Below are 56,405 nucleotides of genomic sequence, written 5' to 3'. Positions count from 1 at the left end.
TCGTCCGCGCTCGCGGCGGTCGCCGAGACGCCCAGCCGCTGCGCGGTCTCCAGGCGTGCCGGGTTCAGGTCGACCACGTCCACGCTCGCCGCGCCCGTCCGCTTGGCCAGCTCCAGCATCATCAGGCCCATGGTCCCGGAGCCGTAGACGAGGACGTGCGCGCCGAGACGGGACTGCAGGACGTCGTAGCCGCGCACCGCGCAGGACAGCGGTTCGATCAGCGCCGCGTCCTCGGTGCGGATGTGCTCGGGGAGCTTCACGCAGTTGGCGACCGGGGCCACCGCGTACTGCGCCGCCCCGCCGGCCGTCGTCACGCCGATGGCCGCCCACCGCTCGCAGAGGTTGTTGTGGCCGGTACGGCAGTACCGGCACTCGTAGCAGTACAGCGACGGGTCCACGGCCACCTGGTCGCCGACGGACACCTCGGTGACCTGGGTCCCCACCGCGACCACTTCGCCCGCGAACTCGTGTCCCGGCACGATCGGCAGCTTGGGCGCGAACTCGCCCTGGAGGATGTGCAGATCCGTGCCGCACAGACCGCAGGCCGCGACCTCGACGACGACCTCGCGGGGCCCGGGTGCCGGGTCGGGGACCTCGGAGACGACGGCGTGGCCCACGGACTCGATGACGGCGGCCTTCATTTCACGGCTCCCAACGACAGGCCCTGGACCAGCTTGTCCTGGGCGGCGAATCCCGCGGCGAGCACCGGCAGGGAGATGACGAGCGACGCGGCGCACACCTTCGCCAGGAACAGGCCCTGACTGGTGATGAAGCCGGTCAGGAAGACGGGGGCGGTCTCGGCGACCACGCCCGTGAGCACCCGGGCGAAGAGCAGTTCGTTCCAGCTGAAGATGAAGCAGATCAGGGCGGTTGCGGCGATGCCGGGCAGCGCAATCGGAGCCACCACACGGGCCAGGACGGTCGGCAGCCGGGCACCGTCGATCTGTGCCGCCTCGATCACCGCCACCGGGACCTCGGCGAGGAACGACTGCATCATCCACACCGCGATGGGGAGGTTCATCGAGGTGTAGAGGATGACCAGGAGCCAGATGTTGTCCAGCATCCCGGCGTTCTTCGCGAACAGGTAGATCGGCAGCAGCCCCGCCACCACCGGGAGCATCTTGGTGGAGAGGAAGAAGAACAGGACGTCCGTCCACTTCTTCACCCGGCGGACGGAGAGCGCGTAGGCCGCGGGGAGGGCCAGCAGCAGGACGCACAGCGTCGACACCAGCGACGCCACGGTCGAGTTGATCAGTGCGGGCCAGGGGCTCGCCCCGCCGCCCACGCCGAAGAAGTCCCGGTAGCCGTCCAGGGTCAGGGCGGCGCCGAAGGACGGCGGGTTCGTCGCGGCGTCGGCCTCCGAGTGGAACGACGTCAGGGCCATCCAGGCGATGGGCAGGAAGAACAGCAGACCGATCAGCCAGGCCAGCAGGCCGAGGCCCGCTCCGCGGCGGCGGCGAATGCGTACGGCGACGGCGCTCATGCGCGGGACACCTCCTCGCGGAACAGGGACGACACCACGCGCAGGGCGAAGGTCGCGATGACGATGGAGCCGATGACGACCAAGACGCCGGCGGCCGAGGCGAGGCCGTTCTCGTGGGCCTGGTAGAAGCTCTGGTAGACGGTGTAGGGCAGGTTCGCGGTGCCCAGGCCTCCGGAGGTGAGCGTGAACACCGCGTCGAAGTTCTGCACGATGTAGATCGAGCCGAGCAGGGCGCCGAGTTCGAGGTAGCGGCGCAGGTGGGGCAGTGTCAGATGGCGGAAGATCTGCCAGTCGCTCGCGCCGTCCACCCGTGCCGCCTCGATCTGCTGATGGTCGCGGCTCTGCAGGCCGGCCAGCAGGATCAGCATCATGAACGGCGTCCACTGCCAGACCAGCGAGGCCTCGACCGCGAGGAGTGGGGTGTTCGAGATCCAGTCCGGCTGGGGGCCGCCCACGTAGTGCAGCAGACCGTTCAGCAGGCCGTATTCGGGGTTGTAGAGCACGTGCTTCCACAGCAGGGCGGCGGCGACCGGGACCACCAGGAAAGGGGCGATCAGCAGGGTGCGGACGATGCCCCGGCCGCGGAACCTGCGGTCCAGCAGGAGCGCGAGACCGAGGCCGAGGATCAGGCTGACCAGGACCACCGCGACGGTCAGCAGGACCGTCGTCCACACCGAGTGGCGCAGGTCGGGGTCGGTCAGGACCTGGTGGTAGTTGTCGAGCCCCGTGAAGTGGCGCGCCTTGGGGTACAGGGCGTTCCAGTCGAAGAACGAGATCACCAGCGTGGCCACGAAGGGCAGCTGGGTCACGACGATCATGAAGATCAGGGCCGGCAGAAGCGGCGCCCTGGTGGCCCAGGAGCGCAGCCGGGCGGAGGGCGGACGGGCGGTGCGTGCGGGTGTCGCGGCCATGGAGGCCGTGGTGGTGGCGGTCATCGTCCCTCGTACTCCTTGGCGATCTGCTCGGCGAGCTTCTGGGACTTGTCCAGGGCCGACTCGACGGACTGACGCCCGGCGATGGCCGCGCTGATCTCCTGGGAGACCTTGGTACCGAGGTCGGTGAACTCGGGGATGCCGACGAACTGGATGCCGGGCGCGGGGCGCGGCTGGACCCCGGGGTCGGTGGGCCGGGCGCCCTCGATGGCCTCGCGGGTCATGTCCTGGAAGGAGGCCGCCTCCTTGCGGTAGGCCGCGTTCTCGTACGTGGAGGCGCGCTTGCCTGCGGGCACGTTGGCCCAGCCGCTGGTGTCACCGACGAGCTGCTCGTACTCCTTGCCGGACGCCCAGGAGACGAACTTCCAGGCCTTGTCCGGGTTCCGTGACGCCTTCTGCAGACCCCAGGCCCAGGTGTAGAGCCAGCCGGAGTTCTGCGTCTTCTCTACCGGCGCGGGGGCGTAGCCGAGCGTGCCCTTGACGGGTGAGTCGGGCGCTTCCAGGAGGCCGGCCGCGGAGGTGGCGTCGTACCACATGGCGACCTTGCCCTGGGTCATGTTGTTCAGGCACTCGGCGAAGCCGGACTGGGCGGCGCCCGATTCGCCGTGCTCACGGACCAGGTCGACATAGAACTTCGTCGCCTTCTCGAACTCGGGCGAGTTCAGGTGCGCTTTCCAGCCCTTGTCGAACCAGGTGCCGCCGAAGGTGTTCACCACCGTGGTGAGCGGAGCCATGAGTTCGCCCCAGCCGGGCAGTCCGCGCAGGCAGATGCCCCGCATCCCGGGCTTCGCGCCGTCCGCCTTCGCGGCGAGATCGGCCACCTGCTGCCAGGTGGGGTGGGCCGGCATCGTCAGCCCCTTCTCGGCGAAGACGTCCTTGCGGTACATCAGGAACGACGACTCGCCGTAGAAGGGCTGCCCGTAGAGCTTGCCGTCGTCCCCCGTCAGGGACTGTCGCATCGGCTTGAGGACGTCCTGCTCGTCGTAGGCGCGGTCCGCGGAGACGTACGAGTCCATCTCGTGCAGCCAGCCGTTGCGGGCGTAGATCGGTATCTCGTAGTTGCTCAGGGTGGCGACGTCGTACTGGCCCGCCTGGTTGGCGAAGTCCTGGCTGATCTTGTCGCGGACGTCGTTCTCCGGCAGGACGGTGAAGTTCACCTTGATGCCGGTCTCCTTCGTGAAGTGCGCGGCGGTGAGTTTCTGCAGTTCCACCATCTGCGGGTTGTTGACCATCAGCACATTGATGGAGTTGCCGCCGGAACCGGACCCGCCCGCCCCGACCCAGCAGCCGGAGAGAAGCGGGGCGAGCAGCGTCCCTGCGGCGGCCGTGGCGAGCATCGCTCGCGGCCTCCGTCGGCTCTGGGTGCGCATGGATCGCTCCTGGACGTATGGGGAGATAAGGGGCGCGATCGGCGTGAATGCGTCCCTTGGGGAGTGGGTGGTGCTTTTCAGATGTCCTCGGGCCCTCTCAGACCCGGATGACCTGAGGGCCGAGCAACGAGTAGCGGTGCGCCTCGGAGGCCGGCAGCAGTGTGCTCGTGACGATCGCCTCCAAGGCGCCGACCTCCGCGAAGCGGCAGAAGCTCACCGCCCCGAATTTGGTGTGCACACCCGCGAAGACCGTGCGCCGGGAGGCGCGGATGGCCTGGGCCTTGACCTCGCTGACCGCGGGGTCCGGTGTGGTCAGCCCGTGCTCGCGGGAGATGCCGTTGGCGCCGATGAACGCCAGGTCGACGACGAACCCGGCCAGCATCTTCGTCGTCCAGTGGTCCACGGTGGCGAGGGTGCCGGAGCGCACCCGGCCGCCCAGCAGCAGGACGGTCGTGTTCTCGGCCTCCGCGAGCGCACCCGCGGTGGCCAGGGATGCGGTCACCACCGTCAACGGCCGGTCCCGTGGCAGCGCCTCGGCGATGAGCTGGGGGGTGAAGCCCTCGTCCACGAAGACGGTCTCGGCATCCCCCAGCAGCTCGGCCGCGGCGGCCGCGATACGGCGTTTCTCGGGCACATGGCTGGTGGCGCGGAAGGCGAGGGTCGTCTCGAAGCCGGCGCTCTCCACGGGATAGGCGCCGCCGTGGGTGCGGCGGACCAGCCCGTGGTCCTCCAGGGCGCGCAGATCGCGACGCACGGTCTCCTTGGCGACGCCCAGTTCCGTGGCGAGCGAGGTGACGTCGACCGAACCCGTGCGGCGGGCGGCCTTGACGATCTCGCGTTGACGTTCCTCCGCCGTCTTCGCCGTCATCGCCCACACCTGCCTTTCACCGTGCTGCGTGCTGTGCCCGTTCGGGCCCCGTGGGGTCCTTGGGGGATGTTCTACAGCCGGTGCGCGACGGTGACCAGGCCTGTTGCGTGCCCGACTGTGCCCGATCCCGCCCGAACGGCTCACCGTGCGCCCGTCTCGGACCTGCGCGGGAGCGGGGCGGCGGGTGGGATCGGGCAGCACCGGTGCCCGAAAAGCGGAGCGGGCGGGCCCGTTCGGTGCCCGCCCGCTCCTGCCGTGCCCGGTCAGTACGGCCAGATCGGCGGGTCCGTGACGAAGTGGCCGCCCAGACGTTCGTGGGCCGGGTTGCCCTCCTCCAGCTCACCCTGCTCGGCGACGAGCTTCTCGGCGAAGGGCTCGGAGTCGTCCCTCGGCTCGTAGCCGAGCGCCCGGGCGGTGGTCAGGTCCCACCACAGGCGGGTGTTCGCGGACGATCCGTAGACGACCGTGTGCCCCACGCGCTCGGCGGTCAGGGCCGCGTGGAAGAGCCGGGCGCCGTCCTCGGGGCTCATCCAGACCGAGAGCATGCGGACGCTGGTCGGCTCGGGGAAGCAGGAGCCGATGCGTACGGAGACCGTTTCCAGCCCGTGCTTGTCCCAGTAGAGCTGGGCGAGGTCCTCGCCGAAGGACTTGGACAGTCCGTAGAAGGTGTCGGGCCGGCGCGGGGTGTCGATCGGGATCAGCGGGTCGTCGCCCCGGGGGCGCGGGACGAAGCCGACGGCGTGGTTGGAGGAGGCGAACACGATCCGGCGCACGCCTTCCTCGCGGGCTGCCTCGTACAGGTGGTAAGTGCCCTCGATGTTGGCCTTGAGGATCTTCTCGAACGTGGACTCCAGGGAGATGCCCGCGAGGTGGACGATCGCGTCGACGCCGCGCACCGCCTCGCGCAGGGCCTCCCGGTCGGCGAGGTCGGCGATGATCGCGTCCGGCTCGCCCTCGATCGGCCGGAGGTCGAGGAGCCGCAGCTCGTAGCCGTACCGGGGCAGCAGACCCCGCATCAGAGTGCCGAGTCCGCCGGCGGCGCCGGTGAGCAGAACGGTGCGGGGAGCGGGCATCCTCGGGTCTCCTTGTCCTCGGCTCGTGCGCCTCCGGGGCACCCCGGGGGTTCACTTCTGGAGGCAGCGGCCGCATTCATGTACAGCATTCACACTCATAGACACGCTACGAAGCGTTCGCGTGACCCGTCAAGTGTCGCGCGAGGAGGCGGAATCCGCTGCTGAGTTGCCCGTTTGTGCGCTTGACCTGCCGCGAGAGGCCCCGTAGCGTAAGCGCGTTCAGAGACATGGACATGGATCAGAAACGTGCACCGAGTACGAGGTCCGGTCCACATATGAGCCCCTGTTCAAGGGAGAGCCCGTGTCGCCAGCCCCTCTTGCCGCTCGCCTCAGCATCCCCAGTGGGCCGCTGTTCTTCCCCGTGACGGCGTACGGACCGGACGGCTCCGTCGCCCTCGACGTCTACCGCGCGCATGTCCGCGCGGGCGTCGAGGCGGGCGCCGCGGCCGTCTTCGCGTGCTGCGGCACGGGCGAGTTCCACGCGCTCACGCCCGAGGAGTTCCAGGCGTGCGTCCGTGCGGCCGTCGAGGCGGCGGAGGGGCGGGTGCCGGTCGTGGCCGGCGCGGGCTACGGGACCGCGCTCGCCCGGCGCTACGCCGGGCTGGCCGAGGAGGCCGGAGCGGACGGGCTGCTCGCCATGCCTCCCTATCTTGTGCTCGCCGGGCAGGAGGGACTGCTGCGGCACTACCGTGAGCTGGCCGCGTCGACCTCGTTGCCGACCATCGTCTACCAGCGCGACAACGCCGTGTTCACACCCCGGACGGTGGTCGAGCTGGCCCGCACCGACGGCGTCATCGGCTTCAAGGACGGGCTCGGCGACCTGGACCTGATGCAGCGCATCGTGAGCACCGTACGGACCGAGGGCCCGGACGACTTCCTCTACTTCAACGGACTGCCGACCGCCGAGCAGACCCAGCTCGCCTACCGCGGCATCGGCATCTCGCTCTACTCCTCCGCCGTGTTCTGCTTCGTCCCGGAGATCGCCCTCGCCTTCCACAGGGCGCTGGGCACCGGCGACGACACCACCGCCCACCGGCTCCTCGACGGGTTCTACCGCCCGTTCGTCGAACTGCGCGCCCAGGGCCGCGGATACGCCGTCTCGCTCGTCAAGGCGGGGGTGCGTCTGCGCGGCCTCGACGTCGGCGAGGTGCGGCCGCCGCTGCACGAACCCTCCGAGGACCACGTCAAACAACTCGCCGGGCTGATCGATCACGGCTACGAACTGCTGCGGGAGGGCGCGTGAAGGCCTCGGCGTTCCTCTACCCCTGGGACGTCGTCGGGGACCCGCGGGCCGCGGACCGCGTGGCAGCCCTGGGGGTACGGCAGGCGACGCTGGCCTCGGCGTACCACTCCACCCGTGCGCTCACCCCCCGGCATCCGCGCCACCGCATCGTGACGGCCCGCCACGCTGCCGTGCTCTACCCGCCGGACGCGCGCTGGGAGGGTCGCGTCCCGCGTCCGTACCCGGCCGGGGAGTGGGCCCCGGGTGATGCGTTCGGGGCGGCATCCGAGGCGCTCGCCGGCGCGGGTCTCGAGGTGCACACCTGGGTCGTGCTGGCGCACAACTCACGGCTCGGGGAGGAACATCCGGGCACCTCCGTGGTCAGCGCCTACGGCGACCGCTATCCGTGGGCGCCGTGCATCGCCCAGCCGGACACGCGCGCGTACCTCGTCGACCTCGCCGCCGAGGCGGCCGTGCGGCCCGGGGCGCGCGGCACCGAGCTGGAGTCGCTCGGCTGGTACGGCCTGGCCCATCTGCACGCGCACGACAAGATCGGCGGAGTGGCGCTCGGGGACGCCGGGCACTACCTCATGTCGCTGTGCTTCTGCGAGAGCTGCCGTGAGGGATACGAGGCGCAGGGTGCGGACCCCGGAGCCCTGGCCGCGGCGGTACGCGCCGCGCTGGAACCGGTGTGGCGCGGCGCGCCGTCGGACGGTGGCTGGGCGGGCGTCGAGAAGCTCCTCGGCGAGTCCGGGGCGGCCGCCACGCGCGCGTGGCGTGAGGACGTGGCGCGCTCCCTCCAGGAGGCGGCGGTGGCGGCGGTCCGCGCGGCCGCGCCCGAAGGCTTCCAGGTGCTGCTGCACGCGGACCCGGCGTGGCACCACTGCGGGGCGAACGCGGGGGGCGACCCCGCGCACATCCTGTCCGTCGCGGACGGGGTGGTGGTGCCCTGCACCGGCGGCGCGGGCCTGCTCGTGCCGTTCGCGGAGCAGGGCGGGGAGGGATCCGTTCTCGCGGCCAACTTCACCGTCGTCTCCGGCATGGGCGGCGCACCGCGGACGCTGGAGCGCGACGCGCGGGAGGCGGCGGAGCTGGGCGCCACGGAACTGCGGCTCTATCACGCCGGGTTGGCGTCCGACGGCGACCTGGAGGCCGTGCGGGACGCCCTCGCGCGGCTCTGAAGCAGCAGCCCGGCCGTGACCAGCAGCGCCAGGCCCAGCGCGACCAGCAGCGGCCGGTAGTCCACCAGCTCGACCAGCGCCGCTCCGGCGGCCAGCCCGATCACGTTCGGCGCGAAGACCAGGGTGTTGGCCGTGGCCGTCGCTCGGCCCAGCAGCGCACCCGGCGTCTCGCGCTGCACCGCGGTGAGCGCGGCGATCAGCACACAGGGCAGCCCCGCACCGTTCGCCAGGCTGCACGCCACGGCCACCGCGTCGGAGGGGACCGCCCGTGCGGCAACGGCGACGGCCGTGAGGGCGATCCCGCAGGCCCCGAAGAGATGGGCGCCCAGCAGCCGCAACGCGGGTCCGGACACCAGCCCGATCGTCACCGAGCCGACGCCCTGGACGGCGTAGAGCACACCCGCGTAGGCCGGGGAGTGCCCGAGGCCCGCGACAATGGCGTAGACGAGCGCTCCGCAGACACCCGTGAACAGCATGGTGCCGCCGCCGGCCAGCACCATGGGCCGCAGTCGCGGATGTGCCCACAGATGGCGGGCGCCCTCGGCGGTCTGCGCGCGCCAGTCGCCCGAAGCCTGCCGCGGCCGGTCCTCGTGGACGCGGAGCAGCGCGCACAGACCCGCGGCGAGCACGAAGGTGACCGCGTCCAGGAGCGCGACGCCCGGGCCGCCGTACACCGCGTAGAGGCCCGCTCCGGCCAGCGGGGCCACGAGCTTCATGCCCTCGTTGGCCGTCATCCGCAGCCCGTTGAAGTCGCCCAGCAGCGAGGGGTCGACGGCGGCGGTGACGAGCGCCGACTCCGCCGCGTCCTGGACGACGCCCGCGGCGCCGTAGACGAGCAGGACCGCGAACAGCAGCCACAGGCGATCCGGGGAGTCGACGGTGACGAGGGCGAGCACCAGGGCGGCCAGGAGCAGGTTCACACCGATCAGCAGCGGCTTGCGCCGGATGCGGTCGGCCACCGTGCCCAGCAGCGGTCCGACCAGGGTCGGAGCCCACAGGGCGAAGATGCAGAGCGCCGCCAGACCGTTCGAGCCCGTGAGGTCCTTGACCCACACCCCGGACACCAGCCACAGCGCCGACGTGCCGAAGCCGGAGACCACCACCTGGGTCAGATACAGCCTTGCGTTGCGGTCGCGCAGCAGGCGCGCCCCGGACCATGTCGTCGTCATGCCTGGTCATCGTGGTTCTAAGGAGGTGCCCACGGGATGGGGCAGGTGCCCTAAAAGACAGGTCGGCGGGCGGCCCGCGGACGGAAATCCGTCGGTGGCCGTCACTAATCCCCGTGGGGAGCCCGGATGCGCGGACCTAGCGTGGTGAGCCGTCCCCGCGCCGGCCGGCCGCGTCACCCGTACGACCCCGGAAAGGCAGTCCCGTGCAGTATCTCGCGCCCGTAGCCATCGGCGTCCTCTATGCGGTCCTCATGTCCCTCCTGCGCGAACCGCACCGGCGGCGCGTCAACGCGGTCATGCTCGCCGGAGCGGGCGCCGCCTATCTCAGCGGCGGCGGTCTCGGCGGCTGGGAGTTCGCGTTCACCGCCCTCGTCACCTGTGTCGCCTACCGGGGCCTGGAGTCATGGACGTTCATCGGCGTCGGCTGGCTGCTGCACACCGGGTGGGACGTCGTGCACCACCTCAAGGGAAACCCCATCGTCCCCTTCGACCACGGCTCCTCGTTGGGCTGCGCGATCTGCGACCCGGTGATCGCGCTGTGGTGCCTGCGCGGCGGGCCCTCGGTACGTGATCTGCTGCGCGGCAGGCGGCGCGCGGCCGTCAGGGAACACACGGCTCCCTGAAACGGAGGGCGCGGGAGCGATGAGTTCGGTGGTCCGCGTCGGTCAACCTCTCGAGTGAAGAGGACTCGGAGGACAGAATGACCGACACGATCGTCGATCTCGGACCGCAGACGCGCATCGTCGCCCGGCTCGCCGCCGGGGTGCGCGACGAACAACTCCTGGACGCCACGCCCTGCCCCGGCTTCACGGTGCGCACCCTGTTGGGCCATCTGCTGGGGCTGGCCGTCGCGTTCCGGGACGCCGGGCGCAAGGATCTCGGCGCCACCACGGACACCGGTCCGGACGCCATCGAACCGGACATCGGGCCGGGCTGGCGCGAGGCACTGCCGTCGGCGCTCGACCAGATGGCCGAGGCCTGGCGTGACCCCGCGGCCTGGGAGGGTGAGACCCGCGCCGGTGGAGTGGCTCTGCCGGGCCGGGTCGCGGGCGCCGTGGCGGCCGACGAACTGGTGATCCACGGCTGGGACCTGGCCAGGGCCACCGGCCAGGAGTACGAACCGGACCGGGGGGCGCTCATTGCCTCGTACGGCTTCCTGGCCGCCGCGGCCGACGACCCGGACCGCGGTGGCGGCCTGTTCGGTCCGGTCGTGCCCGTTCCGGCCGACGCCCCACTGCTCGACCGGGCGATCGGCCTCAGCGGACGGGACCCCGACTGGAAGTCGTGAGCGGTGCCGATTCCCTGCCGGACGGTGGGCAACCGCGGTGCGGAGCACGAGGGTTCCCGGGTCCCGACTTCCCTGGTCCTGAGCGTTGACGGACGTCCCGCACGCGCCTAGGTTCATCGCGTCGTACTTCATACGTCATATATGAGACGCGATATACGAGACCCGAGAGGCGTGCATGACCTCTGTGCCCACACCGATCCCCTCCCGCACGCAGTTCGTGCTGGAGGGGATCAAGCACCGCATCCTCACCGGACAGCTCTCGCCCGGTCGGCCCCTGGTCGAGACCGAACTCGCCGCGCACTACGGGGTGTCGAAGACGCCCGTACGAGAGGCGCTCAAGACGCTCGCGGGGACCGGGCTCGTCGTGATGAGCCAGTACAAGGGCGTCACGGTGCGCACGGTGGATGCGGACATGGCACGGGAGGTCTACGACGTCCGGCTGCTCCTCGAGCCGGAGGCACTGCGCCGCTCGGTGCGGCGACGAGCCGTGCTCGACGCCGCGCGCGACGCGCTGGACCGGGCCGACGCGGCGGCGGACACCGCCGAACGCTCGCTGGCCAACCGGGAGTTCCACCGCGCCCTGTATCTGCCCTGCGGCAATCCGCTGCTCGGCCGGATGCTCGACGAGGTCCGCGACCAGGCCGCCCTGGTCTCCGCCGTCGCCTGGGCCGCCGATCCCTCCTGGGCGGTGGAGGCCGCCGAGCACCGGGAGATCCTGCGGCTCGCCCGGCTGGGCGACGCGGACGGCGCCGCGAGCGCTCTGCACGACCACATCGCGTCGTTCCTCCACCGGGCGTTCCCCGGTACCCGGGAAGAGGAGGGCCGGCGATGAGCGGCGTCGCGTTCGACACCCAGCGGGCGGCCCTGGCCGATGTGGTGGCGATCCCGGTGACCCCGTTCGCCGAGGACGGCACCGTCGACCGGGACGTCCACCGGGCGCTGCTGCGGCGGCTGCTGGACGGCGGTGTCAGGACCCTGACCCCCGGCGGCAACACCGGTGAGTTCTACGCCCTCACGCCCGAGGAACGGCGATCGGTGACCGAACTGACCCTCGAGGAGGCGGGGGAGTCGGCCACCGTGCTCGTCGGTGTCGGGCACGATGTGCCCACCGCCGTCGCCACCGCCCGCCATGCCGCCGAGCGGGGCGCCGCAATGGTGATGGTCCATCAGCCCGCGCATCCCTATGTCTCTCCCGCCGGGTGGGTCGACTACCACCGCGCCATCGCCGAGGCGGTGCCCGGCCTCGGGGTGGTCCCCTATGTCCGCGACGCCCGGCTGCACGGTTCCCGGCTCTCCGAGCTGGCCGACCACTGCCCGAACGTCATCGGTGTGAAGTACGCCGTCCCGGACGCCGCCCGGTTCGCCGCCTTCGCGAGGGACGCCGGCCTGGACCGCTTCGTGTGGGTGGCCGGCCTCGCCGAGCCGTACGCCCCCTCCTACTTCTCGGCGGGCGCGACCGGCTTCACCTCCGGGCTGGTGAACGTCGCCCCGGCGATGTCGCTGAACATGATCACGGCGCTGCGGTCCGGCGACTACCGGGCCGCCATGAAGGTGTGGGAGCGGATCCGCAGCTTCGAGGAACTGCGCTCTGCCGACGGGTCCGCCGACAACGTCGCCGTCGTCAAGGACGCCCTCGCCTCGCTCGGCCTGTGCCGCCGCAGCGTGCGCCCGCCGAGCAGGACGCTTCCCGAGCAGACACGCGCCGAGGTCGCCCGCATCGTCGCCGGGTGGTGCCTGTGAGGAAGCCCGAGGAACTCCGCAGCCACCAGTGGTACGGCACCGAGGGGCTGCGCTCCTTCAGCCACCGGGCCCGCACCCGCCAGCTCGGCTACCTCCCCGAGGAGCACCTGGGCAAGCCCGTCATCGCGATCCTGAACACCTGGTCGGACATCAACCCCTGCCACGTCCATCTACGGGACCGGGCCCAGGCGGTCAAGCGGGGCGTGTGGCAGGCCGGCGGCTTCCCGCTGGAGTTCCCGGTCTCCACGCTCAGTGAGACCTTCCAGAAGCCGACCCCCATGCTCTACCGCAACCTCCTCTCGCTGGAGACCGAGGAACTGCTGCGCTCCTATCCGGTCGACGGGGCCGTGCTCATGGGCGGCTGCGACAAGTCCACGCCCGCGCTCCTCATGGGTGCCGCCTCCGTCGACCTGCCGGCCGTGTTCGTGCCCGCCGGGCCCATGCTGCCGGGCCACTGGCGCAGTGAGGTCCTCGGCTCGGGCACCGACATGTGGAAGTACTGGGACGACAAGCGTGCCGGACTCATCGGCGACTGCGAGATGTCGGAGCTGGAGAGCGGGCTCGCCCGCTCGCCCGGGCACTGCATGACCATGGGCACGGCGTCCACGCTCACCGCTGCCGCCGAGGCCCTCGGGGTGACCGTGCCCGGTGCGTCGAGCATCCCGGCCGTCGACTCCGGGCACGAGCGCATGGCAGCCGCGTCCGGACGCCGGATCGTGGAACTCGTGCTCCAGGACCGCAGGCCGAGCCACATCCTCACGCGCGAGGCCTTCGAGGACGCGGTGACCACGGTCCTCGGGCTCGGCGGTTCCACCAACGCCGTCATCCATCTGATCGCCATGGCCGGCCGGGCCGGAGTCCCGCTCACCCTCGACGACTTCGACCGCATCGCGCGGACGACGCCCGTGCTCGCCAACATCCGGCCCGGCGGCGAGCGGTATCTCATGGAGGACTTCCACTTCGCGGGCGGCCTGCCCGGCTTCCTGTCCCGGATCCCGGACCTGCTGCACCTGGACCGGCCGACGGTCTGCCACGACACCCTGCGCGAGCAGATCGCGGGAGCCCGGGTGCACGACGACGACGTCATCCGGCCCCGCGAAAACCCGGTCGCGCAGGAGGGCGGGGTCGCCGTGCTGCGCGGCAACCTGTGCCCGGACGGTGCCGTCATCAAGCACATCGCCGCGAAGCCGCACCTGCTCGCGCACACCGGGCCCGCGGTCGTCTTCGACGACTACAGGACGATGCAGCGGACCATCGACGACCCGGCGCTCGGCATCACCGCGGACAGCGTGCTGGTGCTGCGCAACGCTGGTCCGAAGGGCGGACCCGGGATGCCCGAGTACGGGATGCTGCCCATCCCCGGCCATCTGCTGAAGCAGGGCGTGCGGGACATGGTCCGGATCTCCGACTCCCGGATGAGCGGCACGAGTTACGGCGCGTGCGTGCTGCATGTGGCGCCGGAGTCGTATGTCGGCGGCCCACTGGCGCTCGTACGCACCGGCGACAGCATCACGCTCGACGTCGAGGCGCGCACCCTCCGGCTCCATGTCGACGACGAGGAGCTGGAGCGCCGCCGTGCACGATGGACCCCGCCCCCGGCGCGCTACGAGCGCGGCTACGGCGTGCTCTACAACGGCCAGATCACCCAGGCCGACACCGGCTGCGACTTCGAGTTCCTGGCCCGGCGCGGCGAGGTGCCCGACCCGTACGCGGGCTGAGGCGCACGGTGCTCCCGCGCACCGGACCTCCTGTGCGGGGCGGAATCCGATTCCGTAACACGGAGAAAACCTGAAACAGGTTCACCGGGGGAACAATCCAGCCAGCATCCGGCACCGGTCCACCAGGCAGCAAGGAGCACCGCCATGTCCGAAACGCAGAAGGCGGCCGACCGGTCGAGTGCCGCACCCCCCGCGGCGAACGGCGTCGACCGGTTCTTCAGGATCTCCGAACGCGGCTCCACCTTCGGCCGTGAGATACGCGGCGGCTTCGCCACGTTCTTCACCATGGCCTACATCCTCGTCCTGAATCCGATCATCCTGGGCAGCGCCAAGGACAAGTTCGGCCATCAGCTGGACACCGGCCAACTGGTCACCGCCACCGCCCTGGTGGCGTGCGTCATGACGGTCATCATGGGCGTCGGCGGCAATCTGCCGCTCGCCATCGCCGCCGGGCTCGGCCTCAACGCGGTCGTCGCCTTCCAGCTCGCCCCGCTGATGAGCTGGGCGGACGCCATGGGCCTCGTCGTCCTGGAAGGCATCGTCATCTGTGTTCTGGTCCTCACCGGGCTACGGGAAGCGATCATGAACGCCATCCCGCAGCAGCTGAAGCAGGCCATCGGCGTAGGTATCGGGCTGTTCATCGCCTTCATCGGCTTCGTCGACGCCGGCTTCGTCAGCCGCATCCCCGACGCCGCGAACAGCACCGTGCCGGTGCAACTGGGCGCCGTGGGCCGGCTGACGGGCTGGCCCGTGCTGGTGTTCTGTCTCGGAGTGCTGCTGACCATCGCGTTGCTGGCGCGCAAGGTGAAGGGCGCGATCCTGATCAGCATCGTGGCCATGACGGTCGTCGCGATCGTCATCGACGCCCTGGCCGACATCAAGAGCTGGGGCCTGACCACCCCCAAGGTCCCCGACACGATCGTGGCGAGCCCGGACTTCGGCCTCGTCGGTCACTTCAGCCTGTTCGGCGGCTTCGGGAAGGCCGGCGTGCTCACCGCCGTCCTGCTGGTCTTCACCCTGATCCTGTCCGACTTCTTCGACGCCATGGGCACCATCGTCGGCATCAGCGCGGAAGCCGGGCTGCTCGACGAGAACGGCAAGGTACCGGGCATCGGCCGCGTCCTGTTCATCGACGGTGCCGCCGCGGTGGCCGGCGGTGTCGCCTCCGGCTCGTCCAACACCGCCTACATCGAGTCCGCGGCCGGTGTCGGCGAGGGCGCGCGCACCGGATTCGCCAACCTCGTCACCGGCGGCCTCTTCGGGCTCGCGCTCTTCCTCACCCCGCTGCTGACCATCGTTCCGCTCCAGGCCGCGGCACCCGCGCTGATCGCGGTCGGCTTCCTGATGATGACCCATGTCAAGCACATCGACTGGGACAGGTACGAGATCGCCATCCCGGCGTTCCTGACCATCGCCGCGATGCCGTTCACCTACTCCATCACCGACGGCATCGGAGCCGGCTTCCTGTCGTACGTCCTCATCAAGGCCGTCCTCGGCAAGGCCAAGGAGGTCCACTGGCTGCTGTGGGGTGTGTCGGCTCTGTTCCTGGTGTACTTCGCGATCGACCCGGTGGAGCAGATCCTGGGCGTGAAGTGAGGTCCGGGGACGACCCCTGCCGGGGTCGTCCCCGCCGGCGCTAGCTCCCCAGCGCGGCCCGCATCATGGCCTTGGCGACGGGTGCCGCCAGCCCGTTGCCGCTGACCTCCGAGCGCGCCGCGTCCGACTGCTCGACCATCACCGCGACGGCGACCTGCTTGCCGTTCGTGTCCGACTTCGCGTACGACGTGAACCAGGCGTACGGCGTCTGGCTGTTGTTCTCGCCGTGCTGGGCCGTTCCGGTCTTTCCGCCGACCGTCGCCCCGGCGATCCGGGCGTTCGTGCCGGTGCCCTGCTCCACGACCGTCTGCATGGCGGACTGCAACTGCCGTGCGGTCGACGCGCTGACGATCCGCTCGGTCGGCGCGGCGTCGTCGTCGTTCTGCAGCACGTCCCCGCCGCTGTCGGTGATCTGCGAGACCATGTGCGCGGAGACCAGCTCACCGTCATGGGCGATCGCCGCCGAGACCATGGCCATCTGCAGCGGGGTCGCCGTGACGTCGAACTGGCCGATGCCCGACAGCGCCGTCTGCGCCTTGTCCATGTCCGACGGGTACACGCTCGGGTACGCGCGCACCGGAACGTCCTGCCGGTCGTCGTTGAAGCCGAACTTCTCGGCCATCGCCCTGACCTTGTCCTGGCCGAGGTCGACGGCCATCTTGCCGAAGACGTTGTTGCAGGAGTAGCGCAGCGCCTGGCGGATCGAGGCGTTCTCGCACGGGGCGTTCGGGTTCTCGTTCGACAGCGCTTTGGTCGAGCCGGGCAGCATGTACGGATCGGGGCTGACCGTCCTCTGGTCCACCGACGCGTACAGTCCGTCCTCCAGCGCGGCCGCGGCCACCACCAGCTTGAACGTCGAGCCGGGCGGCAGCGGCTGGCGCAGCGCGCGGTTGGTCAGCGGCTTCTCCGGGTCGTCGTTGAGCCGCTTCCAGGCCGCCCCGGCGGTATCGGCGTCGGTAAGCGCCGACGGGTCGTACGACGGGGTGGACACGATCGCGAGGATCCTGCCGGTCTTCGGGTCGATCGCGACGGCCGCGCCCTTCTTGCTGCCCAGTGCGCGGTAGGCGGCCTTCTGCACGGCCGGATCGATCGTCGTGACCACGTTGCCCGGATGAGCCCGCTCGCCGGTGACGGTGTCCATGATGTTCTTCAGACGGCTGTCCGTGCCGTTGAGCAGGTCCTGGTAGATGCCCTCCAGCTGGGTCGGCGCGTAGCTCTGCGAGGCATAGCCCGTCACCGCCGCGTACAGCCTGCCGTCCGTGTAGGTGCGTCGGTAGGCGAGGTCGCTTCCCTTCGTCCGCGCCGAGCCCGTGATCGAGTCGCCGGCCACGATGATGTTCCCGAGCGGTGCCGCGTACGTGGTGATCGCGTTCCGCCGGTTGTCCTTGTCGTCCGCGAGCGCCTTGCCGTCGTAGAACTGCACCCAGGTCGCCCTGACCAGCAGGGTGAGCACCAGGAGCAGCGCGAAGACGGAGGCGCGCCTGATCGTCTTGTTCATCCCGTCCTGGACGACGCTCGGGATCGACCGGATGGTTCCCTTTCGTCCGACTTCTCATCGGGACTTCATGAACGGTCGGGCGGCACCCGCGCCCGGCACCGCACCACGGGACCGGTCGGGCTTTGGGGCTGTGCGGCCTTCAGGGCTTCAGGACCAGGACGACCTCGTCGATCTCCTCACCCCGGGCGTGCGCGAAGCCCCTCGCCCGGGCCGTCTGGGCGAAGCCGCACTTCTCGAGCACACGGCGCGAGCCCGCGTTGTCCGCGGCGGCCCGGGCGTACAGCGGGCGCTCCGGGATCTGCTCCAGCAGGATCCGCAGGGCGGCCGTCGCGATGCCCCGGCCCCAGTGGGCGCGGTCGATCCAGTACGTGACCTCGCGCTCACCCGCCTCGCCGTACACCGCGGCGCTGCCCACCACGTCACCGTCCGCCAGCACCGTGCGGACGTCGACGCCGGGCGAGGTGCGCGTCCGTGCCCAGTGGGCGTCGAAGCCGGCCCGGTCGGCCGGGTCCTCGGGGGTGAACGCGGCCATCCGCAGCGCCACCGGATCGTTCATGAGGCGGAAGAAGACAGGCAGGTCGCTGTCGTGCACCTCGCGCAGGGCGATCTCCACGTCACAGCCTCCGGGTCGCGAGGGTCAGCCGGTCCCGCGCATCGAACAGCGCGTCCTTGATCATCTGCTCGTGTGCCGGGGTGAGTCGGGCGACCGGGACCGAGCAGCTGATCGCGTCACGGGCCGGCGTGCGGTAGGGGATGGCGACCCCGAAGCAGCGCAGTCCGAGCGTGTTCTCCTCGCGGTCGACGGCGAAGCCCTGCTCGCGGACCTGGTGCAGCTCCTGTATGAGCTTCTCCCGGTCGGTGATGGTGTGCTCCGTCAGCGCCGGCAGCGTCTCGGGCAGCATCTTGCGGACCTGTTCGTCGGTGTACGTGCTCAGCAGCACCTTGCCGAGCGACGTCGAGTGCGCGGGCAGCCGGCGTCCGACACGGGTGAACGGCCGCAGGTAGTGCTGCGACTGGCGGGTCGCGAGGTAGACGACGTTCGTGCCGTCCAGGCGCGCCAGGTGGATCGTCTCCGTGGTGTCGTCGGACAGCCGGTCGAGGGTGGGACGAGCCGCCGCCACCACCTCGTCGCCGTCGATGTACGACGTCCCCACGAGCAGGGCCCGCACCCCGATGCCGTAGCGTGTGCCCGTCGCGTCGGTCTCGACCCAGCCCAGCTCCACGAGCGTGCGCAGCAGCATGTACAGGCTGGACTTGGGATATCCCACTTCCTCCTGCACGGTGGCCAGGGAGTGCATGCCGGGGCGGCCGGCGAAGTACTCGAGCAATTCGACCGTCCGCACCGCCGACTTGACCTGCGCCCCACCGCCCGTCTCGCCTGCCGACATCGCCCTTGACCCCTTCGTTCGACGGGAAATAGTCTCCGAGCAGCATATTCATCATCAGAGACAGTGTTCAGCATATCGAACATACCTGGTCGATGAGGTACGAACTGCGGCAAGACATCTGGAGGGATCCGCGGTGGCAGCAGCACCAGTCTGGAGTGTCGACCCCCGAACCGGGAAGCAGCGCGAACAGGTTGCGGTGGAGGCCACGGCCCAGGAGGTGGACGCCGCCGTCCGCGCGGCCCACTCCGTGCGCGGAGCCCTCGCCGACCGCACCGTCCGCTCGGCCTTCCTGCGTGCCGCCGCCGACCAGCTGGAGACCGCGAAGGAGCAGCTCGTCGAGGCGGCCGACGCCGAGACCGCCCTCGGCCCGGTCCGGCTCACGGGTGAACTCGCCCGGACCTGCTACCAGTTGCGTGCCTTCGCGGACATCGTCGACGAGGGAGCCTTCCTCGACGTCGTGATCAACCACCCGGACGACACCGCGACCCCGCCGATCCCGGACCTGCGCCGCTACAAGATCCCGCTCGGTGTCGTCGCGGTCTACTCCGCCTCCAACTTCCCCTTCGCCTTCTCGGTGGCCGGCGGCGACACCGCGAGCGCGCTCGCCGCGGGCTGCCCCGTCGTCGTCAAGGCCCACCCCGACCACCCCGCGCTCTCCGAACTGGTCGCGGCGACGCTGCGCCGGGCCGCCGCGTCGCACGGCATTCCCAAGGGCGTCGTCGGTCTGGTGCACGGCTTCGAGGCGGGCATCGAGCTGATCAAGCACCCGCTGGTCGCCGCCGCCGGGTTCACCGGCTCCGTGCGCGGTGGCCGTGCGCTCTTCGACGCGGCGGCGGCCCGCCCCGTGCCGATCCCCTTCCACGGCGAACTCGGCTCGCTCAACCCGGTGGTCGTCACCGAGGCGGCCGCGGCCGAGCGCGCCGAGGCCATCGGGGCGGGGCTCGCGGGCTCCATGACGCTCGGCGTGGGCCAGTTCTGCGTCAAGCCGGGATTCGTCCTGGCCCCCGCGGGCGCGTCCGGCGACCGCCTGGTGAAGTCCCTGACCGACGCCGTCAGCGACACCGAGGCGGGGGTCCTGCTCGACCACCGCATGCGGGACAACTTCCTCGCCGGAGTGGCCGAGCGCGCCGAGCTCCCCGATGTGGAGTCCCCGGTCACGGCCGGCGCGTGCGGCGAGCACACCGTCAGCGCCGGCTTCCTCACCGTGCCGGCCGAGAAGCTCACCGACGCGGGGGAGCACGACCTCCTGCTCGAGGAGTGCTTCGGCCCGCTCACGGTCGTGGCGCGCTACGAGGACGAGGACGAGGTCAAGCGGGTACTGGACCGGCTCCCCGGCAACCTCACCGCAACGGTCCACCTGTCGACGCAGGAGGCGGCGGGAGAGGGCCGTGGCGCGGAGATCCTCGCGGAACTGACCCCGCTCGCCGGACGCGTCCTCGTCAACGGCTGGCCGACGGGTGTCGCGGTGGCGCCCGCGCAGCACCACGGCGGCCCCTACCCGGCGACGACATCCACCTCCACGTCGGTCGGCGGGACGGCCATCGAGCGGTGGCTGCGGCCCGTCGTCTACCAGAGCGCCCCCGAGGCGCTGCTGCCTCCGGAGCTGCGGGACGACAATCCGCTCGGGCTGCCGAGGCGCTTCGACGGACGCCTGGAGAGGTGAGCGTCCCGCGGGCCACGGCGCGTCGCGTCCGGCGCGTTGCGGCCCGCGGGTGCTTTCGTGGTGGATGGCGGGGTTCCTCGCGCCGCTCCGGAGCGTGCCTGAGAGACTTCGCCAATGGACGTTGAACTTCCCGAACTCCCGTTCTCCCTGCGTACGTACGGGCCCGACGGTCACTGGTCGTACGAGGACGGGGTGCTCACCGGCTGGGCAGGTGCCCGGCAGGATCGATTCGTTCCGCCCACCGGCGAGGCGCTGGAGCCGGCCTCGGACGCTCCCCGGCTCCTGGGTGCGCCCGAGGGCGACTTCCAGCTGATCGCCCGGGTGACCGTCGGCTTCAACGCGTCCTTCGACGCCGGAGTGCTCTACGTCCATGTCGGCGAACGGGCCTGGGCCAAGCTCTGCCTGGAGTACTCGCCGGACGTGCCCACCGTCTGCACGGTGGTCACCCGCGGCCACTCCGACGACGCGAACTCCTTCACAGTGGAGGGGAGTTCGGTGTGGCTCCGGGTCAGCCGCACCGGCCGGGCCTTCGCCTTCCACGCTTCTCGTGACGGCGAGCGCTGGACGTTCGTGCGCCTGTTCACCTTGGGCGACGAGAAGGAGACGGGGGCGGCGCTCGTGGGCTTCATGACCCAGTCGCCCATGGGGGAGGGGTGCGTGGTGACGTACGAGGGCATCGAATTCCGTCCGAACTGGCCCCAGGACCTGAGAGACGGCAGCTGAAGCGCGCCGCCGCTCCCGGCGGACCTGGAACCGGCCCGGACGCGTCCACGTCCCTGGTTGCATGATCAGAGACCGTGGGGCCGGGGACCGGGTGATCCGAACCGCTCTGCCCGCCGAGGTACGAGCCGTCGCCGATCTGCACGCCCGCGCCCGGGCGACCTACTACCCCGACGGGCCGCCGCAGGACGGCACCGACTGGCTCGCCGCCTGGCGCGGTGCCCTCGAGCGGCCCGACGGGCAGGTGATGTGTGTCGTCGAACACGGTGGCATCGTCGCCGTCGCGTCCTTCCGTACGCCGCCCGGTGCGCGGCAGGACACGGTGAAGCTCTTCCAGTTCCACGTCGACCCCGGGCACTGGCGCCGGGGCGTCGGCTCCGTGCTGCACGCGGCCTGTGTCGAGCAGTGGCAGGCCGACGGCAAACGGAGTGCCGTCCTCGACGTGCACGTGGACAACCGGCGCGCCCAGGCCTTCTACGCCCGCCTCGGATGGGTCCCGGACCCGGAGAACCCGCCCGTCGAAGGGGATCACCACCTCTTCCTTCGGTACGCGGTTCCACGGGAATGAAGGGAATCGCTTGAACGTTCACACAGGTCACGGAGGGAGTCTCCGTACCGTGCGAACTGGAGAGAAGCCGAAGACATGCGCGTGGAGATCTGGAGCGACATCGCCTGCCCGTGGTGCTACGTGGGCAAGGCCCGCTTCGAGAAGGCGCTCGGGGCCTTCCCGCACCGCGATCAGGTCGAGGTGGTGCACCGCTCCTTCGAGCTGGATCCGCACCGTGCCAAGGACGACGTCCAGCCGGTTCTCACGATGCTCGCCAAGAAGTACGGGATGAGCGAGGCGCAGGCACAGGCCGGCGAGAAGAACCTCGGCGTGCAGGCCGCCGCCGAGGGTCTGGGCTACCGCACCTCGGGCCGCGACCACGGCAACACCTTCGACATGCACCGCCTGCTCCACTTCGCCAAGGAGCAGGGCAGGCAGGACCGGCTGATCCAGATCCTGTACCGGGCGAACTTCGCCGAGGAGCGCTCCCTCTTCACCGAGGGCGACGAGCGGCTGGTGGAGCTTGCCGTGGAAGCCGGGCTCGACGCCGAGGCGGTCCGCACGGTCCTCGCCGACCCGGCCGCGTACGCCGACGCCGTGCGCGCGGACGAGCGGGAGGCGGCCGAGCTGGGCGCGAACGGTGTGCCGTTCTTCGTGCTCGACCGGAAGTACGGCGTCTCCGGCGCGCAGCCCGCAGAGGTCTTCACCCAGGCGCTGACCCAGGCCTGGGGCGAGCGCCCGCCCCTGAAGCTGATCGAGGACGGCGGCGCGGAGGCCTGCGGCCCGGACGGGTGCGCGGTCCCGCAGAACTGAGAAGCGGCAGCTCGGCGCGGATGTATAAGCGTTGCTTGAGGACACCGCGTACACATCGGCAATGGACTGTGACTTCATGGGGCCGCACAGTGGTCCCATGGAGACCTTCGAGAGCCTCGTCCGTGCCGAGTTCGCCCCGAAGAACACATATCTGAACACCGCCGCGGTCGGGCTGCTGCCCGCCCGCGCCGTGCACGCCCTGCGCACGGCCGTGGAATCGGTCGCCGCGGGGCAGCCCACCGACATGTTCGCCGACGTGGAGGCGGCGCGGGCCTCGTTCGCCCGGCTGACCCGTGTTCCGGCGAGCCGGGTGGCGGCCGGGTCCTCGGTGGCCACCTACACCGGGCTGATCGCCGCCTCGCTGCCCGAGGGTGCCGAAGTCCTGACCGCCGAGGCCGACTTCAGCTCCGTGGTGAACCCCTTCCACATGCGCGGGGACCTGAAGGTGCGCGCCGTGCCGCTGGAGCGTCTCGCCGATTCGGTGCGTCCGGGCACCGCGCTCGTGGCGGTGAGCGCCGCCCAGTCCGCCGACGGACGCGTGGCCGACCTGCCCGCGATCCGTGCTGCCGCGCAGGAGCACGGGGCGCGCACGTACATCGACGCGTCGCAGGCCCTCGGCTGGCTGGACCTCGACGCGGACGCGCACGACTATGTCGCGGCCGTCGCCTTCAAGTGGCTGTTCTGCCCGCGGGGCGTGGCGTTCCTGGTCGTCCCGGAGGATCTCGGCGGCATCCCTCCGCTGTTCGCCGGCTGGGTCGCGGGCGAGCGGCCCTGGGACAGCTGCTACGGCCCCGTCGAGGAACTGGCCCGTTCGGCACGCCGCTTCGACGAGAGTCCCGCGCTGCTCTCCTACGCGGGCGCCCGCCGCTCTCTCGAACTGCTCGAGGAACTCGGCGTGGAGGCCGTCCGCGCGCACGACCTCGCCCTCGCCGACCGCTTCCGCGCGGGCCTCGGTGACCTCGGCCACGAGCCGGTCCCCGCGCCGGGTTCGCCGATCGTGTCCGTTCCCGGACTCGGCCACCGGCAGGGCGGGTTGAGCGACGCGGGGCTCGAGGTCTCCGACCGGGCGGGCCATCTGCGGGCCGCCTTCCATCTGTACAACACGCCCGCGGACGTCGACCGCCTGCTGGATGCGCTGTCCCGCTGAACAGAACCGGGCCGGGGCCTCATGTCCCACACGAGGAGGCCCCGGCCCGGCGGTCACGGTGCGGTCACCGCACGGGGGTGAAGTCCCGCGCCCCGATGAACTCCGGACGCCGGACCGGCGCCGCGAACGGTTCCACCGCCTTGTTCTCCACACTGTTGAACACGATGAAGACGTTGCTGCGCGGGAACGGTGTGATGTTGTCGCCCGACCCGTGCATGCAGTTGCAGTCGAACCAGGTCGCCGAGCCGGCCTTCCCGGTGAACAGGCGGATGCCGTACTCGCCCGCCATCGTGGTCAGCGCCTCGTCGGACGGCGTGCCTGCGTCCTGCATCTGCAGCGACTTCTTGTAGTTGTCCTCGGGCGTGGCCCCGGCGCAGCCGAGGAACGTCCGGTGCGACCGCGGCATGATCATGAGGCCGCCGTTGGTGTCGTGGTTCTCGGTCAGGGCGATCGAGACGGACACCGTCCGCATGTTCGGCAGTCCGTCCTCGGCGTGCCAGGTCTCGAAGTCGGAGTGCCAGTAGAAGCCACTGGCCCCGAACCCCGGCTTGACGTTGATCCGCGACTGATGGACGTACACGTCCGAGCCGAGGATCTGTCGCGCCCGCCCGACGACGCGCTCGTCGCGGACGAGCTTCGCGAAGACCTCGCTGATCCTGTGGACCTCGAAGACGGACCGGATCTCCTTGGACTTCGGCTCCACGATCGAACGTTCGTCGGCGCGGATCCGCGGGTCGCTGACGAGCCGCTCCAACTCCTGCTGGTACACGGCGACTTCGTCCTGACCGATGAGCTGGTCGATGGAGAGGAAGCCGTCGCGCTCGTACGCCTGGAGGTCATCCACGGAGATCGGCCCCGGCGTTCCGGGAGCGCCCCAGACGACCGGGTCCTGCCGGGGGACGGACACCTCGGTGGCGCCCCGGCTCGGGTAGAGATCGGTGACGGTGGTGGTCATGTGCTTCACACCTCCTCGGTGAGCAGCGGGTAGACGCCGTTCTCGTCGTGGTCCTCCCGGCCGGTCACGGGGGGGTTGAAGACGCAGATGCAGCGGAAGTCCTTCTTCACCCGCAGCGTGTGCCGCTCGTGCCCGTCCAGGAGGTACATGGTCCCGGGAGTGATGGTGTACGCCTTCCCGGTCTCCTGGTCGGTCAGTTCGGCCTCGCCCTCGACACAGACGACGGCCTCGATGTGGTTCGCGTACCACATGGACGTCTCCATGCCCGCGTACAGGATCGTCTCGTGGAGGGAGAAGCCGACCTTCTCCCTGGCCAGGACGATGCGCTTGCTCTCCCAGGTGCCGGACGCCGACTTGATGTGCCGGTCGGTGCCTTCGATCTCCTTGAACGAACGGACGATCACGGTGGTGCGTGCCTCCTTCTGGGGGTTGTTCAGACGGTCTCGCGGACGGCCCGGGCGAGGGTGCTGAGGCCCTCGTCCAGCTCGTCCGGGGTGATGGTGAGGGCGGGGAGCAGTTTGACGACCTCGCTCTCGGGACCGGAGGTCTCCACCAGCAGCCCGAGCTCGAAGGCGCGGCGGGCGACACGTCCGGCACGTTCCTTGTCGTGGAACTCCAGCCCCCAGACAAGCCCGCGTCCGCGGTACTCCTTGATGTCGGCGAGGTTCTCCTCGGTGATCGAGATCAGCTCCTGCTCGATCTGCTCGCCGCGGGTGCGGGTCTGCTTCTCCATGGCGGACCCGTCGGTCCAGTAGGTCTCCAGAGCGGCGGTGGCCGTGACGAACGCGGGATTGTTGCCGCGGAAGGTGCCGTTGTGCTCGCCCGGCTCCCAGATGTCGAGCTCGGGCTTGAACAGGCACAGCGACATGGGCAGTCCGTAGCCGCTGATGGACTTGGACACGGTGACGATGTCGGGCACGATCCCGGCCTCCTCGAACGAGAAGAAGGCGCCGGTACGGCCGCAGCCCATCTGGATGTCGTCGACGATCAGCAGCATGTCGCGGCGTGCGCACAGATCGGCGAGGCTCCGCAGCCACTCGGTGCGGGCGACATTGATGCCGCCCTCGCCCTGCACGGTCTCCACGATGACGGCGGCGGGCCGGTTGAGTCCCGACCCCTGGTCCTCCAGGAGCCGCTCGAACCAGAGGAAGTCCGGGACCTGCCCGTCGAGGTAGTGGTCGAAGGGCATGGGCGTACCGTGGACGAGCGGAATCCCGGCACCGGCGCGCTTGAAGGCGTTGCCGGTGACGGCGAGAGAGCCCAGGGACATGCCGTGGAAGGCGTTGGTGAAGGACACGATGGCCTCGCGGCCCTTCACCTTGCGGGCCAGCTTGAGAGCGGACTCGACGGCGTTGGTACCGGTGGGGCCCGGGAACATCACCTTGTACGGCAGATCCCGCGGCCGCAGCACGAGGTCCTGGAACGTCCGCAGGAAGGAACGCTTGGCGGTGGTCGACATGTCGAGGCCGTGGGTGATGCCGTCCCGCTCCAGGTAGTCGATCAACGCCCGTTTCAGGACGGGGTTGTTGTGCCCGTAGTTGAGGGAACCGGCGCCGGCGAAGAAGTCGAGGTACTCGTGGCCGTCCTCGTCGTAGAGGCGGCTGCCCTGCGCGCGGTCGAAGACGGTGGGCCAGCCGCGGCAGTAGCTGCGCACCTCCGACTCCAGGGTCTCGAAGACGCTGAGGTCGGGCTGGGTGATGGTCACGGCGAAAACGCTCCTCGATGCGTGGGGGAGGGGAGAAGTGCGTGAAGGTCAGAAGGCGAGGGGGCCGATGCGGTAGAGGACCTCGGGGTCGTGCGATCCGTCGGGGAACTGACGGGCGTCGAAGAGGACCTCGCGTTCCACGGCCGCGCCATGGCGTCGCGCGTACGCCGTGAACAGGCGCTCGGAGGCGGTGTTGCCGGGGGTGATCGTCGTCTCGACCGTGGTCACGGCGTGCTCCTTGGCGGCCCGTGCCGTGACCGAGTCGAGCAGTCGCGCCGCGAGGCCCTGCCCGCGGTGGGCGGAGTCCACGGCCACCTGCCACACCAAGAGGGTGTGCGGGCGGTCGGGCCTGAGGTACGCGGTGAGGAACCCGACGGGACGACCGTCGGAGCCGGCGCGCACCACCGCCGAGGTGCCGGCGAAGTCACGGCACCACAGCAGGTAGCTGTAGGAGGAGTTCAGGTCGAGGGTTCTGGAGTCCTTGGCGATGCGCCAGAGCGCGGCACCGTCCGCCACCTCCGGACGGTCGATCCGCAGCCCCTCCGGCATTTCCAGGAATTCCGCTTGCAGGTCTGCTTGTGCGGCGGTCATGTCGATGGAATTTACCCACGGAAATTCAAAATTGCATCGCCGAAAGGGGTTACGGAAGCATGTCGCATGTGTTATCACGCGGGCGTGAGCGACCATCAAAAGGTGGAGAAATTGTCAGACTGTGCCCGATAAATACCGCACAAAAGGGGCGCGATGTGGAGTCGGTCACATCACTGCAACCCTCGCGAGATCTGCCCGGAATAAGCCGGTTGGTGTTCGCGGAATCTTGTTGTTTAGGCCAGAAGAAAGCGGGCAGACGAATATGGGCAGCTGCCCTGAAGGGAATTCGATAATCACGCGGAAGGGGCCTGGAAAGAAATGCCGATTTCAGGTGCCGGTCATACCGCCGAGGCTCCCGCGGCGCGCCTTCGTTCAGCCCCACGCCCGGGCGGCCGACCCGCGGGCGGCCGCGGTGTCCACGACGGCTCCGAAGTCGCCGAGCGCGGTGCCCAGGGCGGTCAGGCTCTCCCGGACGGCCTCGAGGGTCGCGTCGGCCCCGTAGTGGTTGACCCTGATCATCTCCTTCGCCAGCGCACCCCCACCCGCGGAGAGCGGCAGCGCGGGGTCCGACTCCAGGGCCTTGGCGACCAGTTCGGCCGCGACCACATCGGAGGGGGTTCGCAGGGTCGTGGCGACGGGCGCCGCCTCCGCGGCGTCGAGCACATAGGGCTCCAGGCCCCCGCCGAGGGCGAGCACGCCCGCCCGCGTCGCCGCGGCGGCGGACCGGTGCCGGGCGATCACGGCGTCCAGGCCCGCGCTCTCGATCCGCTCCAGACATGCCTCCAGCGCCAGCATCTCCAACTGCGCCGGGGCGTGGAGCAGCGCCTTGCGTCCGGCGTCGATCCAGCGCTCCTTCCAGTCCAGGAGCGAGAGGTACGACCGGCGCGGAGCCCGCGAGTTGGCCGCCATCCGGGTCCAGGCGCGCCGGCTCACGGACACCGCCGAGACGCCGGCCGGTCCGCCCATCGCCTTCTGGGCCCCGATCACGCACAGGTCCACGCCCCATGCGTCCGGCAGCACCGGCTCGGCGCCGATCGAGGCGACCGCGTCCAGATAGAACAGTGCGCCGTGCTCCCGTACCACCGCGCCGATCTCCGCCACCGGGTTCGTATTGCCGGTTGCGGCCTCGGCGTGCACCAGGGAGACGAAGTCGATCTCCGGGTGCTCGGCGAGCGCCTCACGGACCTGCGCCGCCGTGGCCGCGGTGTGGAACGGGACGGCGAGGTCGTACACCGTGGCGCCGCAGTCCCGCAGCCAGTCCCCGAACGTCTGCCCGTACGGTCCGGTGATCACGTTCAGTGCCGTGGTGCCGGGCCCGGCACTGCCGCGGATCGCACCCTCCAGAGGCAGCAGCGCCTCACCCTGCATGATCACGACGTCCTGCCCGGTGGACAGCAGTCGTGCCACCCGGTCCTCGATCGAGGCGAAGCGGTCGGTGCTCAGTGGGGCGAGGTCCAGGAAGGGGTGGGTCACGGCGGCGCTCTCTTCACTCATGGGTTCGACGATTCGAGGGTAACCGGGCGTGTGATGCGCCACTTATCGGCACATTCTCAGGTGAATCGACCTTTCGACCATCGGATTGGTTTGAGAGGCTCCAACCTTTCCTTATAATCGGAACTCATAGCTCCCCCACAGAGAGGTCCCCCGTGAACTCGCTCCTCGGGCGCCGGGCCCGCATCCTGGCCGCCACCACCGCGACGGCCGGTTTGGTGTTCGTGGCCGGCTGCACCTCGAGCGGTGACGGCGGCAGCAAGACGGCCGCCGGCGGGGTGGAACTCGCCAAGGCCGGCCGGCTGACCACCTGCACGCATCTGCCGTACCCGCCCTTCCAGTCGGAGATCGACGGCAAGGTGCAGGGCTTCGACGTCTCGCTGATCGACCTGGTCGCCAAGGACCTCGGTGTGAAGCAGGACATCCTCGACACGCCCTTCGAGAACTTCAAGACCGGCGCGTTCCTCAACTCCGAGCAGTGCGACGTCGCGGCCGCCGGTATGACGATCACCGACGAGCGCAAGAAGCACGTCGACTTCTCCGACCCGTACTTCGACGCCACCCAGGCCGTCCTGGTGGACAAGAAGAGCGGCATCACCTCGCTCGCCGATGTGAAGGCCAAGGGCAGGAAGCTCGGTGCCCAGGCGCAGACCACCGGCGAGGACTATGCCAAGAAGCAGGGCTTCGACCCGGTCTCCTTCGAGTCCTCCGACGCCGTGATCAACGGCCTGCGCACCGGCCAGGTCCAGGCGGTCGTCATCGACTACCCGGTCGTCCAGGGCTGGCTCAAGGACAAGGCCAACGCCGACGCCTTCCAGGTGGTCGACAACCTCAACACCGGTGAGCAGTACGGCTTCACGGTGAAGAAGGGCAACCGCAAGCTCCTCGACGCCATAGACAAGGCGCTCAAGGACGCGAAGGCCGACGGCACGTACAAGAAGCTGTACGAGAAGTGGATAGGCCCCTACAACGCGTCGGTCGCCTCGCCCTCCGCCTCATGAGCGGGGTCACCGAGCCGGCCGGCGCAGGGGCGCGGCCCCGCAGGAAGGGCCTGACACGTCGTCAGAGGCGCAGGGTGTCGCGCGGCGTCCAGTACGTCGTCTTCGTGGCCGCCGTGATCGCCTTCGCGTTCGCGGCGGACTGGGGGCGGCTGCAGGACCAGTTCGCGCAGGTGGACATCGCCCGGCAGATGTTCCCCGACGTCATCACACTGGCGCTCAGGAACACCGTGCTCTACACCCTGTCCGGCTTTGTGGTCGGACTGGTCCTCGGCATGGTCCTCGCACTCATGCGGCTGTCCTCGGTGGGTCCCTACCGCTGGGTCGCCGGCATCTACATCGAGATCTTCCGCGGCCTGCCCGCCCTGCTGATCTTCGTTTTCATCGGTGTGGCCGTGCCCCTGGCCTTCCCCGGTACGGAGATCATCGGCGGAACCTACGGCAAGGTGGCCATCGCGCTCGGTCTGGTGGGCGCCGCGTACATGGCGGAGACGTTCCGCGCCGGTATCCAGGCTGTGCCCAAGGGGCAGATGGAGGCGGCCCGTTCGCTGGGCTTCTCGCCCGCCCGGGCCATGATCTCGATCGTCGTCCCGCAGGCGTTCCGGATCATCCTCCCGCCGCTCACCAACGAGCTGGTACTGCTGTTCAAGGACTCCTCGCTGGTGCTGCTGCTGGGCGTCACCCTGGAGGAGCGCGAGCTGTCGAAGTTCGGGCGGGACCTGGCCAGCCAGACCGCGAACTCCACGCCCATCCTCGTCGCCGGCCTGTGCTACCTGCTGGTCACGATCCCGCTCGGCTTCGTCGTGCGACGCCTGGAGTCGAAGGCCGGGGAGGCCGTCAAGTGAGCAGTTCCGCACAGATCCGGATCCGGGACCTCCACAAGTCCTTCGGCGACAACGAGGTGCTGCGCGGGATCGACCTGGAGATCGGCGAGGGCGAGGTGGTCTGTGTCATCGGTCCGTCCGGCTCCGGCAAGTCGACCCTGCTGCGCTGTGTGAACCTGCTGGAGGAACCCGGCAGGGGCCAGGTGTTCGTCGGCGGCACCGAGGTGACCGACCCGGACGTGGACATCGACGCCGTCCGCCGCCGAATCGGCATGGTGTTCCAGCAGTTCAACCTGTTCCCGCACCTCACGGTGACCGAGAACCTCACCCTGCCGCAGCGCCGGGTCCTCGGGCGGGACAAGGCGGCGGCCGCCAGGACCGCGGCTGAGAACCTGGCGCGCGTCGGCCTTTCCGAGAAGGCGGACGCGTACCCCTCCGCCCTGTCCGGCGGCCAGCAGCAGCGCGTCGCCATCGCCCGGGCGCTCGCGATGGGCCCACAGGTGATGCTCTTCGACGAGCCGACCTCCGCGCTCGACCCCGAGCTGGTGGGCGACGTCCTCGCCGTGATGCGCATGCTCGCCGACGAGGGCATGACCATGATGGTGGTCACCCACGAGATGACGTTCGCGCGCGAGGTCGCCGACCGGGTCGTCTTCATGGACGGCGGAGTCGTCGTCGAGCAGGGCACGCCGGACCAGGTCATCGGCGCCCCGCGGCACGAGCGGACCCGCCACTTCCTCTCCCGGCTCCTCGACCCGGCGATGGCCGAGGTGGAGGAGGGGACCTCCGACCAGGTGGGCAAGGCCGGGTAGCGGGCGAACTAAGGTGCAGTACATGAGCGATCACGCGGTGCTGCACGTGAAGGGACGGGTGCTCGTCGGGGCCGAGGAGATCCGCGACGAGGTGTGGGTGGTCGGCGGCCGGGTCTCCTACGACCGGCCCGAGGGCGCCCGTGACGTCCGTACCGTCGAGGGCTGGGCGCTGCCCGGTCTCGTCGACGCCCACTGCCATGTGGGCCTCGACGCCCACGGCCCGGTGCCCGAGGACGTCTCCGAGAAGCAGGCGCTGACCGACCGGGACACCGGCACCCTGCTGATCCGTGACGCGGGCTCGCCGTCGGACACCCGCTGGATCGACGACCGCGACGACCTCCCGAAGATCGTCCGGGCCGGCCGGCACATCGCGCGCACACGCCGCTACGTCCGCAACTACGCCTGGGAGATCGAACCGGGGGACCTGGTCGCGTACGTGGCCCAGGAGGCGCGGCGCGGGGACGGCTGGGTCAAGCTGGTCGGCGACTGGATCGACCGGGAGGCCGGGGACCTGACCGCCTGCTGGCCGCGAGAGGCGGTGCAGGCGGCGATCGCGGAGGCGCACCGCCTGGGTGCACGCGTCACCGCGCACTGCTTCGCCGAGGACTCGCTGCGCGACCTGGTCGAGTCGGGCATCGACTGCATCGAGCACGCGACGGGCCTGACCGAGGAGACGATCCCGCTGTTCGCCGAGCGGGGTGTCGCGATCGTGCCCACCCTTGTGAACATCGCGACCTTCCCGAAGCTCGCGGACGGCGGAGAGTCCCGCTTCCCGCGCTGGTCGGCGCATATGCGACGGCTGCACGAGCGGCGCTACGACACCGTGCGGTCCGCCTACGACGCCGGCATCCCGGTGTACGTCCGCACCGACGCGGGCGGCGGCCTGCCGCACGGGCTGGTCGCGGGCGAGGTGGCGGAACTGGTGACCGCCGGGATCCCGCCGGTCCAGGCCCTGTCGGCGGCGGCGTGGGGTGCCCGGCGGTGGCTCGGCCGGCCCGGTCTCGAGGAGGGGGCCGCTGCGGACCTCGTGGTGTACGAGGCCGATCCGCGGGCGGACGTACGGGTGCTCGCGGCGCCGCGGCGGGTGGTGCTGAACGGACGCGTGGTCGGTTAGGGCCTGTCGTTGGGATCATGCCGACCGGCGCGGTCTCTGCAGGCCGACCTGATCCGGACGCCAGACCCCAGGGATCTCCTCGCGCTCCGGTCGCGCCCCCGGTGCGGGGGATGCGGGGGTGGCTCGGGGGAACAGGCGTGCCGCCGTTTTCGAAGATCCTTGCGAGCGATCCACGATGGAGTGAAGTCACGCGGTGTTGCTGACGGCTCACTCCCGGTACGAAATTCTTTCCGGGTCCCGAGCTTGTCTCCTCTGGGGGGTCCCACCACCATGAACGGCACCACCTTCCGTATGCCCGCACGCCGACTGGCCACCGTCGCGGTGGCCACCGCACTGGCCGCCGGTCCCGCCGCGCTGGCGGGCGCCGGGTCCGCCGGCGCGACCGAGGACCAAGGGCGCGCGAGCGCTGTCGTGCTGCGGACCGGACTGGACGTGTCCCTGCTCAAGAAGACCGTGAACGTCCCGCTCGCGGTCTCCCTCAACGAGGTGCAGGCGCCGCGGAGCGCCGAGCAGACCGCGCTGTCGGCCCGTCTGAAGGGAGTCGCCGGCGGGCGCCCCTTCGACGTGGTGCGGGCGGACGCCGCCACGGCGCGGGCGACGGTGTCCGAGTCGGGCGCGGAGGCGTCCACGAACCTCACCCGTGCGCGGGTCCATGTGCCCGGGCTGCCGATGCTCTCCCTGATCGAGGTCGACGGCGTCACGTCCAAGGCGGTGTGCGAGGTGGGGAAGAGGCCTGTCGCCACGGCCAATGTGCTGGGCGCGGTGACCGTGCTCGGGCGGAAGGTCACGGTGTCGGCGGCCGGACCGACGAAGGTGAAGGCGCCGGGAGTCGGCGAGGTGCGGCTGGAGGTGTCGCCGACCCGGACGACGTCCCGGACGGCGGCGGCGTCGGCGCTGGTGCTCACGGTGTCCGTGAACCCGCTCAACCTGAACGTGGCGGAGGTGAAGGGCACCGTGATCCTGGGAGGAGCGACGTGCGAGACCCCCGCCGCCCCGGCGTCGCAGGCCCCCGCGTCCGACGCACCGGAGGAGACGGCCGCGCCCGCGACGGAACCGGCCGGGGACGTGAAACCGCAGGCGGCGCCCGCGAAGGCCGACCTGGCGGAGACCGGCGGCAGTTCTGCCACGCCCTATGTCGTGGGCGGAGCGGTCGTACTGCTGGTGGCGGGCGCGGGTGTGCTGGGGGTGGCACGCCGCCGCCGCGGCTGAAGCCTGCCGCCTGAGCAGGGCCGGGCGGTGATGCCGGCGGGACGGTGATCGCTCACCCCGCCGCCAGCGTCACCGCCCGGTCCAGAGCCTGCAGAAAGCGGTTCACGGTCACTCTGTCCCGGACCGCGAGCCGGAGCCATTCCCTGCCCAGTCCCGGGAAGGTGTCCCCACGTCGCACCGCGAAGCCGAGGTCGCGCAGATGGCGGCGCACGGCCGGGGCCTGCTCCAGGCGGACCAGGACGAACGGCCCGTCCGCGGGCTCGGCGACGTACAGCCCGTCGGGTCCGAACTCCCGCAGTCCCGCCACCAGATGGGCCCGGTCGGAGGCGACCCGATGGGCCGCGTGCGCGGCCTCCGCGAGTGCCCGGGGCGCCACACAGGCCTCGGCGGCCACCAGCGCGGGTGTGGACACCGGCCACAGGGGCTGCGCCCGCTCCAGCTCGGCGATCGTCCCCGGGTCTGCCAGGACGTAGCCTATGCGCAGGCCCGCCAGGCCCCAGGTCTTGGTCAGGCTGCGCAGGACCACCAGCCCGGGCACGTCCGTCCGGCCCGCCAGCGCCTCCCGTTCCCCCGGAACCGCGTCCATGAACGCCTCGTCGACCACCAAGGTCCGTCCGGGGCGGGCGAGTTCGGTGATCCGGGCAGCCGGGTGCAGCACCGAGGTCGGGTTCGTGGGGTTCCCGATCACCACCAGGTCCGCGTCCTCGGGAACCAGCGCGGGGTCGAGGCGGAAGCCGTCCCGCTGCCGCAGCAGCACCCGGTCCACCACGTGCCCGGCGTCCCTGAGCGCCGCCTCGGGCTCGGTGAACTGCGGGTGCACGACCACCGGGTGACGTGCCCTCAGGGCCCGTGCGAGCAGGACGAAGGCCTCGGCGGCGCCCGCCGTGAGCAGCACGCGTCCGGTCGGCAGACCGTGCCGTTCCGCCACGGCCGCACGGGCGGCCCGCCCGTCGGGATAGGCCGCGAGCCCCTCCAGGGACCCGGCGATGACATCGCGCAGCCATGCCGGGGGCGTGTCCGCGCGGACGTTCACCGCCAGGTCCGTCAGTGCGGCGCCGCCGTCACGGACCTCGGCGTCCCCGTGGTGCCGCAGGTCGTGCTGCCCACCGTCGTGTTCAGTGCGCATGGGAGTGTGCGTGTCCGCCGTGGTGGTGGCCGTGCCCGTGGTGGCCGTCGTCGTCCGGGTGGAAGTGCGGCTGCTGCGGCAGGCCCACCTTGTCCTCGAAGCCGGGCAGCGCGATCCGGTACACGCAGGAGTCGCAGTTCATCCGCAGATCACCCTTGACGGCCTCCTCGTACCGCTCCAGCACCAGGTCGAGCAGCTCGGGCTCGGGCCCGATGACGTCCGCCGTGCGCACCTCGGTCTCCGGATGCGCCTCCGCCCAGCCCTCGGCCTGACGGCGCACCCGGTCGGGCAGCACGCCCGTGAAGAGGAAGTAGGGCAGGACGACGATCCGCCTCGCGCCCAGCTTCGCGCACCGGTCAAGGCCGCTCGGCACGTCCGGCGCCGCCAGCGACACGAACGCCGTCTCGACCCCGGCGTAACCGCGCCCTTCCCACAGCAGACGCGCGGCCTTGTGCACCTCGGCGTTGGCGTCCGGGTCCGTCGAGCCGCGCCCGACCAGCAGCACGGTCACATCGGACCGGTCGGCGGGCCTGCGGGCCGTGCCCCCGAGCGCTTCGTCGAGGCGCCGCTCCAGGACGTCCAGCAGTGCCGGATGGGGGCCCAGCGGGCGGCCGTAGGCGTAGGAGATCCCCGGGTGCCGCTCCTTCTCCCGGGCCAGGGCCGCCGGGATGTCCCCCTTCGCGTGCCCGGCGGACACCAGCATCAGCGGTACCGCGGCGAAACGGCGGACGCCGCGTTCCACCAACCCGCTCACCGCCTCGCCCAGCGGCGGCGCCGACAGTTCGATGAAGCCGCCCGCGACGGGGAGATCGGGGCGACGGCGCTCCAGCTCCCGTACGAAGGCGCGGAACGCCTCGGCTCCGGCCTCGTCCCGGGTGCCATGGCCGGCGATGAGCAGGGCGGGCGGCGGGGTGGTCACAGGGTCTCCTTCGAAGTGGGGTGGTACAGCAGGGCGTTGAGCGCCGCGGCGGCGACCGCGGAACCGCCCTTCTCGGACACGTTGCTCACGGCCGGCAGTCCGCTCTCGCGCAGCGCGGCCTTGGATTCGGCGGCGCCCACGAAGCCGACGGGCAGACCGATCACGAGCGCGGGCGAGGCGTCCAGCTTCAGCAGCTCCTCCAGGGCGGTCGGAGCGCAGCCGATCACCCAGAGCGCTCCGGGGCCGACGTCCTCGTACGCGAGCCGGATCGCATGCGCCGAACGCGTCAGCCCGGGGCCGGACCTCGCGTCCTTGAGCCGGCAGACCGTCGTCCTGCGGGTGATCCCGGCCGCGACCATCTCGACGTCCACGACCACCGGCGCGCCGCCGTGCAGCGCGGTGTGCGCCGCCACCAGGTCGCCCTCGTCCGTCACGAGGTCGTCCGCGTAGCCGAGGTCGGCCGCGGAGTGGATGACGCGCTCCACCACGGCCCGGGTCAGCGGCGGGTAGTGCGAGGTGTCGAGCCGGGCGCGCAGCCGCCGGAAGGACTCCTGCTCGATCGGGTGGACCACTCGGTTCACTGGGCGTCCTCCTGCCTGTCGTCCTGCCAGCGGTAGCCACGCGGCGTCACCATGCGCCCCGCGATCTCACGGGTCGCCGTGTTGCCCACGGTCACGACCGTCATCATGTCGACCGTCGCCGGGTCGAGGCAGGCCAGTGTCGTCAGACGGCTGGACTCGTCCGGTCGTGACGCGTTCCGTACGACACCGACCGGCGTCGACGGTGCCCGGTGGGCGCCGAGGATCGCCAGCGCCTTCGGCAGCTGCCAGTCGCGGCCCCGGCTGCGCGGGTTGTAGAAGGTGACGACGAGGTCGGACTCGGCGGCCGCCCGTACCCGGCGCTCGATGACCTCCCAGGGGGTGTGCAGGTCGGAGAGGCTGATCGACACATGGTCGTGGCCCAGCGGGGCGCCGAGGATCGCGCCCGCCGCCAGGGCGGCCGTCACGCCCGGGACCCCGGCCACGTCGATGTCGTCGGACGCCTCGGCCAGCGCGGGCGACGCCATCGCGTACACACCGGCGTCGCCGCTGCCGATCAGCGCGACGGCATGCCCCTTTCGGGCCTCGGCGACCGCCGTGCGCGCACGTTCCTCCTCGGCGCCGAGGCCCGACTCCAGGATCCGGGTGCCGGGGCGCAGCAGATCGCGGATCTGGTCGACGTACTGGTCGAGGCCGACGACGACCGACGCGCGCCGCAACTCCTGCTTCGCGCGCGGAGTCAGCAGGTCCCGGGCGCCCGGTCCGAGGCCTACGACGGCCAGTCGGCCGCGCCCGGGACGGCGGACGACGGCACAGGTCGCCGTCGCGGGACGGGCGGCCGACTTCCGCTTGGGCACGAGCAGTTCGCCGCCCCGCACGAGGGCCGCCGCCTCCGCCACCGAGGGCGTGCCGATGGCGGCCAGCGGTGCGTCCGAGGGGTTGGGCACGTCCACCTCGGCGAGCACTGCGGCAGAGTAGGTCACCAAGGGCACCCCGAGCCGCCGTGCCGCCTCGACGATGCCCGGTTCGTCCGCCTTGGCGTCGACGGTGGCCAGTTCGGCGAGCGATCTTGCGCTGAGCCCGGCCTCCCGCAGCGCACCCTCGATCAGCTCGAGGATCTCCCCGACGGGGGAGCCCTTGGAGGCGCCGACGCCGACCACGAGGGTCGGCGGCCGCAGCACGGCCTCCCGCTCGGCCGGCTCGAGGGCCGCATCGGTGACGCGGATCGTGTACGCGCCCTCGGCGGCGACCCGCAGCGGGGGCAGCGGCCAGCTCACCTCCGTCTCCAGGGCGACCGGTTCGCCGTCCAGCAGCGCCCGCGAGACCCCGGCGACATCGCCCTCCACCGGGAACCCCAGCGTGTCGAGGCCCGGCAGCCCCACGGAGTCCGTCGCCGTCGTCACCACCGGGACCGCCCCCAGCGACTCGCCCACCTCACGGGCGAGTTCATTGGCGCCGCCCGCGTGCCCGCCGACGAGGGACACCGCGAACCGCCCGCCCTCGTCGACGCACACCACCCCCGGGTCGAAGGCCTTGTCCCCGAGCAGGGGGGCGAGCAGCCGCACGACGGCCCCTGTCGCCAGGAAGCAGACGAGCTGCTCGCACTCCGCGAAGGCGGCCCGTACGGCCTCCCCGACGGGCCCCTCGTACACCCTCGTGCGATCCGGCCACGCCGCGGCGAGCCGGTCCCGTGCCACCGCCCCCGCCGCGGTGGCGGAAATGAGGCCGATCACTGAGCAACTCCTTCGCTGTGCGCCGCGGGACGTGTGCCCCACAGCAGGAAAACAGGGTTGGTGGCCGCGAGCCGGCTCACGTCCCCCGGCAGCGGGGCGAGCCGCGACGACTGCAGCAGCACTCCGTCGCAGGAGAACCCGGCCGCGACGAGCGCCTCGCGCGCCGCCGGTACGCGGTCCAGGACGGCCATGGCGATCACCACGGTCCGCCGGGCCCGCGCGGCGCACGCGGTCACGATCGCGGGCAGCTCGCGTCCGCCGCCGCCGACGAACACCGCGTCGGGGTCCGCGAGACCGTCGAGCGCGGCCGGTGCCGTCCCGTGCACCACATGGACGTCCACACGGTGCGCCGCCGCGTTGGCCCGGATCCGCTCCACCCCGTCGGCGGCCCGCTCCACGGCGGTGACGGCGGCGCCCAGCCGGGCGCACTCGACGGCGACCGACCCGGACCCGGCACCGACGTCCCAGACCAGGTCGCCCAGGCGCGGCGCCAGCCGGGCCAGCGCCAGGGCACGCACCTCGAACTTGGTGATCATCGAGTCCCGGTGCTCGAACGCGTCCTCGTCCAGGGCCCACTCGAGCGGGCCGGACCGCGGCCCGGCGACCGTGCGCGCAGGACCCGGCACCCGCGAGGGGTCGACAGACAGCACCACGCTCACCGCCGTGCCCCAGTCGCGTGCCGCCGCCTCGTGCGGCGTCACCCGTTCCACACGCTCGCGCGCCGGGTCGCCGAGCGCGCTCGCCACCACCAGCACACGCTCCGCGCAGCCCTCGGCGAGCGCCGCGCCGAGCTCGGCGGGACCGGCACCGGGGCCGGTGAGGACGGCGACCTTGGGGTGCGCCCGGCACACGTTCACCGCCGTGCGCGGCTCACGCCCGTGCGCGCTGACCACCACCGCGTCGTCCCACGGCAGTCCGAGCCGGGCGAAGGCGGTCGCCACGGAGGACACACCCGGCCGTACGTCGAGCAGCCCGGGACCGAACCGTTCGGCCAGCGCCCGGACGATCCCGAAGAAGCCGGGGTCCCCGGAGGCGAGGACCACGACCCGGCGCCCCTTGTCGACGTACCGTTCGACCGTGTCGAGCGCGGGGGACAGCGCCCCCAGCACGACGCGCTCCGCCTCTTGCGGCAGCCGTGCGGCCTGAAGATGCCGCCGTGCGCCCACCACGAGGTCGGCACCGGCCGTCACGTCGTCGTCGAGGGGTGCTCCCGTGCCCGTACCGACCACCGTGATCATGTGCTCGCGCCCCGTGCACGCAGGGCCTTGCGGGCCTCGGGGTCGGCCTTGCGGTAGCCGTGGAAGTGTCCGGGGTGGTAGAGGTGCGAGCGCGTGCCGTGTGCGGCGAGCGCCGGCCCGACCAGGAACAGCGTGTGCTTCCACAGCTTGTGCTCCTTGACCGTCTCCTCCAGCGTCCCGACGGTGCACTGCACGACGAGCTCCTCGGGCCAGGTCGCCTGATGGGCCACGATGACGGGGGTGGCGGTCGGATAGCCGCCCTCCAGCAGCTCACGGACGAGCTGCCCGCTGCGGGCCGCCGACAGGAAGATCGCCATGGTGGTGCCGTGCCGGGCGAACTCGCGCACCTCCTCACCGGGCGGCATCGGCGTCTTGCCGCCGCCGAGCCGGGTGAGGACGACGGACTGCGCCACCTCGGGGATCGTCAGCTCCCGCCGGGCGAGCGCGGCGACCGCGGAGAAGGAGGAGACACCCGGAACGACCTCCGTCCCGATGCCGAGTTCGGCACACCGGTCCAGCTGCTCCTGTGTCCCGCCCCACAGGGCCGGGTCGCCGGAGTGGATACGGGCGACACGCAGGCCCTCCTCGAGGGCGCGCCGGTAGACGGCGACGACGTCCTCCAGGGACATGGTCGCCGAGTCCAGGATCTCGGCGCCCTCACGCGCGTGTTCCAGGACCTCCGCCTGCACCAGGCTGGCGGCCCAGATCACCACGTCGGCCTCGGCGATGGCGCGCGCGGCGCGGAACGTGAGCAGGTCGGCGGCGCCCGGGCCGGCCCCGACGAAGGTCACCTTGCCGGTGGTGGCATCGGCCATGGGAATGTTTCCTCTCCTACGAAAGTTCGAGCAGTGCGAAACACCGGTGCGCGCAGGGCCGCCGGTCCTGTGCACACCGGGATCGATTGGATAGCAAGGTCAAATGGCGGTCTTCGTCGCGCTCGGCGCGTTCCTGATGACGCTGGCGGGCGGCTGGACGGCACTGCGCGTGACCGACCGCCGTCATCTGGTCCTCGGCCTGGCCGGTGGACTGATGCTCGGGGTGGTGGGTCTGGACCTGCTGCCGGAGGCACTGCACGCGGCGGGCGGCGAGGTGTTCGGCGTACCGGCCGCGCTGCTGCTGTTCGTGGCCGGTTTCCTGCTGGCCCACCTGGTGGAGCGGCTGCTGGCCGCCCGTCGTGCCGCGCACGGGGCGGACGAGCACAACCACCGTGCGCCCGAGGTGGGTCTGACGGCGGCCGCCGCGATGGTCGGGCACAGCGCCATGGACGGCGTCGCGATCGGTGCCGCGTTCCAGGTGGGCGGCGGCATGGGTGCCGCGGTCGCCCTGGCCGTCGTCGCGCACGACTTCGCGGACGGCTTCAACACGTACACGATCACGAGCCTGTACGGGAACGCCCGCCGCAAGGCGGTCACGATGCTGCTTGCGGACGCGGTCGCGCCGGTCGTGGGAGCGGCCTCGACCCTGGCCTTCACGATCCCGGAGCCGCTGCTCGGCGGCTATCTCGGCCTGTTCGGCGGAGCGCTGCTCTACCTGGCCGCCGCCGAGATCCTCCCCGAGGCGCACCACGTCCACCCCGCCCGTTCGACCCTGCTGTGCACGGTCGCGGGTGCCGGCTTCATCTGGCTGGTGGTGGGCCTCGCGGGCTGACCTGCCGCTGGTCACAGCTTGCCGCCGCGGGTGCCGTCGCGCCGGGCGGGAGCGATGAGGGTGGACAGATAAGGGAGCGGACCGTCCTCGAGGTCGGCGGCCGGCCGGATGGACTCCCCGGGCAGGCCGAGTGCGGATCCCCACACCGCGTCGTCCAGGCGCCCGGTCTCCCGCAGCGCCCGGGCGACCTCCTGCGCCTGCCGGCCGAACTTGTAGGCGACGACCGTCCCGGGCCCGCCGAGCGCGTCCTTGAGCACGGCGGAGCCCGCGGTCACGGGAACCAGCGTGAGCGGTTCGGTGCCCTCGGTCAGGACAGCGCCCGACCGGGCGGCGAGGTCCTGCATGGCGGTGATGCCGGGCACCGTCTCGACGACCGTCCCGGGCACGAGGTCCTGGACGGTCTGCGCCAGGTAGGTGAACGTCGAGTACACGTTGGGATCGCCGATGGTGGCGAAGGCGACGGCACCGTGCCGCTCCAGCAGCCCGGCGACACGCTCCCCGGCGGCGTCCCAGGCCGCCTCGCGCCGTGCGTGGTCGCTGCGCTCGTTCAGCGCGAACACCACCCGGACGACCTTCTCCTCGGGCACGTAGTGCAGCACGGTCGCCTCCGCGCGCCCGCGCTCCAGGGTGTCCATCACCGGTACGACGACGACGTCGGCGGCGCGCAGCGCGTTGACGCCCTTGACGGTCACCAGTTCGGGGTCGCCGGGGCCCACCCCGACTCCGATCAGCCTGCTGCTCATGACGTCCGGCACCTCTCCACGAACCGACGGGCCGCACCGGGCTCGGCGGCCCAGTGCGTGTGCAGGTAACTCGCGTGCACACCCTGTTGAACGAAACCTTCGACGCGCCGCCGCGGAGCACGTACCCCCCAGGCGGGAGCCGTCCCCGCGCCGGGCTCCACGACGGTGCGGTGGAACTCGTGCCCGCGCATCCGGGTCCCGGCCGCCGCGAGGACGCTGTCGCCGAGGGCCACGGCGTCCCGGTAGCCGAGGGTGAGCCGCTCGCTCATCCGGGCGTCCGCCTGGAGCACCCCGCACATCGGCCGTCCGTCCAGTTCGCGGCACAGGTACAGCAGTCCGGCGCACTCGGCCGCGACCGGCGCGCCGTCCCGTGCGAGAGCGGCGACGGCTTCGCGGAGGGGTTCGTTGGCGGACAGCTCCGGCGCGTACACCTCCGGGAACCCGCCCCCGATCACCAGTCCTCCCGTTCCGTCGGGGAGCCGTTCCTGGCGCAGGGGGTCGAAGGTGACGACCTCGGCCCCGGCGGCGGTGAGCAGTTCGGTGTGCTCCGCGTAGGAGAAGGTGAAGGCCGGGCCGCCGGCCACGGCGACCACCGGGCGTTCGCGGGCGCCGGTGACGGGTGGCTCCCAGGCCGGGCCGGGCAGCGCCGCCGCGCTCCGCGCCAGCCCCAGCAACGCTTCGAGATCGCACCCCGCGTGCACCTGTGCGGCCATGGCGGCGACGGCCTCCACCGCCTCCGTCCGCCGCTCGGCGACCGGTACCAGCCCGAGGTGGCGCGACGGCGTGTCCATCTGTGCCACCCGGCGCAGCACGCCCAGCACCGGCGTCCCGGCCGAGTCCAGCGCCTCGCGCAGCAACTCCTCGTGCCGGTCCGAGGCGACCTTGTTCAGGATGACGCCCCCGAGGCGTACCTGCGGATCCCAGGAGGCGAAACCGTGCACCAGCGCGGCCACCGACCTCGACTGCGACGAGGCGTCGACCACGAGCACCACGGGGGCCCGCAGCAGCTTCGCCACGTGCGCGGTGGACGCCAGTTCGCCCTCGCCCGCGGCCCCGTCGAACATCCCCATGACGCCCTCGACGACGGCGAGGTCGCAGCCGCGCGTCCCGTGCAGGAACAGCGGTGCGATCAGCTCCGGCCCGCACAGATAGGCGTCGAGGTTCCGCCCCGGGCGCCCGGTGGCGAGCGCGTGGTACCCCGGGTCGATGTAGTCCGGCCCCACCTTGTGCGGGGACACGGTGAGTCCCCGCCCGGCGAAGGCCGCCATCAACCCCGTGGCCACGGTGGTCTTGCCGCTGCCCGAGGAGGGCGCGGCGATGACCAGCCGGGGGACGGACGACGGGGAGGACGTCACCACTCGATGCCCTTCTGGCCCTTCTGCCCCGCGTCCATCGGGTGCTTGACCTTGGACATGTCGGTCACGAGGTCGGCGAGATCGACGAGCTTCGCGGGCGCGTTCCGCCCGGTGATCACGACATGCTGGGTCCCCGGCCGGTTGCGCAGGACGTCCACGACCTCGTCGGTGTCGACCCAGCCCCAGTGCAGGGGGTAGGCGAACTCGTCGAGCACGTACAGCCGGTACGTCTCGGCGGCCAGGTCCCGCTTGACCTGCTCCCAGCCCTCCCGGGCCTTCTCCTCGTTCGTCGTGTTGTCGCCCTGGAGGTCGCGCTGGACCCACGACCAGCCCTCGCCCATCTTGTGCCAGTCGACGGTCCCGCCCTGGCCCGAGGCCCCGAGCACCCGCAGCGCGTTCTCCTCGCCGACCTTCCACTTGGCCGACTTGACGAACTGGAACACCCCGATCGGCCAGCCCTGGTTCCAGGCGCGCAGCGCGAGCCCGAAGGCGGCGGTCGACTTGCCCTTGCCCACGCCCGTGTGCACGACGACGAGGGGCCGGTTGCGGCGCTGACGGGTCGTCAGTCCGTCGTCCGGCACGACGCTCGGCTGTCCCTGCGGCATCAGGCGGCCCTCCTCGCGGTCCTCTGCGTCCCCTGCACGTTCCGTACGAGGCCGGTGATGCTGTCTGCGCGCAACTCGTCAAGCGTCACCGCCGCAGCGCCCAGTTCCTCGGCGAGCCGCCCGGCGAGTCCCAGCCGCACGGGCCCCGACTCGCAGTCCACGACCACGGACGCGACTCCCTCGGCGGCCAGCAGCCCCGCGGCCCGGCCCGCGAGCACCACCGGTTCGGCACCTCCCGTGGCCCGCCCGTCGGTCACCACCACGACCAGGGCCCGTCGCGCGGGATCCCGCAGCCGTTCGACCCGCAGCACGTCATGGGCCTTGAGCAGCCCGGCGGCCAGCGGCGTCCTGCCGCCCGTCGGCAGCGACTCGAGCCGGGCCGCCGCGGCGTCCACCGACGACGTCGGCGGCAGCGCGACCTCGGCCGCCGAACCCCGGAAGGTCACGAGCCCCACCTTGTCCCGGCGCTGATAGGCGTCGAGCAGCAGCGACAGCACGGCGCCCTTGACGGCGGCCATCCGCTGCCGCGCCGCCATCGAACCGGAGGCATCGACCACGAACAGGACGAGGTTGCCCTCGCGGCCCTCCCGCGTCGCCTGCCGCAGATCGTCCCGCCGCACCACCAGTCCGCGGCCCGACCGGCCGCGCGCCCGCTGGTGCGGCGCCGCCGCCTGCACGGTCGCCGCCAGATGCAGCTTGGTGAGCGCGCCCCGGGGCCGGCGGGCCCCGGTGGTCCGCCCGTGCTCGGTGCGCGCCCGGGACCGTCGCCCCGCCGCGCCGTCGCCGAGTCCGGGCACCGTCAGCACCTTCGTGCGGAACGGCTGGGCGGCCCGAACGGCCTTCTGCTCCCCGGCACCGGAGGCCGCCGACTGCCCGCTCTCCCCGGCCTCGGGCCGTGCGGCCGTGTCACCGCCCTGCGGGGCGTCGTCCGGAGACGGCTGCCCGTCACCGCCACCGCCGCCGGGCCCGCCGGGATCCGGATCCGGATCCGGGTCGTCGTCCGGGCCGCCGAACTCCTCCAGCGTCTCGTCGAGCTTGTCCTCGTCGAGTCCCGGAGCGTCGAAGGGGTTGCGCCGCCGCCGGTGCGGCAGGGCGAGCAGCGCGGCCTGCCGCACGTCCTCGGCGAGCACGTCGGTGCGCCCGGCCCAGGCCGCCAGCGCGGTGGCCGTACGGGCCATCACGATATCGGCCCGCATGCCGTCCACCTCGAACGCGGCGCAGGTCGCGGCGATCTGCCGGAGCGCCCCGTCCCCGAGCCGCACGGAGGGCAGCAGTTCGCGCGCGGCCACGATCCGGGTCCTCACGGCCGCCTCCTCCTCGGCCCAGCGCGTCGCGAACGCCTCGGGGTCGTCGTCGTGGGCGAGCCGCCGCCGGACGACCTCCACCCGCTGATCGGGCTCCCGCGAGGCGGACACCTCGACGGTCAGCCCGAACCGGTCGAGCAGCTGCGGCCGCAGCTCGCCCTCCTCGGGGTTCATGGTGCCGACGAGCAGGAAGCGGGCCGCGTGGCGTACGGAGACACCCTCGCGCTCGACGTACGAGGCGCCCATCGCGGCCGCGTCCAGCAGCAGATCGACGAGGTGGTCGTGGAGGAGGTTGACCTCGTCGACGTACAGGATCCCGCGGTGCGCCTCGGCGAGCAGGCCCGGCTCGAAGGCCTTCACGCCCTCGGCGAGCGCCCGTTCGATGTCGAGGGCGCCGACGAGCCGGTCCTCGGAGGCGCCGACCGGAAGCTCCACCATGCGGGCGGGCCGCCGTGCGCCGGCCCCCGGCTCGTGGGGACCGTCCGGGCAGCCCGGGTCCGGCGCCGCGGGGGCGCAGGAGAAACGGCAGCCGGGGACCACGTCCACCGCCGGAAGCAGCGCCGAGAGAGCGCGTACGGCCGTGGACTTGGCGGTGCCCTTCTCGCCGCGCACCAGCACACCGCCGACCGCCGGGGACACGGCGTTCAGCAGCAGCGCCAGGCGCAGGTCGTCCTGGCCGACGACCGCCGTGAACGGAAAGGGGGTACTCACTTCTCGTCGCCCTCCAAGTCGCCTTCGAGCTCCAGATAGGTGGCGCGCAGCCGCTCCAGCGTGTCCGCGTCCGGCTCCGCCCACAGGCCGCGCTCGGCGGCCTCCAGCAGCCGCTCGGTGATGCCGCGCAGCGCCCAGGGGTTGGACTTCTTCATGAAGTCCCGGTTCTCGGCGTCGAAGACGTACTCGGCGCTGAGCTTCTCGTACATCCAGTCGTCGACCACACCGGCCGTGGCGTCGTAGCCGAAGAGGTAGTCCACGGTCGCCGCCATCTCGAAGGCGCCCTTGTAGCCGTGACGCCGCATGGCCGCCATCCAGCGCGGGTTGACGACACGCGCGCGGAAGACCCGGTGGGTCTCCTCGCCCAGCGTGCGGGTCTTGACCTGGTCGGGCACGGCCGAGTCGCCGACGTACGCCTCGGGGGAGTCGCCGGTCAGGTGCCGGACCATGGCGACCATTCCACCGTGGTACTGGAAGTAGTCGTCGGCGTCGACGAGGTCGTGCTCGCGGGTGTCGACGTTCTTGGCGGCGACGGCGATCCGCCGGAAGGCGGTCTCCATGTCCCCGCGTGCCGCCCGCCCGTCGAGCCCGCGCCCGTACGCGTAGCCGCCCCACACCGCGTACACCTCCGCGAGGTCCGCGTCGCTGCGCCAGTTGCGGGCGTCGATCAGCGGCAGCAGCCCGGCGCCGTACGCACCCGGCTTGGAGCCGAAGATGCGGGCCGTCGCGCGCCGCCGGTCGCCGTGTTCGGCGGTGTCCTCGTCGGCGTGCGCGCGGACGAAGTTCTGCTGGGCCGGCTCGTCCAGCTCGGCGACGGCGCGCACGGCGTCGTCGATGAGCCCGACGACATGCGGGAACGCGTCCCGGAAGAAGCCCGAGATGCGGACCGTGACGTCGATGCGCGGGCGGCCGAGTTCGGCCAGGGGCACGATCGCGAAGCCGGTCACGCGCCGGGAGGCGTCGTCCCAGACCGGGCGGCAGCCCAGCAGCGCGAGGATCTCGGCGATGTCGTCGCCCTGGGTGCGCATGGCGGACGTGCCCCAGACGGTCAGGCCGACGGACTTCGGGTACTCGCCGGTGTCACTCAGATACCGTGCGACCAGCGAGTCGGCGAGCGACTGCCCGACCTCCCAACTCAGCCGCGAGGGAATGGCCTTGGGGTCGACGGAGTAGAAGTTGCGGCCCGTCGGCAGGACGTTGACGAGCCCGCGGGTCGGGGAACCGGAGGGACCCGCCGGGACGTAACCGCCGTCGAGCGCCTTGAGGATGTGGCCGATCTCGTCGGTGGTCCGGGCGAGCCGGGGTACGACCTGCGTGCAGGCGAACTCCAGGACGGCCACGGCGGCGGGCAGTTCGGTACCCAGGACGTCCCGTACCAGGGCGGGGACGGCGGCCGCGGCCCAGGCACGCTCCTCCATGCCCTCCGCCATCCGCCGGCACAGCTGCTCCAGCAGGTCGACGGCGTCGGCGGCGCTCCGTGCGGGGCCCTCCACCAGATCCGTCAGTTCCGCGGGCACCTTCAACGGCGCGCCCGGTTCGGCGAGCAGCTCCTTCTCCACCAGGCCGAAGTGCTCGGCCAGCGACGCCCTCAGCCCCGGGATCGCGTTCGCCTGCCCGCCCCACACCTGCGCGGAGCGCAGGACGGCGAGTACGAGGTTCACGCGCGGCTCGCCGACCGGACCACCGCCCAGGATGTGCAGACCGTCCCTGATCTGGACGTCCTTGATCTCGCACAGATAGCCGTCGATGTGCATGACGAACGCGTCGAAGGCGTCCTCGTCCGGCTGGTCGTCCACGTGCAGGTCGTGGTGCAGCTCGGCGGCCTTGACGAGGGTCCAGATCTGCGCACGCACCGCAGGTGCCTTGGCCGGGTCCAGGTCGGAGACCAGCGCGTACTCGTCGAGCAGCTGCTCCAGCTTCGCCAGGTCGCCGTAGGTGTCGGCGCGCGCCATCGGCGGTACGAGGTGGTCGACGACCGTGGCGTGCCCGCGCCGTTTGGCCTGGGTGCCCTCGCCGGGGTCGTTGACGATGAAGGGGTAGATCAGCGGGAGGTCGCCGAGGACGGCGTCGGGTGCGCAGCCCCGGCTCAGTCCGAGCCCCTTGCCCGGCAGCCACTCCATTGTGCCGTGCTTGCCCATGTGCACGATCGCGTCGGCCCTGAAGGTGTTCTCCAGCCAGCGGTAGGCCGCCATGTAGTGGTGCGAGGGCGGCATGTCGGGGTCGTGGTAGATCGCGATGGGGTTCTCGCCGAAGCCGCGCGGCGGCTGGATCATCACGACGACGTTGCCGAAGCGGAGCGAGGCGAGCACGACGTCGTCCCCGTCGACGTACAGACCGCCCGGCGGCTCCCCCCAGGCCTTAAGCATCGCGTCCCTGAGCTCCGGGTCCAGCGCGTCGAACCACGCCCGGTAGTCGGCGAGCGGCACCCGCGCGGGTGCGGACGCCAACTGCTCCTCGGTCAGCCACTCGACGTCGTGGCCGCCGGCCTCGATGAGCCGGTGGATGAGCTCGTCGCCGCCCCCGGGGTACTCGGTCAGCCCGTATCCCGCGTCCCGGAGCGCGTCCAGGACCCGTACGGCCGAAGCGGGGGTGTCTAGACCGACCGCGTTGCCGACCCTCGAGTGCTTCGTCGGGTAGGCGGTGAAGACGAGCGCGAGCCGCTTCTCCGCGTTCGGCTTGTGCCTCAGCAGGGCATGGCGCACGGCGATCCCGGCGACGCGCGCGGACCGCTCCGGGTCGGCCACGTACACCGGGACGTCGTCCGGGCCCTGCTCCTTGAAGGAGAAGGGGACCGTGACGAGACGGCCGTCGAACTCCGGGATGGCCACCTGCATCGCCGCGTCCATGGGGGTCAGGGCCGCGTCGGACGCGTCCCACGCGGACCGCGACGAGGTGAGGCAGAGACCCTGCAGCACCGGGACGTCCAGGTCGGCGAGCGCGCCGATGTCCCACGACTCCTCCTCCCCACCCGCCGACGCGTGCGAGGCGTGCGTGCCGCCCGCGGCGAGGACGGTGGCGACGAGCGTGTCGGCCTTCGAGAGCATCGCGTACAGCGCGGGGTCGGCGCCGCGCAGGGAACCGCAGTACACCGGAAGGGCGTTGGCGCCCCGTTCCTCGATCGCGTCGCACAGGGTGTCCACGAAGGCGGTGTTGCCGCTGAGTTCATGGGCCCGGTAGAAGAGCACGCCCACGGTGGGGCGGCCCTCGACGAACTCCCGTTCCCCGTGGAGGCCGTACCCGGGCATCTTCTGCGGCTCCGCGAACCCCTCGCCGGTCAGCAGCACGGTGTCGGACAGGAAGCGCGCCAGCTCGGTGAGGTTGGCGGGTCCGCCCTCGACGAGGTAGCGCAGGGCCTCCGCCACGACACCCGCGGGCACCGACGATTCGGCCATCAACTCCGCGTCCGGCACCGCCTCCCCGCCGAGCAGCACGGTCGGGACGCCGGCGGCCTTGAGGGCGGCGAGCCCGTCCTCCCAGGCGCGCTTTCCGCCCAGCAGCCGCACGACGGCGATGTCCGCGCCCGCGATCAGCGATCCGAGCTCCTCCGCGACGTCCACGCGGGTCGGGTTGCCGATCCGGTAGGGCGCACCGGAGGCACGCGCCGCCAGGAGATCGGTGTCGGCGGTCGACAACAACAACACTGTGCTCATGCGGGCGCTCCCGGTGGAATGAAAGGCAGTCCTTGCGGCGCGCCCGACTCGATGAGCCGCCAGAGCGCGTCCGTGTCCGCGTGCTGTTCGATCAGATCGCCGAGCCGGTCGAGCTGCTCCTCGCGCAGCGCGGCGAACGACGTGCCGGGGGCCGGCACGAATCGGCGGCCCGCGGCGGCCGCCACCTCGCGCAGGAACGCCCGTCGGAAACCGTCCGACTCGAGGGAGCCGTGCCAGTGGGTGCCCCACACCGCCCCGACCCGGCAGCCGTCCAGGAAGGGCTCTCCGCCGGTCACCTCGGCGACCCCGTGGTGGATCTCATAGCCCTGCACCGGCTCGCCGAGGGCCCGTCCGACGGGCCTCGTCAGGGTCTTCCCCCGGGCGAACCGCACCCTGACGGGCAGGACCCCGAGTCCGTCGACGCGGCCCCGGCGGCTCTCCACCTCGTCCTCGATGTGCTCGCCGAGAATCTGGAAGCCGCCGCAGATGCCGAGCGTCGGGCGTCCCTCGGCCGCCCTCCGGACGAGCGCGTCCGCGAGACCGCGTGCGCGCAGCCAGTCGAGGGCCCGCACGGTGCCGCGCGTGCCCGGGACCACCACCAGATCCGCGTCGGCCAGCTCCTCCGGCCGGTCCACGAACCGGACCACGACACCGGGTTCGGCGGCGAGGGCGTCCACATCGGTGAAGTTGGACATGAGGGGGACGGCGCAGACGGCGACGCGCAGCACGTCCGCCCCGACGGGGGCCGAGACCTCCGACTCGCGTACGGCGCCCCGCAGGGACACCCGCAGCCCGTCCTCCTCGTCGATCCCGAGTCCGTGCCGGAAGGGCAGGACCCCGTACGTCCGGCGCCCGGTGAGGCCGTGCAGCATGTCCAGCCCCGGCTCCAGCAGGGAGACGTCACCGCGGAACTTGTTCACCAGGAAGCCGGCGACGAGTTCCTGGTCCTCACGCGAGAGCAGGGCGACCGTGCCGAAGAACGAGGCGAACACTCCGCCGCGATCGATGTCGCCCACGACGAGCACGGGCAGGCGCGCGCCCCGCGCGATCCCCATGTTGACGATGTCGGTCCGCCGCAGATTGATCTCGGCGGGACTGCCGGCCCCCTCACAGATCACCGCGTCATATGTGCCCCGCAACTCGGCGAGACAGTCGAGGACGGTGCCGAGGAGCCGCTGTTGCCGCCCTCCGTGGTACCCGCGCGCGCTCAGTTCGCCGACCGGTTTGCCCAGCAGCACGACCTGACTGCTCTGCTCGCCCCCCGGCTTGAGCAGGACGGGGTTCATCAGCGCGGTCGGTTCGATGCGGCACGCCTGGGCCTGCATGGCCTGTGCCCGCCCGATCTCGGCACCTTCCCGGGTGACGAAGGAGTTGAGCGACATGTTCTGCGCCTTGAAGGGCGCGACCTTCACGCCCTGGCGTACGAGCCAGCGGCAGATCCCGGCGGTCACCACGCTCTTGCCGGCGTCGGAGGTGGTACCGGCGACGAGCAGTCCGCCGTTCATGACGTACGTCCCTTCGCGAGAAGCCTTCGGCCGAGCAGCCGCCCGGCGACGGTGACGCCGAGCGCGAGCACGGAGACACGACGGGAGAGCCGTACGGCCCGCTCGACGTCGTCGGTGCGGACCGGGCGTCCCGCACCGTTCAGCACCGGCCGGTGCTCGACCCGTCCCCCGTAGGACAGCGTCCCGCCCAGCCGCACCCCGAGGGCTCCCGCGAACGAGGCCTCCACGGGACCGGCGTTGGGGCTCGGGTGCCGGGTGGCGTCCGCGCGCCAGGCGCGCACGGCCCCCCGCGGATCCGGACCCGACACCGCCGCGAGGGCGGCGGTCAGGCGTGCGCCCGGCCATCCCGCGAGATCGTCGAGGCGGGCCGAGGCCCATCCGTAGCGCAGATGGCGGGGCGACCTGTGGCCGACCATGGCGTCGAGCGTGTTGACGGCCCGGAAGCCTACGAGCCCGGGCACGTTGCCCACCGCGCCCCACACCAGCGCGCCCACCACGGCGTCCGAGGTGTTCTCGGCGACGGACTCGACCACGGCCCGGGCGATCCCGTCGGCGTCCAGCGCCTGCGGATCCCGCCCGCACAGATGGGGCAGCCTGGCACGGGCGGCCTCGACGTCACCCGCTTCCAGGGCGCGCCCGACGGCACGGGCCTCGCGAGCGAGCGAGGTCCCCCCGACGACCGTCCAGGTGGTGGCGGCGGTCAGGGCGACGGAGGCGGCGGCAGACCGGCGTACGGCCGCGGCGGCGAGGGCCGCGAGCGAGACGGCGCCCCCGACGCACAGGGCGGTGTGCAGCGCGCCCCACCCGCGGTGGTCCCGCCACAGCACCCGTTCCACGGCGCCGGCGGCCCGCCCGAACACGGCGACCGGATGCCCGCGGCGCGGATCGCCGAAGAGGTGGTCACCGAGGAGGCCGGCGGCGGCGCCGTACGCGAAGTGGCGATCGGCACCCACCGGCTCAGCCGACCGCGGGGTAGGGCAGGATCCGATTGCTGAACCTCGAACGGCAGCCGCGCATGGCGATATGTCCTCACTCAGGGTGTCCACGCCCTGGTTCGACGAGATCGGCGGCGAGAGTTCCTGGCTCCCGGGGTCTCCTCCCCGGTGACAGTGGCGGGACCGCGCCGGATTCGCACCGGCTTCCTCTCCTGCCGCCGTATTGGCCCCGGCAGTCCACCACGGCCCCGGAACACCCGTCAACTTGCTCTTGACCTGCGAAGCTGCGGTGTGCGGAGGCCCACACCGCTGAAATATCGTCAGCCACCCGAATCGGCGCCTTCTGTGCTCTTTCCGGGCGGGGAACCTGGGAAGACTAGGGAACGGCAGAACAAGCGGACACGGCACGAAGAACGCGGAGAGCGCCGACGAGCGGCAACGGGTGATTCGTCGCGGGGAGACGAACCCGGCGCGGCCGGACCTCTGTTGCCTGCGGCAGCGGTGGTGGCTCGGCGCTCCGGGGCGTTGCGCCGGGGAAGCCGGGCCGGTTTCGCTGACGGGGTGGGACGGAGGGCCGGTGTGATCGGCAGGGCTGCGCGGTTCTGGCGCAAGAGCAGTTACTCGGGTGACGACAACAACGACTGTGTCGAGGTCGCCGTGGAGGGGGCGCGCATTCTGGTGCGTGACTCGAAACGGCGCACCGGCCCGGTGCTCGTCTTTCGCCGTACCGCCTGGTGTGGTTTGCTGGCTGGACTCGAGGACCCGGCGGTGGACGGTTTCTGACAGTCCGTCCGAAGGACGGGAGGGACCCACATGGGGGACAGGGCCACGGAAGCATCGGCGCGTGCGGGAGGCCCCCACACTCCACGGAACGTGCTGTCGGCGGCGGCCCCGCTGGCGCTCTTCTCCCTCACCACGGGAGTGTTCGCGGTGGGCGTCGGTGCGCTCGCCTCACTGCTCGTCCCGGGGGCCTTGGCGCGGGCTCTCGTCTGGCTGGTGGTGACGATCGCCGCGGCGTCCTGCGCGGGCCTGTGGTGGGGCCTCACCCCGGTCCCGGAGCGTCTCCGTGCTCTCGACCGGGCCGTGGCGACGGTTCGTCCACGGGGTTCGGAATCCCGCTGATCCCGGGGAGGCGTGCCGCCGCCGAGCGGCGGCGCAGGGCCCGGCCGACGCCCGCCGCGAGTGCGGTGACGACCGCTGCCCCCAGCACCCCCAGCACGGACATGGTCAGGGGGGACCGAACCCCCTGACCGAGGCCGGCCGCCACCCGGGCCGACAGGGCGACGGCGAACAGCAGGACGCTGCCGAACGCGGTGCCCAGCAGCAGACGGGTCGCCGGCCCCGCACCCTCGTCCCGGTCGCGGGAGTCGGCCGCAGCGGTCGGGGTGTCCGCGTCCTCCGCGGGGGCGGGCTCCGGCGGGGTCTGCGGCGGATCGCCCGCCGCCGCGAAGCGGAGCGCGCGCAACTGCCTGCACCACTCAAGGAACCCGAGGACCGCCATCGGTCTTCCTCCCCGTTGTCTGCCCGGGCCGTCCGTCCCGGGTGTCAGCCGTTGTCGAGACTCTCCTTGACCGCGTCGATCAGCTCGACGAGCCGGTCGCCGTCGTACGCCTTGTTGCTGATGTCCTCGAAGCACTCCTGGTAGCGGGCCGTGAGAGCGAGGTCGTCGCGGTTGGCCACGCTGCCGGTGGCGCCCTCCAGATAGAGCAGGTCGTCGCCGTCCGTGAAGCCGAGCAGCGTGAACGAGCCGCCCATGCTGTAGTGCGCGCCGGCCCTGAACGGCAGTACGCGCAGGGTGACTCTGGGGTGCCGGGACATCGTCTTGAGGTGCTCCAGCTGCCGGCGCATCACCCCCGGGCCACCGACCACCCGCCGCAGGACCGCCTCGTCCAGGACGATGCTCACGTCCGGTCCGTGCTCGCCGTCGAAGATCCGTTCCTGCCGGGTGGCGCGCAGCTCCGCCGAGCGCCGGGTGCGCTCGCCCGCCTCGCGCGGTGCGAGCTGGGCCATGGTGTAGTCCTCGATCTGCAGCAGCGAGTAGACGACCGACGGGTGGTAGAAGCGGATCGAGGTCGCGGCGCTCTCGTACCCCAGGTACTGGGCGAACTGCGGCCGCACCATGTCGCTGTACGCCGCCCACCAGGACGGCCCCTTGGAGCCGCGCGCGGCCTCCTCGAGTTCGGCCACCAGCGCGGGATCGGTGACGGTGTAGAGCTGGAGCAAGGCCCGCAGATCGGTGACACTCAGGCTCACCGTCCCGGCCTCCAGCCGGATCAGCTTCGACAGGGACCACTCCAGCGCGTCGGCGGCCTCCCGCTGTGTGAGGCCGGCGTCCTCGCGCGCCTTGCGCAACTCGATGCGGAGCCTGCGTCGGTTCAGGCTCGGATCGATGTCCCTGGCCATGTCGCTCCCTGCCACACGTCGTCTTCGTCAGGTCGGGCGGCCGACGTCGAGCAGCAACTCACCCAATAGACTAGGTGAGTTGGAGGAGGGCGGCCAGACCGCTCGCTGTCTGCCACCTGTCTTTTCGACGTGGTCGCGATGCGGTGTAGAACGTAGCAAACCGCCATATGCCCAACAAAAAATCGGACCCCCGCGGTGAAGTTCACTGCGAGGGTCCGACCCGTGCGGGCCCGAACGGGTGGATGAGGTGGGAGGGGTCAGGAGACGATCAGAAAGATCCCGTATCCGACCGCCGCCGCGCAGGCCGCGAAACAGGCGTACGCGCCGGTGACCGCCAGGGCGGCCGTACCGCCCCGGGCCGATTCCTTCTTCGTCAGGCTCACGACGCCCAGGGTGAACAGGCCCACCAGGGCCACGGTGACCACGAGGCTGACGCCGAAGACGGAGCCGAGGGCTGCCCAGTCGATGTTCATGAACGCGCTTCCTTAAACCGTGGCGTGGCTGGTCGGTTCGGCGGTGGGGCCGGAGTTCCGGTCCGGGGCGGGGGCCGTCACGACCGGGCCCGCCGGCGGGGGGATCACCGCGGCGATCGCCGTCGTGACGACGCCCGCGGACTCGCTCTCGACGTCGTTGACGTTGTCGACCGTGACCGGCCGGCGCCGGGACAGCGTCCAGATGACGCCGGCGCCCGACACAAGCAGCACCCCGGTGATGATCGTGCCCCAAGTGCCCTGCTTGGTGAGGAATTCGGCGCCCGCACCGACGAGGCCGGCCGCCGGGAGCGTGAGGCCCCAGGCGACGAACATCCGGGTCGCGGTGGACCAGCGGACCACGCCGCCCTTGCGGCCGAGACCGGCGCCCATGACGGCGCCCGAGCAGACCTGGGTGGTGGAGAGCGAGAAGCCGATGTGCGAGGACGCGAGGATCGCGGCCGCCGCGCTGGTCTGGGCGGCGAAGCCCTGCTGCGGCGCGAGGTCGGTCAGCCCCTTGCCGAGGGTGCGGATGATGCGCCAGCCGCCGAGATAGGTGCCGAGGGCGATGGCCAGGCCGGCCGAGACGACGACCCAGGTGGGAGGGTTGGAGCCGGGGGCGATGGCGCCACCGGTGACCAGCGCCAGGGTGATGATGCCCATCGTCTTCTGGGCGTCGTTGGTGCCGTGGGCGAGGGACACCAGTCCGGCCGAGGCGATGGAGCCGGCCCGGTAGCCCTTCGCGGTGGCCCTGTCGTCGGTGCGGCTGCCGATGACGTAGGACAGACGCGTCGCGAGCATGGCCGCCAGGCCCGCCACGATCGGCGCGGCGACGGCGGGGAGCAGGACCTTGGTGACGACCGTCGAGCCGTTCACCGCGGACCATCCGGCGGAGGAGACGGCGGCGCCGATCAGACCGCCGAACAGGGCGTGGGAGGAACTGGAGGGCAGACCGAGGAGCCAGGTGAGCAGGTTCCACAGGATGGCCCCCACCAGCGCCGCGAAGATCACTTCGACGCGTATGCCCTGCTCGTTGATGATGCCGCCGGAGATGGTCTTGGCGACCTCGACGGAGAGGAAGGCGCCGACGAGGTTCAGCGTGGCGGACATCGCCACCGCCGCCTTGGGCTTAAGGGCGCCGGTCGAGATGGTTGTCGCCATCGCGTTGGCTGTGTCGTGGAAACCGTTCGTGAAATCGAACACGAGAGCGGTGACGATCACGATTCCGAGGAGGAGCGTGATGTGTTCCATTTACCCAGGCTTCTGTGGGAGGTCAGTGGCGCGTTGAACGTAGGAAACCTGGATGAACGGAAGGTGAACTGAGGAGGTCTTGAGGGTGTATCAAACGGCCTGATGTGACGCCGTGTGCGGCGGGCCGGTGGCGGTCAGGTCTTCGAACGAAGGCGGAATTCTGGGCTCCGTATGCCCTCTCGGGGTCCTCGCCGGTCCGTCGCGGACCCCGGCGGCCGGCTCATGGTCCGCCGGAGAGACTTTGGTCACCCGGCGGTCGCCCCTCTCGGGAGTGAGCGACGTCACGCTCAACACACGGCCTGCAGTGCGGGTATGACGGCGGTGCGGCTTATGGGCGTACGCCACTTTTCTTCTCAAATATCAATGAATCAGGCATATCAACCAGGGTCACGAAGAGAGAGGCGGGAGTCGGTCGAATGCAAGCCGGTTGTTTGCGGGCGGGGGCGGTATGTCCATATATCGACCGCGGCGGGGGTGTGTCCTGCGCCCTGCCTGCGCCGGTCACCGGTCGGCCGGTCACCCGCCTGGCAGGATCGCGGCATGGCTGAACAGCGAGGCGGCGCACGGGACGCGGAAGAGGCCGGACAGGACGGACGGGGGCGGGGCGCACCCGAGGCGGCGGGCGAGGTCGCGCGCGCGTGGGACGAACTCGTCGCCACCGCACGCCGGACCGTGGCCGACGGCCTGGTCGTCGGCACGTCCGGCAATGTCTCCGTACGGGTCGGCGACCTCGTGCTGGTGACGCCCACGGGTGTGCCGTACGAGCGGCTGGAGCCGGGTGACGCGGTCGGGGTCGATCCCGACGGGCGGCAGGTGCTCGGCACACTGCGGCCGACCAGCGAGCTGCCGATGCACCTGGCGGTCTATCGCACGACCACGGCGCGGGCCGTCGTCCACACGCATGCCGTGCACGCCACGGCCGTCTCCACGCTGGTACCGGAACTGCCCCTGGTCCACTACATGGCCGCGGCGCTCGGCGGCGCTGTCCGGGTCGCCCCGTACGCCACGTACGGCACCGCGGAGTTGGCCGAGAACATGCTGCGCGCCCTGACCGACCGCACCGCGTGCCTGCTGCAGAACCACGGGACGGTCGCCCATGGGTCCTCGCTGACCCAGGCCTATGACCGTACGGCCCAGTTGGAGTGGATGTGCCGCC

Annotated in this window: 53 protein-coding genes and 1 riboswitch (2 of these 54 cut by a window edge); of the genes, 21 read left to right on the top strand and 32 right to left on the bottom strand. The window is 71.6% G+C overall.

What is annotated here, in order from left to right; all coding sequences use genetic code 11:
• The 6 genes from ADL25_RS17910 to ADL25_RS17885 form a co-directional block, all read right to left on the bottom strand.
• A protein-coding gene (locus ADL25_RS17910) for a zinc-dependent alcohol dehydrogenase family protein (RefSeq protein ID WP_059128756.1) crosses the window boundary here: on the bottom strand, nt 1-641 show its 5' portion. Its footprint begins 349 nt before the window's first position; only the first 641 of its 990 coding nucleotides appear in the window; its start codon is at nt 639-641; the stop codon falls past the left edge of the window.
• A complete protein-coding gene (locus ADL25_RS17905) occupies nt 638-1,483 on the bottom strand; it encodes a carbohydrate ABC transporter permease (RefSeq protein ID WP_059128755.1) in 846 nt (281 codons plus the stop codon). Before ADL25_RS17905 ends, ADL25_RS17910 begins: the two co-directional genes overlap by 4 nt.
• Nucleotides 1,480-2,418, bottom strand: coding sequence for a carbohydrate ABC transporter permease (locus ADL25_RS17900; protein WP_059128754.1), 939 nt, complete (start codon nt 2,416-2,418; stop codon nt 1,480-1,482). Before ADL25_RS17900 ends, ADL25_RS17905 begins: the two co-directional genes overlap by 4 nt.
• Nucleotides 2,415-3,785 (bottom strand): ABC transporter substrate-binding protein, encoded by a 1,371-nt coding sequence (locus tag ADL25_RS17895; protein ID WP_059128753.1) that lies wholly within the window; start codon nt 3,783-3,785, stop codon nt 2,415-2,417. The genes ADL25_RS17900 and ADL25_RS17895 overlap by 4 nt, the downstream gene beginning before the upstream one ends.
• A 97-nt stretch (nt 3,786-3,882) precedes the next feature.
• Nucleotides 3,883-4,653, bottom strand: a complete 771-nt coding sequence (locus tag ADL25_RS17890; RefSeq protein WP_059128752.1) for a DeoR/GlpR family DNA-binding transcription regulator — start codon at nt 4,651-4,653, stop codon at nt 3,883-3,885.
• 263 nt (nt 4,654-4,916) lie between these two features.
• Nucleotides 4,917-5,726, bottom strand: a complete 810-nt coding sequence (locus ADL25_RS17885; protein ID WP_059128751.1) for an NAD-dependent epimerase/dehydratase family protein — start codon at nt 5,724-5,726, stop codon at nt 4,917-4,919.
• Nucleotides 5,727-6,027: 301 nt separating this feature from the next.
• On the opposite strand from ADL25_RS17885, the gene ADL25_RS17880 reads away from it, so the two are divergent.
• Nucleotides 6,028-6,969: a 5-dehydro-4-deoxyglucarate dehydratase gene (locus ADL25_RS17880; protein ID WP_059128750.1), complete on the top strand. Its 942-nt coding sequence runs from the start codon at nt 6,028-6,030 to the stop codon at nt 6,967-6,969.
• The gene (locus tag ADL25_RS17875) at nt 6,966-8,129 is read left to right on the top strand and encodes a hypothetical protein (RefSeq protein ID WP_059128749.1); all 1,164 of its coding nucleotides are present in this window, start codon (nt 6,966-6,968) and stop codon (nt 8,127-8,129) included. Before ADL25_RS17880 ends, ADL25_RS17875 begins: the two co-directional genes overlap by 4 nt.
• On the opposite strand, the gene ADL25_RS17870 is transcribed toward ADL25_RS17875, so the two are convergent.
• Nucleotides 8,066-9,298 carry an MFS transporter gene (locus ADL25_RS17870; RefSeq protein WP_059128748.1) on the bottom strand — a complete coding sequence of 411 codons (1,233 nt, stop codon included), beginning with the start codon at nt 9,296-9,298 and terminating at the stop codon, nt 8,066-8,068. The two genes, ADL25_RS17875 and ADL25_RS17870, sit on opposite strands and share 64 nt — an antisense overlap.
• A gap of 203 nt (nt 9,299-9,501) precedes the next feature.
• On the opposite strand from ADL25_RS17870, the gene ADL25_RS17865 reads away from it, so the two are divergent.
• From ADL25_RS17865 to ADL25_RS17840, 6 genes are all read left to right on the top strand, one after another.
• On the top strand, nt 9,502-9,921 hold the full coding sequence (locus ADL25_RS17865; protein WP_059128747.1) for a DUF6010 family protein: 420 nt from the start codon (nt 9,502-9,504) through the stop codon (nt 9,919-9,921).
• Between the two features lie 77 nt (nt 9,922-9,998).
• On the top strand, nt 9,999-10,586 hold the full coding sequence (locus ADL25_RS17860) for a TIGR03086 family metal-binding protein (protein WP_059128746.1): 588 nt from the start codon (nt 9,999-10,001) through the stop codon (nt 10,584-10,586).
• Nucleotides 10,587-10,761: 175 nt separating this feature from the next.
• Nucleotides 10,762-11,418: a GntR family transcriptional regulator gene (locus ADL25_RS17855; RefSeq protein WP_059128745.1), complete on the top strand. Its 657-nt coding sequence runs from the start codon at nt 10,762-10,764 to the stop codon at nt 11,416-11,418.
• Entirely contained in the window at nt 11,415-12,326 is a 912-nt protein-coding gene (locus tag ADL25_RS17850) for a dihydrodipicolinate synthase family protein (protein ID WP_059128744.1), read from the top strand. The genes ADL25_RS17855 and ADL25_RS17850 overlap by 4 nt, the downstream gene beginning before the upstream one ends.
• Nucleotides 12,323-14,044, top strand: a complete 1,722-nt coding sequence (araD, locus tag ADL25_RS17845; RefSeq protein WP_420711344.1) for an L-arabinonate dehydratase — start codon at nt 12,323-12,325, stop codon at nt 14,042-14,044. Before ADL25_RS17850 ends, araD begins: the two co-directional genes overlap by 4 nt.
• Nucleotides 14,045-14,188: 144 nt before the next feature.
• The gene (locus ADL25_RS17840; protein ID WP_059128742.1) at nt 14,189-15,640 is read left to right on the top strand and encodes an NCS2 family permease; all 1,452 of its coding nucleotides are present in this window, start codon (nt 14,189-14,191) and stop codon (nt 15,638-15,640) included.
• Between the two features lie 40 nt (nt 15,641-15,680).
• On the opposite strand, the gene ADL25_RS17835 is transcribed toward ADL25_RS17840, so the two are convergent.
• From ADL25_RS17835 to ADL25_RS17825, 3 genes are all read right to left on the bottom strand, one after another.
• The gene (locus tag ADL25_RS17835; RefSeq protein WP_059128741.1) at nt 15,681-17,138 is read right to left on the bottom strand and encodes a peptidoglycan D,D-transpeptidase FtsI family protein; all 1,458 of its coding nucleotides are present in this window, start codon (nt 17,136-17,138) and stop codon (nt 15,681-15,683) included.
• Nucleotides 17,139-17,277: 139 nt separating this feature from the next.
• On the bottom strand, nt 17,278-17,751 hold the full coding sequence (locus ADL25_RS17830) for a GNAT family N-acetyltransferase (protein ID WP_059128740.1): 474 nt from the start codon (nt 17,749-17,751) through the stop codon (nt 17,278-17,280).
• Between the two features lies 1 nt (nt 17,752).
• Entirely contained in the window at nt 17,753-18,526 is a 774-nt protein-coding gene (locus tag ADL25_RS17825; RefSeq protein WP_059128739.1) for an IclR family transcriptional regulator, read from the bottom strand.
• A 133-nt stretch (nt 18,527-18,659) separates the two neighbouring features.
• On the opposite strand from ADL25_RS17825, the gene ADL25_RS17820 reads away from it, so the two are divergent.
• The 5 genes from ADL25_RS17820 (at nt 18,660) to ADL25_RS17800 (ending at nt 23,416) form a co-directional block, all read left to right on the top strand.
• Nucleotides 18,660-20,189, top strand: a complete 1,530-nt coding sequence (locus ADL25_RS17820; protein WP_079050432.1) for an aldehyde dehydrogenase (NADP(+)) — start codon at nt 18,660-18,662, stop codon at nt 20,187-20,189.
• 114 nt (nt 20,190-20,303) lie between these two features.
• Entirely contained in the window at nt 20,304-20,912 is a 609-nt protein-coding gene (locus ADL25_RS17815) for a DUF1349 domain-containing protein (RefSeq protein WP_059128737.1), read from the top strand.
• A gap of 61 nt (nt 20,913-20,973) precedes the next feature.
• Nucleotides 20,974-21,477, top strand: coding sequence for a GNAT family N-acetyltransferase (locus ADL25_RS17810; RefSeq protein WP_181923020.1), 504 nt, complete (start codon nt 20,974-20,976; stop codon nt 21,475-21,477).
• A 75-nt stretch (nt 21,478-21,552) separates the two neighbouring features.
• The gene (locus ADL25_RS17805) at nt 21,553-22,269 is read left to right on the top strand and encodes a DsbA family oxidoreductase (RefSeq protein WP_059128736.1); all 717 of its coding nucleotides are present in this window, start codon (nt 21,553-21,555) and stop codon (nt 22,267-22,269) included.
• Between the two features lie 97 nt (nt 22,270-22,366).
• The gene (locus ADL25_RS17800; RefSeq protein ID WP_059128735.1) at nt 22,367-23,416 is read left to right on the top strand and encodes an aminotransferase class V-fold PLP-dependent enzyme; all 1,050 of its coding nucleotides are present in this window, start codon (nt 22,367-22,369) and stop codon (nt 23,414-23,416) included.
• Between the two features lie 64 nt (nt 23,417-23,480).
• On the opposite strand, the gene thpD is transcribed toward ADL25_RS17800, so the two are convergent.
• From thpD to ADL25_RS17775, 5 genes are all read right to left on the bottom strand, one after another.
• A complete protein-coding gene (thpD, locus tag ADL25_RS17795) occupies nt 23,481-24,371 on the bottom strand; it encodes an ectoine hydroxylase (RefSeq protein WP_059128734.1) in 891 nt (296 codons plus the stop codon).
• A gap of 5 nt (nt 24,372-24,376) precedes the next feature.
• Complete coding sequence (locus ADL25_RS17790; protein ID WP_059128733.1) at nt 24,377-24,775, bottom strand: ectoine synthase; 399 nt, start codon at nt 24,773-24,775, stop codon at nt 24,377-24,379.
• 29 nt (nt 24,776-24,804) lie between these two features.
• Complete coding sequence (gene ectB / locus ADL25_RS17785; protein WP_059128732.1) at nt 24,805-26,076, bottom strand: diaminobutyrate--2-oxoglutarate transaminase; 1,272 nt, start codon at nt 26,074-26,076, stop codon at nt 24,805-24,807.
• A gap of 48 nt (nt 26,077-26,124) precedes the next feature.
• Nucleotides 26,125-26,667, bottom strand: a complete 543-nt coding sequence (ectA, locus tag ADL25_RS17780) for a diaminobutyrate acetyltransferase (RefSeq protein WP_059128731.1) — start codon at nt 26,665-26,667, stop codon at nt 26,125-26,127.
• Between the two features lie 372 nt (nt 26,668-27,039).
• Nucleotides 27,040-28,161, bottom strand: coding sequence for a pyridoxal-phosphate-dependent aminotransferase family protein (locus tag ADL25_RS17775; RefSeq protein WP_199839172.1), 1,122 nt, complete (start codon nt 28,159-28,161; stop codon nt 27,040-27,042).
• Nucleotides 28,162-28,313: 152 nt separating this feature from the next.
• On the opposite strand from ADL25_RS17775, the gene ADL25_RS17770 reads away from it, so the two are divergent.
• From ADL25_RS17770 to ADL25_RS17750, 5 genes are all read left to right on the top strand, one after another.
• A complete protein-coding gene (locus tag ADL25_RS17770; protein WP_059128730.1) occupies nt 28,314-29,159 on the top strand; it encodes a transporter substrate-binding domain-containing protein in 846 nt (281 codons plus the stop codon).
• Nucleotides 29,156-30,001, top strand: coding sequence for an amino acid ABC transporter permease (locus tag ADL25_RS17765; RefSeq protein WP_059128729.1), 846 nt, complete (start codon nt 29,156-29,158; stop codon nt 29,999-30,001). The genes ADL25_RS17770 and ADL25_RS17765 overlap by 4 nt, the downstream gene beginning before the upstream one ends.
• The gene (locus ADL25_RS17760) at nt 29,998-30,792 is read left to right on the top strand and encodes an amino acid ABC transporter ATP-binding protein (protein ID WP_059128728.1); all 795 of its coding nucleotides are present in this window, start codon (nt 29,998-30,000) and stop codon (nt 30,790-30,792) included. Before ADL25_RS17765 ends, ADL25_RS17760 begins: the two co-directional genes overlap by 4 nt.
• Before the next feature lie 22 nt (nt 30,793-30,814).
• Nucleotides 30,815-31,906 carry an amidohydrolase family protein gene (locus ADL25_RS17755; RefSeq protein WP_059128727.1) on the top strand — a complete coding sequence of 364 codons (1,092 nt, stop codon included), beginning with the start codon at nt 30,815-30,817 and terminating at the stop codon, nt 31,904-31,906.
• A gap of 270 nt (nt 31,907-32,176) precedes the next feature.
• Nucleotides 32,177-33,115 (top strand): SCO1860 family LAETG-anchored protein, encoded by a 939-nt coding sequence (locus ADL25_RS17750; protein ID WP_059128726.1) that lies wholly within the window; start codon nt 32,177-32,179, stop codon nt 33,113-33,115.
• A 52-nt stretch (nt 33,116-33,167) separates the two neighbouring features.
• Here ADL25_RS17750 and cobC read toward each other — a convergent pair whose 3' ends face one another.
• The 6 genes from cobC to cobM are packed head-to-tail and all read right to left on the bottom strand — an operon-like array spanning nt 33,168 to nt 39,485.
• Nucleotides 33,168-34,241 carry an Rv2231c family pyridoxal phosphate-dependent protein CobC gene (gene cobC, locus ADL25_RS17745; protein WP_059128725.1) on the bottom strand — a complete coding sequence of 358 codons (1,074 nt, stop codon included), beginning with the start codon at nt 34,239-34,241 and terminating at the stop codon, nt 33,168-33,170.
• A complete protein-coding gene (locus ADL25_RS17740; RefSeq protein WP_059128724.1) occupies nt 34,231-35,160 on the bottom strand; it encodes a sirohydrochlorin chelatase in 930 nt (309 codons plus the stop codon). The genes cobC and ADL25_RS17740 overlap by 11 nt, the downstream gene beginning before the upstream one ends.
• Nucleotides 35,157-35,741, bottom strand: a complete 585-nt coding sequence (locus ADL25_RS17735) for a precorrin-8X methylmutase (protein WP_059128723.1) — start codon at nt 35,739-35,741, stop codon at nt 35,157-35,159. Before ADL25_RS17735 ends, ADL25_RS17740 begins: the two co-directional genes overlap by 4 nt.
• A complete protein-coding gene (cobJ, locus tag ADL25_RS17730) occupies nt 35,738-37,432 on the bottom strand; it encodes a precorrin-3B C(17)-methyltransferase (RefSeq protein ID WP_059128722.1) in 1,695 nt (564 codons plus the stop codon). Before cobJ ends, ADL25_RS17735 begins: the two co-directional genes overlap by 4 nt.
• Nucleotides 37,429-38,670: a bifunctional cobalt-precorrin-7 (C(5))-methyltransferase/cobalt-precorrin-6B (C(15))-methyltransferase gene (locus ADL25_RS17725; protein WP_059128721.1), complete on the bottom strand. Its 1,242-nt coding sequence runs from the start codon at nt 38,668-38,670 to the stop codon at nt 37,429-37,431. Before ADL25_RS17725 ends, cobJ begins: the two co-directional genes overlap by 4 nt.
• Nucleotides 38,667-39,485: a precorrin-4 C(11)-methyltransferase gene (cobM, locus tag ADL25_RS17720; protein WP_059128720.1), complete on the bottom strand. Its 819-nt coding sequence runs from the start codon at nt 39,483-39,485 to the stop codon at nt 38,667-38,669. Before cobM ends, ADL25_RS17725 begins: the two co-directional genes overlap by 4 nt.
• Nucleotides 39,486-39,588: 103 nt before the next feature.
• On the opposite strand from cobM, the gene ADL25_RS17715 reads away from it, so the two are divergent.
• A complete protein-coding gene (locus ADL25_RS17715; protein ID WP_059128719.1) occupies nt 39,589-40,317 on the top strand; it encodes a ZIP family metal transporter in 729 nt (242 codons plus the stop codon).
• An 11-nt stretch (nt 40,318-40,328) separates the two neighbouring features.
• Here ADL25_RS17715 and cobI read toward each other — a convergent pair whose 3' ends face one another.
• Genes cobI through ADL25_RS17680 form a run of 7 tightly spaced genes read right to left on the bottom strand, consistent with a single transcriptional unit; the run spans nt 40,329 to nt 51,143 of the window.
• Nucleotides 40,329-41,060 (bottom strand): precorrin-2 C(20)-methyltransferase, encoded by a 732-nt coding sequence (gene cobI / locus ADL25_RS17710; protein WP_107116639.1) that lies wholly within the window; start codon nt 41,058-41,060, stop codon nt 40,329-40,331.
• Nucleotides 41,057-42,418 carry a cobyrinate a,c-diamide synthase gene (locus ADL25_RS17705; RefSeq protein ID WP_059128717.1) on the bottom strand — a complete coding sequence of 454 codons (1,362 nt, stop codon included), beginning with the start codon at nt 42,416-42,418 and terminating at the stop codon, nt 41,057-41,059. The genes cobI and ADL25_RS17705 overlap by 4 nt, the downstream gene beginning before the upstream one ends.
• A complete protein-coding gene (cobO, locus tag ADL25_RS17700) occupies nt 42,412-43,020 on the bottom strand; it encodes a cob(I)yrinic acid a,c-diamide adenosyltransferase (RefSeq protein ID WP_059128716.1) in 609 nt (202 codons plus the stop codon). Before cobO ends, ADL25_RS17705 begins: the two co-directional genes overlap by 7 nt.
• On the bottom strand, nt 43,020-45,035 hold the full coding sequence (locus tag ADL25_RS17695; protein WP_059128715.1) for a putative cobaltochelatase: 2,016 nt from the start codon (nt 45,033-45,035) through the stop codon (nt 43,020-43,022). The genes cobO and ADL25_RS17695 overlap by 1 nt, the downstream gene beginning before the upstream one ends.
• Nucleotides 45,032-48,685 (bottom strand): cobaltochelatase subunit CobN, encoded by a 3,654-nt coding sequence (gene cobN, locus ADL25_RS17690; protein WP_059128714.1) that lies wholly within the window; start codon nt 48,683-48,685, stop codon nt 45,032-45,034. Before cobN ends, ADL25_RS17695 begins: the two co-directional genes overlap by 4 nt.
• Nucleotides 48,682-50,190, bottom strand: coding sequence for a cobyric acid synthase (locus tag ADL25_RS17685; RefSeq protein WP_059128713.1), 1,509 nt, complete (start codon nt 50,188-50,190; stop codon nt 48,682-48,684). Before ADL25_RS17685 ends, cobN begins: the two co-directional genes overlap by 4 nt.
• Entirely contained in the window at nt 50,187-51,143 is a 957-nt protein-coding gene (locus ADL25_RS17680; protein WP_059128712.1) for a cobalamin biosynthesis protein, read from the bottom strand. The genes ADL25_RS17685 and ADL25_RS17680 overlap by 4 nt, the downstream gene beginning before the upstream one ends.
• A gap of 120 nt (nt 51,144-51,263) precedes the next feature.
• Nucleotides 51,264-51,336: riboswitch (cobalamin riboswitch) on the bottom strand.
• Nucleotides 51,337-51,704: 368 nt separating this feature from the next.
• Between ADL25_RS17680 and ADL25_RS17675 the strand changes: the two genes are divergently transcribed.
• Entirely contained in the window at nt 51,705-51,908 is a 204-nt protein-coding gene (locus ADL25_RS17675) for a DUF397 domain-containing protein (protein ID WP_059128711.1), read from the top strand.
• Nucleotides 51,909-52,167: 259 nt separating this feature from the next.
• Here ADL25_RS17675 and ADL25_RS17670 read toward each other — a convergent pair whose 3' ends face one another.
• From ADL25_RS17670 to ADL25_RS17655, 4 genes are all read right to left on the bottom strand, one after another.
• A complete protein-coding gene (locus tag ADL25_RS17670) occupies nt 52,168-52,626 on the bottom strand; it encodes a hypothetical protein (protein WP_059128710.1) in 459 nt (152 codons plus the stop codon).
• A gap of 44 nt (nt 52,627-52,670) precedes the next feature.
• Nucleotides 52,671-53,528 carry a helix-turn-helix domain-containing protein gene (locus ADL25_RS17665; protein ID WP_059128709.1) on the bottom strand — a complete coding sequence of 286 codons (858 nt, stop codon included), beginning with the start codon at nt 53,526-53,528 and terminating at the stop codon, nt 52,671-52,673.
• A gap of 257 nt (nt 53,529-53,785) precedes the next feature.
• A complete protein-coding gene (locus tag ADL25_RS17660) occupies nt 53,786-54,001 on the bottom strand; it encodes a hypothetical protein (RefSeq protein WP_059128708.1) in 216 nt (71 codons plus the stop codon).
• A 12-nt stretch (nt 54,002-54,013) separates the two neighbouring features.
• Complete coding sequence (locus ADL25_RS17655) at nt 54,014-55,249, bottom strand: inorganic phosphate transporter (RefSeq protein WP_059128707.1); 1,236 nt, start codon at nt 55,247-55,249, stop codon at nt 54,014-54,016.
• 540 nt (nt 55,250-55,789) lie between these two features.
• Between ADL25_RS17655 and ADL25_RS17650 the strand changes: the two genes are divergently transcribed.
• Nucleotides 55,790-56,405, top strand: partial view of a class II aldolase/adducin family protein gene (locus ADL25_RS17650; RefSeq protein ID WP_059128706.1) — the 5' portion only. Its footprint extends 110 nt past the window's final position; 616 of the gene's 726 nt are visible here — the first part of the coding sequence; the start codon lies at nt 55,790-55,792; its stop codon lies beyond the right edge, outside the window.

The organism is Streptomyces sp. NRRL F-5122, assembly GCF_001507435.1.
GTDB lineage: Bacteria > Actinomycetota > Actinomycetes > Streptomycetales > Streptomycetaceae > Streptomyces > Streptomyces lannensis.
Note: the sequence above shows the minus strand (reverse complement) of the source record. Positions and strands in the feature narration are given on the sequence as shown.

Coding starts and splice junctions, on each gene's coding strand:
- cobM (WP_059128720.1), bottom strand. CDS start 39,485: ATGGCCGATGCCACCACCGGCAAGGTGACCTTCGTCGGGGCCGGCCCG.
- thpD (WP_059128734.1), bottom strand. CDS start 24,371: ATGACCACCACCGTCACCGATCTCTACCCGAGCCGGGGCGCCACCGAG.
- ADL25_RS17775 (WP_199839172.1), bottom strand. CDS start 28,161: ATGAGTGAAGAGAGCGCCGCCGTGACCCACCCCTTCCTGGACCTCGCC.
- ADL25_RS17665 (WP_059128709.1), bottom strand. CDS start 53,528: ATGGCCAGGGACATCGATCCGAGCCTGAACCGACGCAGGCTCCGCATC.
- cobN (WP_059128714.1), bottom strand. CDS start 48,685: ATGAGCACAGTGTTGTTGTTGTCGACCGCCGACACCGATCTCCTGGCG.
- ADL25_RS17815 (WP_059128737.1), top strand. CDS start 20,304: ATGGACGTTGAACTTCCCGAACTCCCGTTCTCCCTGCGTACGTACGGG.
- ADL25_RS17670 (WP_059128710.1), bottom strand. CDS start 52,626: ATGGCGGTCCTCGGGTTCCTTGAGTGGTGCAGGCAGTTGCGCGCGCTC.
- ADL25_RS17895 (WP_059128753.1), bottom strand. CDS start 3,785: ATGCGCACCCAGAGCCGACGGAGGCCGCGAGCGATGCTCGCCACGGCC.
- ADL25_RS17725 (WP_059128721.1), bottom strand. CDS start 38,670: ATGATCACGGTGGTCGGTACGGGCACGGGAGCACCCCTCGACGACGAC.
- ADL25_RS17905 (WP_059128755.1), bottom strand. CDS start 1,483: ATGAGCGCCGTCGCCGTACGCATTCGCCGCCGCCGCGGAGCGGGCCTC.
- ADL25_RS17800 (WP_059128735.1), top strand. CDS start 22,367: ATGGAGACCTTCGAGAGCCTCGTCCGTGCCGAGTTCGCCCCGAAGAAC.
- ADL25_RS17850 (WP_059128744.1), top strand. CDS start 11,415: ATGAGCGGCGTCGCGTTCGACACCCAGCGGGCGGCCCTGGCCGATGTG.
- cobC (WP_059128725.1), bottom strand. CDS start 34,241: ATGCGCACTGAACACGACGGTGGGCAGCACGACCTGCGGCACCACGGG.
- ADL25_RS17835 (WP_059128741.1), bottom strand. CDS start 17,138: ATGAACAAGACGATCAGGCGCGCCTCCGTCTTCGCGCTGCTCCTGGTG.
- ADL25_RS17900 (WP_059128754.1), bottom strand. CDS start 2,418: ATGACCGCCACCACCACGGCCTCCATGGCCGCGACACCCGCACGCACC.
- ADL25_RS17755 (WP_059128727.1), top strand. CDS start 30,815: ATGAGCGATCACGCGGTGCTGCACGTGAAGGGACGGGTGCTCGTCGGG.
- ADL25_RS17855 (WP_059128745.1), top strand. CDS start 10,762: ATGACCTCTGTGCCCACACCGATCCCCTCCCGCACGCAGTTCGTGCTG.
- ectA (WP_059128731.1), bottom strand. CDS start 26,667: ATGACCGCCGCACAAGCAGACCTGCAAGCGGAATTCCTGGAAATGCCG.
- ADL25_RS17750 (WP_059128726.1), top strand. CDS start 32,177: ATGAACGGCACCACCTTCCGTATGCCCGCACGCCGACTGGCCACCGTC.
- ADL25_RS17870 (WP_059128748.1), bottom strand. CDS start 9,298: ATGACGACGACATGGTCCGGGGCGCGCCTGCTGCGCGACCGCAACGCA.
- ADL25_RS17805 (WP_059128736.1), top strand. CDS start 21,553: ATGCGCGTGGAGATCTGGAGCGACATCGCCTGCCCGTGGTGCTACGTG.
- ADL25_RS17810 (WP_181923020.1), top strand. CDS start 20,974: ATGATCAGAGACCGTGGGGCCGGGGACCGGGTGATCCGAACCGCTCTG.
- cobI (WP_107116639.1), bottom strand. CDS start 41,060: ATGAGCAGCAGGCTGATCGGAGTCGGGGTGGGCCCCGGCGACCCCGAA.
- ADL25_RS17765 (WP_059128729.1), top strand. CDS start 29,156: ATGAGCGGGGTCACCGAGCCGGCCGGCGCAGGGGCGCGGCCCCGCAGG.
- ADL25_RS17685 (WP_059128713.1), bottom strand. CDS start 50,190: ATGAACGGCGGACTGCTCGTCGCCGGTACCACCTCCGACGCCGGCAAG.
- ADL25_RS17825 (WP_059128739.1), bottom strand. CDS start 18,526: ATGTCGGCAGGCGAGACGGGCGGTGGGGCGCAGGTCAAGTCGGCGGTG.
- ADL25_RS17840 (WP_059128742.1), top strand. CDS start 14,189: ATGTCCGAAACGCAGAAGGCGGCCGACCGGTCGAGTGCCGCACCCCCC.
- ADL25_RS17715 (WP_059128719.1), top strand. CDS start 39,589: ATGGCGGTCTTCGTCGCGCTCGGCGCGTTCCTGATGACGCTGGCGGGC.
- ADL25_RS17890 (WP_059128752.1), bottom strand. CDS start 4,653: ATGACGGCGAAGACGGCGGAGGAACGTCAACGCGAGATCGTCAAGGCC.
- ADL25_RS17885 (WP_059128751.1), bottom strand. CDS start 5,726: ATGCCCGCTCCCCGCACCGTTCTGCTCACCGGCGCCGCCGGCGGACTC.
- ADL25_RS17660 (WP_059128708.1), bottom strand. CDS start 54,001: ATGAACATCGACTGGGCAGCCCTCGGCTCCGTCTTCGGCGTCAGCCTC.
- ADL25_RS17860 (WP_059128746.1), top strand. CDS start 9,999: ATGACCGACACGATCGTCGATCTCGGACCGCAGACGCGCATCGTCGCC.
- ADL25_RS17655 (WP_059128707.1), bottom strand. CDS start 55,249: ATGGAACACATCACGCTCCTCCTCGGAATCGTGATCGTCACCGCTCTC.
- cobO (WP_059128716.1), bottom strand. CDS start 43,020: ATGCCGCAGGGACAGCCGAGCGTCGTGCCGGACGACGGACTGACGACC.